Consider the following 57,671-nt stretch of genomic DNA (forward strand, 5'->3'; position numbering starts at 1 on the left):
ACTTTGCCATACTTGGCCAGCTCCTTAAAATTCAAGCGGTCTTTCGAACCAATAACCAGAATCGTCTGCGCCTGATTTTTCACCTTCGCTTCCTGGAATTTCTTCAGGTCGTCGAAGCTCATATTGGCCGTTTTCTCATACACATCGCGGCGCAAATCGTAGTCGAGGCCCAGGCGCTTGGCGCGCTCATAGCTGAACAGGATATCCGACTTGGTAATGCGCTCCGTAGCAATGTTATTGCGAATAGAGTTCTTCGCAATTTGTAGGTTGGCCTCAGCCACAGGCATATCGTTGAGCAAAGTAGCCATACCGGTCATGGCCTCGGGCAGCTTGTCGCTCTGTGTGCCGATGTAGCTCATCACGTAGTTGGAGCGGCCCTGCTTGTCGGCATTGGAGTAACGCGAAGAGGCAGAGTAGGCCAGCGCCTTCGACTCGCGCAGCTCCTGAAACACGATGCTGCCTATGCCGCCGCCGAAGTACTCGTTGTATAAGCTCACCGTGGGCACAATATTCTTGTCGTACACGTCGCCCTTGGTCAGGAACAGGATTTCCGCCTGCACCATGTTGTAGTCCACCCAATACACCTTACGGTCCTTCATGGGCTGCTCCGCAAAATCCTTGTTTGCAGGTACAGGCGTGAGCGTGGGGGGCGTTTTGTGGGCCGTGTTCAAGACTGCTACCAACCCATCGGCTGGCCGGGGGCCATAGTACAGCGCACGGTGCTGATACGAAGTTAGCTTCTTTGTAAGAGCCGTCAGATCCTGGGGCTTCAGGGCTTTCAGCTCCTTCTCGGAGAGTTGCGTAGTGAAGGGATTCTTCGGACCATACTTGGCGTAGTTCACCATTGCCTGACTTAGAATCACCTGCTTATTCAGCTTAGCATCTTTGCGGGCTTTGAGCACACCGGCCACCATGTCGCTCAGGGCCTTGGTATCGGGCTTGGGGTTGGCAAGCAGGCTTTCAAATAGCTGCAATGCTGGCTCAAAATTGCTATCCAGACCTGCCAGACTCACGTACACGCGGTCGGCGCCGCTGCTCACGCTGAATGAGCAGCCCAGCTTATAGAATTCCTGCTGCAACTGCGCCGCCGAGTATTGACCAGTACCGAGGTATTGCAGATAATCGGCCGCCAAACCTAGTTTAGGGTCGTTGTTGGTGCCGAGGTCGAGGATATAGTACAGATTGAATAGCTCGTTCTCAGTGTTTTTGGTGTAAAACACCGGAATGCCCGAGGCCAGCTTTAACTCCTGAATATCCTTCTTGTAATCAACGAATACGGGCTGCAACTCTGGGGTCGGCTTGTCAACTATTTCCTTGTAGAAGGATGAAGCCACCTCCCGATTCACCGGTACCGGCGTAATAGCAGGCTTCACTACTTTGGGCGTGCTAATGTCCTTGCCCGTGCGCTTATAAATAAGGGCGTAGCCAGGACCGTAATACTGGTTGGCCACGCGCATTACATCTTCCTTCGTTACGGCGGCAAACTCATCGTACTGCTTCAGGTAATCCTTCCACGGCATGCGCGCCACAAAAGCCGCCACAAAAGCGCCGGCGCGCGACTCATTGCTTTCGTAGCTCTTGGTGCGCTGGAGCTTTTCGTTGTTGATGATGGCCGGAATCAGCCACTCCGAAAAGTCGCCTTTCTTCACCTTGTCCAGCTGAGCTAGCAGCAAGTCGCGCACCTGATCCAAACTCTGGCCCTGGCGAGGCGTCGCGTAGAGAATATGGGAAGAGTAGTCGTTGTTAATATCCGTGAACGAGGCCGCCTGCAATACCTTCTGCTGCTGGTTCAGGTTCAGGTCAATCAAGCCAGCCTGCCCATTGGTCAGAATTTTATCAATCATACGCAGCACCACCGCGTCCGGTGTAGTCGTGCCGGGAAAGCGGAAGCCCAGCATGACGTTTTCAGCATCGGGACCTACTATCTCCTTCACGATAGGAGCCGTAATAGGGGCTTCCTGTGCAACGGTAAATGTAGGCTCAGCCTTGCGGGGCAGTTTGCCAAAATACTGGTCAATGATACGAATAGTCTGGTCGTAATCCAGATCGCCGCTCAACGCCAACGCTACGTTGTTCGGAATATAGTACTTATCGAAGTAGCTCTTAATCTCCGTGATGGAGGGATTTTGCAGGTGCTCAATCGTGCCAATAGTAGTCTGGGTACCATACTGGTGCTTCTGGTACAAGCTAGCGTTCAGCGCCTGAAACTCCTTGCTGAAGTCATTGTCGAGAGTCCGGTTCTTCTCTTCATAAACAGCCTCCAACTCCGTATGAAACAGGCGCGGTACCATCTCGCCCATGCGCTCAGCCTGAATGGCAGCCCACTTCTCCAGCTGGTTGCTCGGAATATCCTCCTGATAAACCGTCTGCTCCACCGAAGTGTAGGCATTAGAGCCCTTGGAGCCGATGGTGCCCATAATCTTATCGTACTCGTTGGCTACAGCATACTTGGCAGCTACCCCCGATACAGAGTCAATCTGGTGATACAGCTGCTTGCGCAAATTCACGTCGCGGGTGCCGCGGTACTTCTCGTAAAGCGCTTCAATCTTAGCTAGTTCCGTCTTTTCTGCTTCCCAGTTTTGGGTGCCCAGGCGCGAGGTACCTTTGAACACCATGTGCTCCAGGTAATGGGCTAGGCCGGTGGCAGTACTCGGGTCGTTCTTAGACCCTGCCCGCACCGCCAGATAGGTCTGGATGCGTGGCGCATCATCGTAATCCGACAAATACACCGTCAGGCCATTATCTAAGGTATAAATACGCGCTTTGAGGGGGTCGCCTTCTACCGTCTCGTATTTGTACTCTTTGGCGGCTGGGGCACTGGCTTGCGTTGTAGCATCAGTGGTAGCATTGCCAGTAGAGGCCGTTTTCGTTGATTGGCACTCGGTAGTCAGGCCAAGCGCAGCTATGGCCGGAAATAGAAGCAGAAAGGGTTTTTTCACAGAATTTCCGGTGCAGAAAACAGGGCAGAGCAATGAGAAATCAAAGATACTTGGTGGGGGCTGGAATTAAAAACGATACAGCATTTAGGTAAGATTATGCTGCACCTAAGCTGAAGTGCCAGCCACGAATGTCGATGTTTGCAACTGTAGTGGCTTCAGCTTTGCTAAGCGGGGTGCGTAGAGAGCCACCCTCCACTATTCTTCTGAATGTGGCAGCACTTTAGTAGTAAATAAAAAGCCCCCCAGCACTGCGCTGGGGGGCTTTTTCTATCGTTTTTGCTGATACACAGTAAGAATCGGGAGGTCTTCTGCCCGAATGGTATGCACCTCGCGGCCTAGTCCCATGCTATCCGGGTAGGAGTGGGGGTAGTTATGCTGGTGGTAGGTCGTGAGAAAGCACTGGACTTCCGGGCGGTTGGCATTCCAGATGTACTTAAGCCTTTTTTTCTGGTCTTCCGGCAGCAACAATGTACCACAATACAACATCCACGGGTCGCCGCTATAGGCAATTTGGGGGCTAGGATCGTGCGAAAGGACCCACTCTAAACCTTGGCGGTAGGACAGGCCCCAGTAGTCGCGGTCAAAATGCCCGACCACGGTCTGGGCGGGCAAAAAGCTGAAGTACACCTGCTGATGGGGGTGCAGGCGCACCATGCGCACCACCGTGTGGGCCACTTCCAGCCCACCCACCCCTAAGAGCACGTAGGCTAGCCCGCGCCAAGTAGTCGACCGATTGCTCCAATGTACCAAGGTGCGTACGCCCTGCACTGTGAGCAGTAGCAGAGCGGGGTAGACAAAGTAGAGGTGACGCCAGCCGTTGTAGACCACCGAGTGCAAGACTATCACCAGCAGCATCGGCCCCAGCAGCCAGACCAGCACGAGCAGGCCCAGGCGAGACTCGAGCGTGCGAAGGCCGGTCAGGCCGCCGCGTATAAAGCGCTGCAGGTCGGCCCCCATGCCTAGTAGCGCGGCCAGCAGGTAAGGTAGGGGCGTGGTGAGACTGATCCAGACCGGAATGTAGTGCCACGGAATCGCACTGCCCGGCAAATACTGTCCGAAATAGAATACTTTGGAGTGCCAGCCAAAATGGCTCATACTTCGAAAAATTGCCATAAAATTGGTGAGCGGCGCTTCCCAAAGCGCGGGCCAGCCTATAACCATAAACGCCGCTGATGCCAGCAAGTAAAACGCTGTGTTCCTGGCTAACTGTAGCTTGCTGGCCTGTTCAGCTCGAGGCCTAAACAGCAACTCAAGTCCCACCATTCCGAGGGTAAAGGCCACACTCAGAACCCCTAGAATGCGCACATCAATGGCCAGCGCGGTAACCAACGCATGCAACAGGGCGCGTTGGTAGCTGGGGCTACGTAGAAAACAGGCCAGCGAATAAATGCTCAGCGTAAATAGTGCCATGAACACGATATCCTGGGCATTATAAAACGCCTCGGCGAAGAAACGGGGCGAGAGCACCAGAAGCAAAGCTGTTAGCAGACCCCAGCGCCAGCTTTGAAAGCGCAGCGTAGCTAACTTATACAACGCGTACACTCCAGCCACGAAGACGAGAAAAATGCACAAGTGGCGCAGCCAGTAAGCGGCCTGAGTGTTGTTGCGGGTGAAGGCAAAATTTAGCAGGGCCATCGGTACCTCAAAGGCTACGCCATGGTCATTTTCGCTGTAGCCTTTGAGGGCCGGAATCAGCTCAGTGCCAGCTTGCCGGCGCACTAGTTCTGGCGCCAGCATCTCCCCGACGTACTTGATGTTGACCATGCCATTGAGCTTGTGACGTGGCTCATCCACGGATACGCCGTAGTCGCGATGCAGCAGCAGACCCGTGAGTAAGAGCAGCCCGAAGAAGAGCCCAACTACCCTACGGGCAGTTAGCAACGACTTCAAGAACGACCCTAAAAATGGCATAAGGCAAAAAGATAAAGCAGCTTACCAGCGCTTGAATACCGAAAAGATGCGCAAGCCATCGGCCCGGATGGTATATACCTCCCGCCCTAAGCTGTCGGGGTAGGTTTTGGGGCGAGCGCCGTAGTAATGGTAAGCGGTCAGAAAGTAGCGGGCTTCCGTGGGCGTCTCTGCCTGGCTGGGGATGTAGTGCAGACGCGTACGCTGACTGGGGGGCAAAATCAGCATGTTATTGTCTAGGTAGCTCGGGTTGCCGCTGATAGTTATCTGCGGATTTGGATCGTGGGCCAGCACCCATTCCAACCCTTCCCTGTAGGACAGGCCCCAGTAATCCAACTCAAACAGCCGCTCGGCCGTGCTGGGGGGCAAAAAGCTGAAATATACGTACTGATGCGGATGAAGCCGAACCATGCGTACCACAGTGTAAGCGCCTTCCAAGGCAGCAGCGGCGAGTAGCATGGTCGCGGCCCAGGCCCGCAATCGGGAAGCGTGGCGCGAAAGCGTATACAGATGTTGCAGGCCCCAAACGGCCAGAATTAGCAACGCGGGATAGATAAAAAACAGATGCCGCCACGCGTTGTACAGAATGGAATTCAGCCCGATAACCAGCAAAGGCGGTACCAGCAGCCATAGCAGCAGCAACAGGTTTTGGCGGTGCTCCGGCGTCCGCAGAAACGGGCGCCACGGCCGTAACAAAGAACGCAGCGTTAGTAAAAAGCCCCCCACGGCCGCCAAAGAGTACGCTAAAGGCGTCGTGACCAGAATCCACCCTGGAATGTAGTGCCAGGGCATCGGATCGACAGGCAAATGAATGGTGTTGCCCCAATACAGAAGCGTGCCTTTGAAAGGGTATTTACTTAAGCTGTGAAAGGAAGCCAGTAGGTTCGTCAATGGCGCCTCCCAAAGCGCCGGCCAGCCGATGAGAATAGCGACCGGAGTAATGGCCAAATACAGCAATGTACTCTGTACGAGCTGCCGATTAAGAACCCTTTGCTCATTCGACCGGGATAACAACTCCAACCCCACCATGCCCACTGTGAAAGCTACCAGCAGCATACCGAGTATGCGAATATCCACCGTAAGGGCCGTAACCAAGGCGTGCAGTAACGCTCTTGGAAGAGAAGGCTGCCGGATAAAGCAGAGTAAGGAGTAAATGCTGAGCGTGAACAACGCCATGAAGACGATGTCCTTGGCATTGTAAAACGCATCGGCAAAAAGACGAGGCGAAAGCACTAATAAAAGCGTCGTAAGCAGGCCCCAGCGCCAGCTTTTTAGGTATAAACTGCTGAGCCGAAATAATGCGTACACCCCGGCCACAAAGACCAGAAAAATGCACAAGTGCCGCACATAATAGCCGACTTGGGCGTCGCCCCGCGTGAGCACGAAGCTCACCAACGCCATCGGTATCTCAAACGCGACGCCATGGTCGTTTTCTATGTAGTTTTTGAGTGGCGGAATGAGCCGGTAACCAGCTTGATTTTGAACCAGAGTAGGCGCTATTAGCTCCGCGATGTACTTGACATTCACCATCCCGTTCAGCCGATCCACCCGCTCATCGGCCGATACGCCGTAGTCGTGGTGCAGCAACAGGCCCAGCAGAACGAGCAAGCCAAAAAATAAGCTGACAATAAAACGTTGACGACGAGTCGGCAAAATCTTGTTAATCAGGCTGCTAAGGTGAATCAAGCTAAGACGTATGTTTAATTCAAGTAAGACTCAGATGGCGCAGGGTTGATCATTAGCTGCGCTGACCTTCAGTACAATGAGAAGAGCTAGGATACATCCCTCCACCGTTAGGTCATTTCACTTCGCTTCTTAAAAATCTGTGTCGAGCCCCAGCCGCTGCTTCATCTCGCGCAGCGATGGAAACTTCTCAGCCAGATATTCAAACTTATCAGCCGAAGTATACAGCTTACGCGCGGTCTGCACCTGCTCCCCCATAATGGGCTGCACCGTGAGGCGCGGATAGCCCGTACGCCGCCGCAACTCCGTCAGAAACTCAATTCGAAAATCGTTGAACTGATCAATCTGAATAGGATTATCAACCAGTAGCTCAATCACATGCTGCTCATTAGCCGTCACCGCCCGGTTCAGCACCATGTACTCGCTCATGCGGTCCTGGGTCCGTTTTTCCTCTTTCAATTCCTGCCACACACGCTGAAGCAGTTCTTCATCCACGGTGGGTAGGCCCAGAGCAGGACCGCTCGGCTCAGCCACTTCCTGGGGGGCATTTTTGACCACCGCAGCTTGCTGGGCTACCTGTGCTTTCAGGTCTTTCAGACTCGGAATCTTACTGCCACCATTCAGCGGCTTCAAGGAGGCCAATGAGGGAGCGGGGGGCAATTTTGGAGTGGGCGCGGTTTGGCCCGGCTCGTGGCCAGCCACACTGGGCGCGCCGGTATCCACGTGCGGAACCGTATCAAGCACCTGATGCTGCTCCGTTGGCAGGTCAGCCTCTTCATCCTCGATGCTGGGTGTGTCGTGCAATTCCTCGACGCCACTTTCCACCGGAATTATCTCCTCTGGTTCGGCTGGCGCTGAAATGAGTTCTGATTCTACTAAAGCCGTGCTGGGGGGCATTTTGGCCGCTCCATTGCTCGAAGCTGAAGGAATAGCCGCAGGCGTTCCTGACGCGGGCGCTGCTGTCGGCTGCGCTATTGGGGCGCTGGCTTTAGCTATAATAGGCGACTGGGGAGCATTCTGCGGCGCTGAGCTACTTACGCTACTTTTTTTTTTAGCCTCGCCGTTGGAGCCAGCGCCCAGCTCGCGGGCAAACTGCACGGCCCCATTCAGATACGTCAGCTTCATCAGCGTCAGCTCCACGTGCAGACGCTGGTTTTTAGCTTGCTTAAACTCCCGGTCGCACTGGCTCACCAGGTTCAGGGCCGAGAGCAGAAAGGGCAGCGGAGCCGCCTGCGCCTGCCGCACGTAGCGCGCCCGAATGCCTTCGGATACTTCCAGCAGCTGCACCGTCACGGGGTCTTTGCACACCAGCAAGCCCCGCAGGTGCTCGGCTGCCCCCACCACAAAGTTGTGCAGGTCGAAGCCATTCTGCATGATTTCCTCCAGCAAAAGCAACGAGCCAGAGAGGTTTTCACTCACCAAAAAATCAACCAGCCGGAAGTAATACTCATAATCCAGAATGTGCAGGTTCTGCACTACATCCTGATAGCGGAGCGAGTTGCCCGAAAACGTAACCATCTGATCAAAGATGGACAAAGCGTCGCGTAAAGCGCCATCGGCCTTCTGCGCCACCAGGTGCAAAGCGTCGGGCTCAGCCGTAATCTGCTCCTGCTTTGCGATATAACCCAGGTGCCCCACAATGTCATCGACCCGAATCCGGTTGAAGTCGAAGATCTGGCAGCGCGACAAAATCGTGGGGATGATCTTGTGCCGCTCGGTGGTGGCCAGAATGAAAATGGCGTAGGAAGGTGGCTCTTCCAGGGTCTTCAGAAAGGCATTGAAGGCCGCGTTGGAGAGCATGTGCACCTCATCGATAATATAGATCTTGTACTTGCCGGTTTGGGGGGCGTAGCGCACCTGCTCCACCAGCGAGCGAATATCCTCGACAGAGTTATTGGAAGCTGCATCCAGCTCGTGCACATTGAATGACGCGTTCTGGTTGAACGAGCGGCAGGATTCGCACTGGTCGCAGGCTTCGGTTTCGGGCGAGAGATTCTGGCAGTTGATGGTCTTGGCCAGAATGCGGGCACAGGTGGTTTTGCCCACCCCGCGCGGACCGCAAAACAGGAAGGCTTGGGCCAGGTGGTTGCTGACAATGGCGTTTTGCAGCGTGGTAGTCACGTGCTGCTGCCCCACCACGCTCCGAAAAGTGGCAGGACGGTACTTACGGGCCGAAACGACGAAATTTTCCATACTTCTATCTACAAAGATACCCTGAAAGGAAAGGAACCCCAAGTCAGAGCTTGGGATTACATGTGCTGGAACAAAAAAGCCCCCCGACAACGTTTTCTCAGTGATGTGCGTACATTCGCACCCCGCTCTTCGGTGCGGGCATCGTTCTTTCTAATTTGGGGCTGACTGGAATTGACAGCTTGTGCAGGTCGCGAGTAAGCGTGTCAGGAGTTGAATGGATCTCCTGTTAAAAAGTCATTCAAACAGTAAATGGCGAGTATAGCTACGCCATGGCTGCTTAGTCTAGGTACTAAGTAATGCCATCGTTCCGCATCCGTCTTCCTTTTCACGGGTGAGCACGGGACGTCGTAAGTAAAGGGATAGTTTGGGTAGAGGTGTGATGCTCAGGCGAAAACAACTGCATCTAAGGGAAATTCAAAGGCCTGATGTGCGCCCGGATTTCTCCGACAATTCAAGCATAGATACACACGTAGAAAGCTCGTCGGTTTCCTTGTCTGGACCAGGGTTCGAATCCCTGCAGCTCCACTGAATAGGCCTTCCTGGTATCGGGAAGGCCTATTTTTATTTTATACTGACAGTTTTACTGTCAAAATCCTCCATTTTTGCATGACAAGCATAATAAAGCCACTTTAAACAACACATTGCTCAATGTCATTTTAACGGAGAATCTGGTGTGGCTCTTATAGACGGCCATTCCGAAGTAGCAGGATAATTTGAATATTAATGAGCGGTGTATGGCGTTAAGCTGGTCTACACTGGGACTAGACGCAAATCTTAAAGTAGAGTAGCTAGGGTAAACAAAAGCACCAGTTTTGATGACAAAGATCTTTTATTCCACTACCAAGTCGAGTTACTAATCTTTCGCAATTATGGGTGTAAGGTTTGGTACACCCATAATTGCGATGGAGGCTTTTTAAATGCAAACTGTGGTTTTACAAAAGCATTATTTTGTATTTGAAGTCTCTTTCTTCTAAGAGTGGGCCGATAGCCGACATGCGTTTTCTATCTGCTTTAATATCTAGTGGATCTTCGCTGGCTAGCACTTTCTCTACTACATATTCATCACTAGCGCATCCTTCCGAATCATAGCAAAGCAAATACTCACCCGGATCATTGTCTTCGCTCTCAGGATAGCTTAATATAAGACCACGACGTAAGCCGTGCTCTTGAACCGGCAAAAGCGCGTCCTGGATGTGCCTCGTTTTATCTTTTATAGCATTGTAAGTTTCTTTAAGGAGGGTAGCTTGGGCTCGAAGCTTTTGTTCCGCTTTGTTAGCTTCATCAAACTGATCATGTCCTATGATACTGTCTACTCCAAAAACAGCCATTTTGTCTTCAAGGGCTTCATGTTGGATATTTATTGCGGCGATTAAGTCTCTGGCAGAAGCGCGATGCTTGCTGCATTGACGTAGCAATGTAAGAAGGGGGGTAACCATTGAAGACATGAGATAGGGGTTAAGTTGAATAACCCAAATTTACGTTATGTGATACATTAGCTCAGCACAGATTACCTATTAATATGATAGCTGGTTGTGGTACAAATGCTGCCTTATAAATAACTGTAAGCTCAACAAGGCGCGGAGCAATCCTGTATTTTACCCTATGGTCACCGAGAAAAATATAGCATGTGCTCTTCTCACTGGGGTAGTACAAAGCTAACTACGCTGTTCACCGGGCTTTTCACCGGGCTTTCGGCCCAATGGTAGGTAATCCATCCCGGTGAAATGGAACCAGACGGATGCCATATGCTCCTGATATCCCAGATCCCGTGCGCTAATTAATTTTCACCTGCGTTGGGCTAGGGAGCTGTGCGATTACATAGGAGAGATCACGTACTAGCCCAACCAGGCGAATTTATGTCGTATTGATTGCGACGCGGGCAGATTTTAGATCCCCTTAGGTTCGTTAGGTAGGCGAATGGAAAATAGATCCTCCTGGGCTTGAAAGCCTAGGTGCTTAAAGCTCTTAGTACAGATGATATTTTGTGACTGTATAAGTATATCCAATTAATCCATTTATAGGATAGCCGCTAAAGGGTAAAGTTCACATTCACATTTACTTTATGTTGCGCTTGTGACTAAGTAAGGTAAATGAGGAGCGTAATGTTGACAATGATCATGTGCTAATTAGAATTTCGTAGTCTTTATGCGTTTAAGGGGAAGGTTAATATTTTATTAAATGGCTGACAATCAAACAATTGATCTAATAGGCCAATGCTGTATTCTCATTTTCATTATCGTAACTATCATATTTAGAGGTACTTACTGTGTTCTGGCGACGATTTTCGTTGCTTGCATGGGCGAAGCCCCACCACCCGCACAGGGGTTGGGGTGCAATTGCAGAGGAGCGGCCCCGCTATGTGAGGATGGAAATGAGTACCCGTAAGCGTTTAGATAGGAAAGTGGGCGCGCTGCCCCACCAGAGGATCAGGGGTTAAACCGGCCCATCATCGCCTCCTTTTAGCCGTTTTCGGGGATGCAATCGACCGCCTGACCGCGCAGGTAGTCTTTAGCCTTCGCGCTGCGAGGCCTCCGGGCTGCCATCAGACCACCCCATTCGCGACTTTGTTTAATTAACTTCCTGATAGATTGTTAATTAACCCCTTATTTTACGTATTTATATGGTCCCTGTCCTTATGGACAGCACGTCACGCACTACCCGCAGGGTGCAATTGCACCCTGCTTTTCAACGATATATGAGGATGGACTTAATTAGTTGAGGCTGAAAAAGTGCGTAAAGAAGCTTGGACGAAGCAAATAATAGTAACCAGAAAAGCCTTGCTAGGAGATGCAAATACTACAAACGCTCTTTAATGTTAAGACATAGAGCCGGATTTAGGATTCAATAACCTGTGTAGAATACGATTGCGGTACAGGTTTATGCTAGTGCTGCGCACTTCTCATACTTCAATGCGTACTGGAGCAGCACCTAAATCACCATTTCGCCAGCGGACTACTGGGTCTTTAATGGGTGTGTAAGTCGGTTTTGCTGTAAGGGCTGCGTGGATAAACCAAATTTCGTATTGTTCCCCTTTTTGTTTCTGCCAAAGGGTAAATGCTACACGCCATTGCCTTTCACTTACTTCAAAAACCGTTTTTTTTATCTCGGAAGTAGCTTTTACTTCAATGTAACGGATAATCTCATTATTTCTTTTTACAATAAAATCACATCCTTCACTAATGGTTTTTTCAGTGTTACCGTGAATCAATTCATAATGAATTCCTTCGGTGATATTGAAGTACCGCACATAGGTAGAAGTATTTTCTAATCGAGTAAAGGAGGCGTCTACATTATACTCTTTCTGCAATTGTTTCCACACGACTTCCTCGCCTCGTTCACCTATACCTTTTCGCAGGGTGGGACCGGGTTTAGCAGAAAGCGTGCTGCTACTAGATTCGGCAGCGCTGCCATCATGGATACCCTTCTGTCGTTCTCCTATTTCGGCCGGTGTAGTGATTGTCGGTTCAAATGGACGTTCCATAAAGTTATCTACATCGAGAGCCGGAGCCTGTTCCAGTCGTTTCTTCTCTTGTTCTCGCTGCGACTGCTGCTTGGCCCGTTGAGCTTGAATTGCAGCCTCTATATCTATTCCGTCGGCCACAGCTTGTTTATAAGCATCCCAGCGTGCTTTTTCGTCTGGCAGCATTTGTTGTTCCAAATGCGCACGAGCAGTAGTCTTCCAGTTTAAATTTTGCAGTAGATAAAGAGATGCTTCACTCTCTCTAGCATATGTGGCTGGTAAGCTTTCAAAAATAACTTCAGTAACTGGCTGCCATTGTCCCTCTCCATCGGGGCCCACTACATATAGCCAAGGGGTATTTTCTAGTAAACGTCGCAGATGGCTTGGAAAAGAAGTAAGGCGATCGGTACCATAAAACCACGAGTGACGCCCATTTAAGGCATTGAGACTTTTGATTTGGCTAACTGCTTTTAGTAAAATCTCCCATGTCAGAAAAGAAAGTTCTGGAGTAAAAGGACTTACGTTGAGCATCTCATCGAATCCTTCGAGCTTATAATCGAGGGTAGACGTAGAGCGAGTTGAATGAATACCTTGCAGCGATTGCTTATGGGCTTCAGAAAATCTTGGGTCGAATTGCACTACCCATGGATGGTCATATTTAAAGCCGAAGCCCTTCAACAAATTATCCCATTCTTTTACCCCACTGTTCTTGTAAAAGTCAGCATCTACGAGTGAGATGCCTTTGCTGTGTTGAAGGTAACTGTGTAAAGATTCGTCCGGTAAATAGGCTTCTTGAAAAGAGCAAAAAACGACCTTTTTACCCGGCTGCGTCAGTGCCCTCACGAACCGCACGTCGGAGTCTTGCACCATCTCCACTAACTCGCGCCGTTTTTCACTTCCTAGCGCGTATGCAGCTGCTATAAGTCGAAAATGCCGAAGTGCCGATTTCTTGTTTGGTGTAAAACCATCATTGCGGGAGTAGAGCGGCAAAATATTAAGCCGAATCTCATCAAGTAGATCAGGTTTTTTAATGCCTAGTTGAGTTACAAAGTTGCGAGCTGGTTTTGAGTCAATCGTGGCGAAGTCTAAACAGTTAGCCCGTTGTTCCAAGACTCCATCTTCAAACGGCAGGAATACTTGAGCTTTATCATCAGCATCGAAAGGAGCAGAGTACGCGTTGCCACGCAAGCGCATAAAAGGTTGATAGCGTAAGAAGCCAGCAGACCGGGCATTACCGCCGGAAGTGGACTTTTGCCATAACCCAACTTGTCGCGCAGTACCTAAAAAGCCATACAACTTTCGCATCCAGGCTGCTGTTTGAGCGCTCAGGAATGTAGGAGTAAACAGTTGCACCGCAGCTGCGGCAGAAATTTCGGGTATCTGTAGCTCCTGCTTCAAGTAAGTGTACAGAGTTGGGGTTGCGTCGGCTGTGATAATAGGAGGGAGCCAGTGGGAATGGCCTGGCCATAAGAACTCAAGCTGCTTGCGGGCGTCAAGAAGACTTGTCAACTCGCGGCTGCCGGCTAACAATAGCTGTGTAGCTGGCTGATGGTAGCGTTCGTTAACGATAGGCAGAAACGCTTCCTGTGAAGAAAGTGACTCTTTTAAGGCCTGGAATAATTTCGTGTAAATAGGACTTCGGTTGTATTCCTTATCCGGTCTTGCCAGAGGGAGTAAGTTGAGCGTTCCTACTGTTAGCAGATTGTGCTTTTTAAAATATGGCAGCGTTTGCTGAAGAAGTGCCCCCAGTTCATCCATAAGGCTATTATTCACGGCCAAACCTACCTTAAGGTTCTCCCTTGAGGGCGTTGTTACGAAGGGTGCATGAACAAGAAAATGTAGTGAAGTCTTATGCGTAGTCTCAAAAAAAACGAAAGCAAAACTGTTTTCCGCTGGAACAAGCTTAGTAGGGCCCTCTTGTTCTGATAAACGGAAAGCTAGTGCCAGCCGCTGAGGCGCTCTTAATTGCTGAAAGTCAGTATGCTGTACCGGAGCTTGAAAAAACAGGTAGCGTTGCTTAATTATATCATTGTCGTTTACCACTTCTTCCAGCGACTGAATAGACGCAAGAGCGGTATCAAATCCCACGTGCCCACGCTTACTAATAATTCGATGCTCAGCTCCCCAGCTCATCTGAATTTCACCTAGGTTTCGCAGAAACAGCAGATTGAATCCCTCTAGCGTCTGCAATTTGGTTTCAATAGCTTGGTAAGTACTACCTATCGCTTCTTCGCCTCCAGCAAACGGTAACGTAATGATAGTGTGGTCATATTCAGCATTTACTGAGGTAATAATGGGTACAATGTAGTCTTCAATTTCAAAGTCGAAATTCCCAGACTGAATACGGGGGCGACTTGTAATCTTGAAAACTGACTTGAAGCCAATGCCAAAGCGGCCAATCTTATCCTGATTAGCCTTTTTTTCATTATCTGTATTACTGATACCTGTAATTGCATCAATGTCATGGACATCAAATGCCCTTCCATTGTGCTTAATAACGAGTGCCGTCGGCAGCAAGTAAAGTTTTATCCATGTTGCTTCGGCGTCCTCAGCATTCTGCAGCAATTCATAGATAAAGTGCGCTTTTTCAGAATATAGTTCTGATAGAACTGTTGATAAATCAGAGTTCCTTTTGCGCAAAGCATCACGCAGTGCTTTACAGTCGTTTACTAATTGTGTGAGAGGCACCTTATAAGAATTTTAACATTTTGAGATATGACTGGCTGATTGGATGCCAGAACTGGACGACGCACGACCCTTTAGTGACCAAGTATTGTAGAATATTGAAGAAAATAGATGAAAAAATAGGGGTTCAATATCCCCTGTAAAGAAACTCAGCTACTTAGTATAAAACGATAGGAGTTTATAAGTTGTAGCAAGAATAGAGACGGTAAGTTCTTACTCAATAATTCAAAAATATATATTTATATATAATCAACTTTGCTAATGATACGCGCTTAGAACCCTTGAAATAGGATAAAGTCAAGTGCTTTGTAATGTTATTTTATGGATAGATGAGTACTTTCAGCCAGCGTTTGCTATGCCGCAATTCGCTTAATACCCCTTTATGATTGTATATCAGAAAACTAAGCTAGAATTCCTCGACGACGTTCTTTCCAATAATGTTGAAGTTATTATCCAAGGCTTAGTCCTAAATAAATTAGGCCGTAAGACCGCACAGCCAGAAATTAACTCATGGCGAAACTCTATGATGTACATGAATAATGTGCTCATGGATACCAAGATTCCAGATGATAGCGGCGTGAGCATTGAATACCAACTCCCTCACGCAGGAATGCGCATTGATTTTGTTCTCACCGGCCAAGACGAGTATGGTACCGACAAGGCTATTATTATAGAGTTAAAACAGTGGTCAGAAGCCATCGCCACCGACAAGGATGGTGTTGTTTCAACTTATCTAGGCAAGAGTCTCCAAGATGTCAGCCACCCCTCTTACCAAGCTTGGTCTTATGCGGCATACCTGCAAGGCTTTAACGAGACGGTTTATACCGATAATATACATTTGTTGCCCTGTGCGTACCTACATAATCACCCCGACAACGGTGTGCTTACCAGTGCCCATTATGCCGATTATGTAGCCAAGGCTCCATTATTTTTGAAGAGTGATGCGGTGAAGTTGCGCGAGTTCATCCGCCAGCACGTCAAGCATGGCGACAAAACAGGCATTATGTACCGCATTGAAGGCGGACGTATCCGCCCTTCCAAGCAGTTAGCTGATGCGCTAGTTAGCACGATGAAGGGTAAACAAGAGTTCATCATGCTAGATGAGCAGAAGATAGTATATGAAACAGCCCGTAAGCTCGCCGCCAAGTCCAGCGACGAAAAAAAGCATGTGCTTATCATCCATGGCGGCCCTGGGACTGGTAAAACAGTAGTGGCTATAAATCTGTTGGTCAACCTAACTAAACAGGGCCTACTAGCAAAATATGTAAGCAAGAACTCGGCCCCACGTGCTGTGTACAAGCGCTTGCTCACTGGCCACATGAGTAGGTCTCAATTCGATTCCCTATTTGTTGGGTCGGGTATTTTTACTCAAACAAAGGAAAATACCTTCGACGCACTTATTGTAGATGAAGCCCACCGTCTTAATAGGAAATCTGGCCTTTTTAGCAAAGGATTTAATCAGCCCATGGAAATAATTCGCTCTGCTCGATTCAGCGTGTTCTTTCTAGATGAGGATCAACGCATCGCGGTGCAGGATGTGGGCAGCGAACAGGAAATACGTAAGTGGGCCGACCAGCAAGGAGCCGAAGTACACATGTTAAAGCTCGAATCGCAATTCCGCTGCAACGGTTCAGATGCCTACATGGCTTGGCTAGACAATGTACTCGACATCCGCGACACGGCTAACCCTACTTTAGATGGTACAGACTACGACTTCAGGGTGCTAGACACCCCGGATGAGCTACAGCAGCTCATCTTCGAAAAAAACAAAGAGCGCAACCGTGCCCGTATGGTAGCTGGCTATTGCTGGCCATGGGTAAGCAAGTATCCCAACAAAAAAGGTTATAAACCTTTCGATTTTGACTTAACACCTACCTTCAGACACAAATGGAACCTGGCCGACGATGGTGGTCTGTGGATGATCAAATCTGACTCGGTCAGCGAAATCGGCTGCATCCACACTAGCCAAGGACTGGAGCTTGACTATGTGGGCGTCATTATTGGCCCTGATCTGCTGTTGCACAACGAAAGAGTAGTAACCAATGCTCTAGCCCGTGCCCCAGATGATAAGACAGTCCATAAGAAGAAAGAACTGTTAAAAACGGTAGAAGGGCGGGCCCAACTGGACCTTATTATCAAAAACACTTACCGTACCCTCATGACCCGCGCAATGAAGGGCTGCTATGTATACTGCACTGACCCAACCACAGCTGTCTACCTGCGTCACCGCATCAGCAACCCTGTATAACCAGCGGGCTCTTTCATTAGTCAATATTCTTATTACTACACTAAATTCATTCTTGCCCCCGATATCACTTGTTTCCTTGAGCCGCCCTAGCAGCATTACACTTAACCATTACTATCGAGCCGCTTACGGTGTATTTTTTCTATTTACCTGCAAGCACACCTATTACATCTGCAAGGTTCACCCCTTTCTAGTCCTGCCTAACGGACTCAACATCATCTAAAGAGGTCGCGCACAAACTATTTTTTCTTCAGCTGCGCCTTACTCACTTTCTGGTTTTTCATTAACCCTAAAGCTAGTTAGCATACTTCCGAGAATCCGCCAGCGATTACCTTACTCTTTCAATTTCCTTTACACACTTGCTTAATACGTTTTTTCAACAACTCGCTACTTCCCTATCCACTTCCTCCGCAAAAACACTTTTACTCGTGTGGGGACTTTGTGTGGCTAGAATTAACAATAACTACTTTTCGACAGCCAAGCAATGAGACTCGTCGCCATGTATATCGAAGACCATGAATACTTGTTTGATGGACCTCAATCAGTAAATTTTGGTGGGAAATTTTTGTACTCGTTCAGCAAAGGTGAAAGCGCGGATAACATCATAGTGACTAGGGAAGCCAATTCCAGTTTCATTGAGGGCTTTTTTAATCTAACAAGTTCAAAATCATTAACTACTAATCTCAGTGCCATTGTTGGCCAAAATGGCGCAGGCAAATCGTCTTTGCTAGATATTATCCGAAGCACTTTCATTAGAAACCAATATGCTTTGCCCCAATCGCGAAGTTTATTGTTAGTCGAATCAACTATAGAAGATAAGGTTTTTGTGCTGCGAAACGACTTTGACCAAATCTCATTAAGTTATAAGGTGACCGACGAGAAAGGCAAGTCTAAAGACAAGGTTGAGGAGTTGACTTTGACGCCTAACAAGAAGATACAAACACTATATTATTCGCCTCACTTCGATTATAAGTACAATCCTAATTTTGATAATATAGATGAATATGATATTTCATTTGACAGAATTTTAGAGGAAGATTTGGAAGAATTGAGCGAGAAGGATACAAACGATGGCGGTAATTCTTATTCGATTAGCCAAGAGCTAGTATTTAAAAACTCTCTCCGGCAAATTGAGTTCTTGAGTTCCGACCTGGTAACTAAACACAATATCTTCAGAGACATTTATCCTTTAAAGGAACATGGTAACCCCATTCTTGAAATTCGGGGTTACAAGAAAGCGGAACGAGACTGGAACACTCCCAATGGATTCCGGCAAATACTCGAATTAATTAACAATAAAAACGAGCAAGAGCTTGGAGATTGGGCGAAAGTTAGAGACGATGGAAATTTAGATCAGAGTGAAGTACATAAGTATATTTTCAAGAGAGAAGTTATAACAGCAATTCTTTCTATCATTCATCAGCAAATGGAGAAGGAAAATCATTATCTCTCAGAAGGAAGATTCCCCTTTGCAGATTTAAAGGATAATTTAGATAAATTGAGTTCCTATGAACTACTTAATTTGTTTATTGAAAATGCTGAGATAGGCAAGGGAAAAAATTCGAGTAGAATATTGGCAGAGTCAGGGTTGCGCGAGCTCATTGACAAGATATTCTCAGCTGTAGATGATATTCATACCGAGCCTTTAGTAAACAATCGCGCGTTCAGAACTTCCAAAGAGAATGCAATAGAAATTCTGTCACTGCAGAGAAAATTTGTCAATACGTTCAATCGATACTACCACCTATTCGTTAAAGCGGATAAAGACTATACGCTTTCAGACAATTACAAAATCGAAGGCTTTGTCAACTACATGCCATTCGATCAAAGGCTCAGTTCTGGCGAGCATGCGTTACTCAATCTATTTTCAAGAATCTATCATTTTTTGGCAGTCAATCTTAGAGATAATCAATTCCGCAAGTTACATGATCATTATATCGTTTTGCTGGACGAAGCAGACCTTTCTTTTCATCCCACTTGGAAAAGACGCTACGTGAAAGCGCTTTTACAAACACTGCCTTTCTTCTTTGAACAGCTCGATAAGCATCCTTCTATCCAAATAATTTTCACTACCCATGACCCCCTAACCCTTTCCGACTTGCCCAACCAAAATGTGGTATACCTCAAACGTTCAAGCTATGAAGAGGTAACCAATGTGGTCGACTATAATGACGAAGATCGACCTTCTAGCACATTCGGTGCAAATATTTCTGAGCTACTTGCTGGTTCATTCTTTATGGACGGGGCCCTAGTTGGAGACTTTGCTCAGGATGTTATTCACGATACTATTAAGTGGCTTAAATCAACGAATAAAGAGAATTTTGATCGGTATAGCAAGATTATTAAAATGATAGATGAGCCAATTGTGCAAACAAAATTGGCCGAAATGTATGATGAGAAAATGACTGATAATTTACAGGTGTCAGTTATAGATGACCAGATACGCAAGCTTCAAGAACTGAGAAATAAATTAGATAAATAATGTTGCATATTCCACCGCATAGCCTTGTGGTTTTAAAAGCAAGGAGGGCTTTTTATAAGGCTATGATAGATTTCGTGTTCGAACGAATAGATAATATACCTAAGTTGAAAAACATAAATACCAGAATAGCTGTGTCTATGTTTGATTCATTTATTAATGATAATATAGATGGTATACTTATTGGTGACCCTAAAGAATTAATTGTTTATAATTCAAATATTGATCCTTTAATTAAATCTGTGCCGGATTTTAGTGTTGCAGTTGAATACGTATTTAACTATGAAGTTTTTCGAGAAAAGAAGAAGATAAAATACTGCGCGTATAATTTGGCTTCCGATTTGGGAATAGATACGTGTGTGTACTGTAATAGGAATTACACTAGCACTGTAGTGTCTAAAAATGGCAGGAAAATAACAAGGCCACAGTTTGATCATTTTTTTGATAAAGCTGATAACCCCTTGTTGGCTCTTTCCTTTTATAATCTTATACCTAGTTGCTATGTATGTAATTCTAACATTAAAGGAACTAATAAAATGAATTTGAGTAAACATTTGCACCCATACATCGATGACGGATTATCCGATATCGCATTTTCTTACGACTATTCACGCTCAACCCCATCAGGCCTCGAAATAAAGATTATAACGCCAAAATTATCTAAAGCCAGTAATACTATTAGTATTTTTGCGGTAGAAGAAATATACAACGCGCACACCAGCGAATTAAGAGATCTTATTCGATTAAGAACTTTCTTCTCAGAACGTTACTTTGATGTCCTTAGTGCAGGCCTCCTAAAAGGAGTAATTGTATCAAAGCCAGATTTATATCGGGTCGTATTCGGTACTGAGTATACTACCTCAAACTTTGTAAAGAGACCTTTTAGCAAATTTAAGAGTGATATTTTAAAGGAACTAGGTGTTATCTAGCTCAAGTGCTAATGTGTCCCTAAAACTAGATTATTCTAAGCTGTTTATTGCTTCGGCTCGGTTATATAGACGTCATCGTCTGACCATAGGCAGACTTATTGACAAATTACATGCTACCGTGTTGGCATCTCGAGTTGAGGACATAGTAAATAGAAGCACAGGAGGCAATGCTGTCCCAGATGAGGAAACCGCATCTTCAGAGTGGAAGGTAATTCTTACCACCTTAAGATTTTTTTAGACATATGCACCTTATCTTATAGTATAGTATGGTTAGCAATTTTTGTCACTTAATTACTTGGCTTTACTAGGGATCTTAGGCCTGTCGACCCTAGCAAAAGCATGGGAGTACTGAACTAGAAGTACTTGATAACCGATTTGTCACTTGCTCGGGAAAATTACTGGGGCTATAATATCTATGCCTTAATAATACCACTGAAAACTCAGCAGAAATGACTTCCTACTTAGCCAGAATGAATGCCTAAGCTTATGTATGAAGCATGCTGGCTAGAGTAGCTACCTTTGTTATCTTCAGTTTTAGGTAGTGCTCTTGACTGCAACCAGTCTTCTATGACCATCCATCACCCCCTCAACGAATTTCTCTACAGCCTCTTCCCCAAAGCACAGGCATTTGGCCAAAATCCTGAGCAGCTCATTGACCACCTAACCGACTTCTACACCTTCGGCCCCTACCGGCCCACGGTTACTATCCAGGGCGACCGAATAGAGGTCAGGATCGATACTCAGACGATCCATTCGCAGCAGGCAGAGTATCAAAAGATCTTGCGGCTATGTGAGGCGGGCCAGTTTCGCCAGGCCCTGCCGCGACTCCGCAAACTCATCGAGCTAAATCCCACCATATCCGAATACCAACGCGTATTGGGGCAGGTGCTGTCTGAGTTGGGTCAACCCGACGCCGCATTGGATGCACTTATCGACGCCCTGCGCTGGGATCCGCGCAACGGCTATGCCCTGATAATGGCCGGTAACATTTATGCCCGCCAAAAGCAAGATCTGAAAGCAGCGAAGACTTTCTACGATCAGGCCCTCGCCCTAAATCCGCGTGACTTTATTGCCATAAATAACATGGGCAGCAACCTGCTACAGTCAGGCCGTCCTGCGGAGGCTGAGCGCTACTTTGAAATAGCTCACGAGATCGAGCCCACCTATCCTAACACGCTCTACGCCCTGGCCATGGTGCGCCAGCAGCGCCACGACTACGCAGCGGCCTTTGAACTGGCTACCCGCGCCCTGCGCTACGCCCGCCCCAGCGACCCCATCCTGCGTGCTAGCCTAGCCCTAGCGACGGAGACGGCCACGAAGTATCTCCAGAATATCCTTACCTATTCCATTGTCACTGAGTATCAGGAGCGGGTAGAGAACCTAGCGGGAAAAGAAATTCGAGTCGAAGGAGATCCACTCATCCCTATGGCGGCTAAATTGGAAATAGCTGAAATCTATGGCTGCCCCTACCACCAAATCAAGTTTAAGTCCAACTACCCGGCGGTGGAGCACCTGATTATGCACGAGCTGGTTCACCTGGACTTCGTGCTCCAGGCCCGTGCGGCCCGCATTAATCAGCTGTTTACGACCACAAGCGAGAGTAAGGAGAAATTCCTGCGGGCTGCTGAGCCTCAACTAAAAAAATTGAGGAAGGCTGGCTATCAGGAGCAGAACGTAGCGAATTTCGTTGATTCCATCTTCGAAGGCATGATGCGGCAGGTTTACAACGCGCCCATCGACCTATTCATTGAGGACTTTCTCTATAAGGAATTTCCTAAAATGCGTCCCCTACAGTTCCTGTCGTTGTATAAGCTGCTGCAGGAGTACATCGAGGCGGCCCGCAGCAAGCAGGTAGCCGAATTTTCTCCGCCCCCCGTGCACAAGGCCAACACGGTGCTCAACCTGGTCATGGCCCTGCAGTTCTGCGACCTGTTCGGCTACAATGCTGTGCCAGACTTCGATGCTCCGGCCACTCAGGTGAAAGAGGCCGAGCGGTTGTGGAACGAGTACTTAGAGTACCGGGCCGATCGGCAGGCCGGCGAAGAGTACGAATTGGTGCAGCACTGGGGCGAGGATCTAGATATAGCTGCTTATTTCAAACTCCAGGACGAGCAAGCCGTGCACGCTGAGCTGCAAGGAACAGATATTGGCCCCATGATACCCTCCCACGTTTCGCTAGCCTTAACCAACGAACCTACTAAGGAAGAGTCACCAGTAGAAGAGGTACTCCGTCGCATTGAGCAGGACCCGTTGGGCTTGGAGGAAGCTGAGCCAGCTGACGCCCATCTGAGCCCCCTATCTTTGTCGAACAGCCCAGCGGGCGGTATGGCTGTCATGTTTTACTGCCTAGACTGGCTTAAGCACTTTGACGGCAAAAGCCGGGAGCAAGTGCAAGCGATCACCTATGAAATCGCACTGCTCGGTCGTTCCGGCCTGGACCCGAAGGACTCCTCCCAGAGATACAGCCTGGCTTCGGTACCTGGCAAGCGGTACTCGGCCCTACACCTGCTCACGGGCATGTACACGGGCTTTCAACAGCTAGACCCAAGCCTGAATACTGGCCTCGATTTTAGCCAGGAGCTGGCTATGGCCCGGAATATACACGAAGGAACAGATGAGTAGCCCCATCGACGAACTCTTAGCGCAACTGCGACAGTTTCGCGACGAGCGGGACTGGGCCCAGTTTCATAATGCCAAGGACCTAGCTCTCGCTTTAAGCATCGAGGCCGCCGAACTCAACGAGCAGTTTCTGTGGAAGTCCGCCGAGCAAGCGGATACTATCCGAGTACGAGAGGAACTTGCAGACGTGCTGCTTTATGCCTTTCAGTTGGCTGATAAGTACGGGTGGGACATTCAGCAACTTATGCAAGAAAAAATGACTCATAATGCTGAGAAGTATCCTATAGGTAAGTCTAAAGGCAATGCAAATAAATACGACAAGCAGGACTAAGAACTTTTTATAATTAGAAGCCTAATTGCGGGGGATAACCCAGTAGTAACTTAGAGCGGGCTAATTCAATTCCCTAGCAATTATTCTACTATGAAAGCAACAATTGTGCGCGATGAGGATGGCCTGGGGGAAACCCTAGTTATAAGGGGTGATGTAGAGCGTGAGAACCCAATCCGACATTTATTTAGTCTGCATGTGAACAGATACATCATTCTTGGAATGATGCACCTTAAAGCAAAAGGCCTAATTAACAATAATAATGAGGAGGAAGATGCTAGATATATACTTGGAAAACAGGCGGTTCAAAATTGGCCTGCAACCCTGACTGAAAACTTAGCTGAACCCGCACCTCAGTACTTAATTGACTTACTGAGCGCTGAGGACAAAAACACACAGATCCGCTTACTCAGAGGAGCTACAATCACACCTGCACAACTAATATCGTTTGTATGCAAAGCATGGGAGAAAGGATTTACATACAGTAAATACTCAGCTCACCATTCGCCCAACGGTATAGATCAACTCGAACTACCACATTTATTTAAAAAAGAGGACGATGGAACTGTGAAAAAGGTAGGGGGTACATCTATGAGTGATGGGCAATTGAAACAAGTCTTAGAGCATAGGAAGGTAATTGTTGCTACGATACTAGATAAAAGAGCTGATTGGCACTGCTTTTTCGCTACATATAGAGGATTAGCAGGAAAAGAAAATTATAAAGGAGGTCAACCTCATATGCATTATATTTCTAGTAAATGGGGTATAGTTACAAGGCAACAAGTATTAGATGGGATCTCTGCAGGCACATATATATCTAATAATGCACCTCATATCGACTTGTTAGATCTTGAAAATACTTCACTGAACAATAGCTAAAAAGCTTCTTCATGTCTTCTGATGAATTAGGATTAGCTATTTCATAATCAATGTTTTTTCTCTAAATGATCCGCAATAACTATCACCCTTCACATGAAGGAACTCAGCCTGTAAGGGTACTACAACACAGCATTATTGCAGCCCTAGAGAAGACAAACCAGGAGTTCTTAGATCGATCCCATCAGTTAATCAAGCTAGGTCAGCTACACCCCGGTATCACCTATCATATCAATAGGGAGCCTATAAAGGCGATGGATTCCAATAGATCCCCCAAACAAATGCCTTATTTGCTAGGTGGAAAGGTGATTAATATCCACGAGACCTTTTTGTCTTATTTGTGGTGTATGAGTTATGTTCTAATCACTCTATATGAAGAGCAAGTAGCAAAGCCAGATCAGAATCGACAGGCTGGCAATGTAGTATATCAGATCAATAAACACCGTGTTGATAATGCTTATGCATTATTCGAATATGCTCGTTCAATTGTCATATTTTTTGATGATTGGGACCTTAGCCTGCCCAATCCAGAAATATATAACGAAACCGAAGCACAATGGATAGAGACTATTAATGGAGTGTATTCTTATGCTATTACATTTATTTTACAACACGAATTCAGCCATTCCTTCCTTGGACATCGTGCGAAAAAAGATGAACTCAAATCGAGTGGAGCTACTCAGAGTGAACAAGATGCACTGAGCAGAAAGCATGAATGGGAAGCAGATAATATGGCTATTGATGCATTGCGCCGAGGTTACCGGTTGGAGGATGCTAATGGACGTGTTATAAGTACAGAGTTAACTTCTCAAGTTGGCAATTTAGTAGGCTTGTGCTCCTTAATTTTCTTGAGTGTATCAATATCGAGCAGCACATCCCATCCGAGCCTTGCTGATAGAATAGACTCTTTAATTCAAACTTTGCAGTTAACTCCAGAAAGTCAATTGTGGGGAGTGGCCTGTGTAGCCTTCCAATTGTGGTCTCGACAGTTTGGCTACACATTAGCACTTCCTACAGCATTAGATGAGTATCAAGGGTTATATAAGATAATGCTAGCTGAAGCACGTAAAATTAAATAGCACCTTTTCCATTTATGTGAAACAACAATGGCCACCTATTTACGTGGCCATTGTTGTTTCACATTTACTACTACGATAAATCGGATTTTTCCTCCCTTAGGCACACTCAAAAATTGCGTACCGTTCTCTACATACCCAGGGGTACCGAAACCCCATGCCAACCCTGTCGAGCATACGGTATTATAAGAGTAATTTAATGAGGGAACAGTGTTGTATATTAATAGCTGCTAAAATGTATGCTTAACTTGTCTTTACAAACAGCGGATCAATGGAAAATCCCTTTGAAGCTCTTGATAGCCGGTTGCGTAACCTTGAAACATTAATCACAGAAGTACTCGAGCATCTACGAAGCAACGCCGTAGTTAATAAGTCTGAAATAGGAGGTATCGCATTGGCGCAGGAAATGACGTTTTTAAGTAAGGCTCGCCTTTATGCTTTAGTTTCCGCTCGAAAAATTCCTCATTCGAAACGTGGAAATAGACTTTACTTTAATCGCACAGAGTTGCAAGCGTGGGTTACGGCTAGTAGTCGCAACAGAATGAACAGATGAAATGTAAGCAAAAGGATAATAGCTAAGTAAGTGATGCGAAAAGCATCTTCCTTTTTTCCTTAATATTATCTCATTCTTATTGAGCGTTAGCTTTGATAGGGTATGATAGAGTATGTTTATTAATAATGCATCAAGCTATAGCACAACGCGGTTGGTGATAGCGTTTGATAGCTTTAATCGAATAAATGATAGTTAGGAGTGTAAATCTAAAAAATGTGTCATCAGATAGCTGCGGAGAATTAATTTAGATACTTATAGTATCTATAAGAGGTGAACATTTTAATTAATCAGGCCTATAAAACTATTTTAGGAAGTGGCTTTAAATACGTAAGGGTAGGAGAAACCTAAATTCTTTGCGATTTGAATGTGAGGTAGTACTTGTTTGCCGAGTACTTCATGAAACACCTGAATTGATAGCTTGCGGACATCCAATAGATGTTGCGCAAAGAGAAGGTGATAATCCTCCAGAAGTGTTGTGTGCCCTTTGTCACTATGATACTGGAAAGCCTCATACTGCAACTGGGCGTAGGCCTCAAAATACAGATCAAGTGACGGAAGCCAATTGCTTTTTGCCGAGTTAACTTCTATAGAAGTGGGAACTAGGTTCCATAGCTGATCATGGGCAACAAACGACCAAGGCAAAAAATGATCTAAGCTGAAATTAGCTTTTGTAAGCTGTTGGCCTGAATAAATACAGGTTAAGCTGCCTACGTCCGTTAAATAGGTCTTCCAAAATTTATTGGCAACAGTGAAATTCCGAGCACTTGGCTTTTCTAACTTCTCAGACAGCCCAACAACATTAGGATTATTTTTCTGCAAAAACTTGAGTAAGTGCCAATAAGTAAACCCACGTAGGATGGCATGATGCTCTTTTAGGTAGCTAAACCATGCTTCATTTAGGTAGATGGAATCATCGTCAAACCTATATAATGCTACAGAGGATTCATTCGCTAAAGCTTTAATCAGGGCATTAACTTTCTGATCTGGCAAGCCTCGTGTCTGCTCAGCAAAGAAAGGGCGAATGAAGCGGTAAGGCACCCAGTTTAACAGCACTTGGAGTTTGCTCTGCAGCACTGCTAGGTCCGCTGCTCCCTGCCGGATGGCAAGTTGCGCGAATAGGCTCGGCGCTTTGGGGCTATTGTCTACCGTAATGAAAGTTGAGATAAATCGAGCGATTGGCTGAAAACCATCCTGCTTACCAAAAGAAAGCTTAAAATAGTCTAAGGGGTACCAGGCACTAGCCAGCATCCTCAGTGATAATTCAGTCTTGGTTAAGCGCGGTTGTTCCCGCTCACGCAGACAGTCTAGAATGGCTAATAGCCAATAAAACTTATAAGAATTAGTAGTATCGCTGAAGACAGCCGCTAATTTCGAGACGTCAACCCGCCCACTTTCTGGTAATGTCATTTTTTAGGCTTGGGGTGCTATAATTTATCAAGCCAATTACTTGACGGAAGTGACTCAGTTCTAAACATGGAGTTAGTCAAGCAGTAGAGCTAATTTAGTACAGGCTGTCACGATTTGGTGGGCGGCATGCTCCACTTCATCAGCGGTGGTAAAGCGACCTAACCCAAATCGAAGCGTGCAAAAGGCATCGCTGCTTGACAAGCCGATATTTATTAATACTCGAGAGGGATCTAGGCTCCCTGCTTCGCAGGCTGAACCGGTGCTAATAGCTAAGTTTGGCAAGTTAGCGAGTAAGGCGTCTGCTTCGATGCCACTGAAAGTTAGGCTGCTGTTGTTTGGCAGGCGATTCTGCTCGCAGCCGTTGCGCCTTACAAAAGGGAGCGCGTGCAGGATACGTCCTTCCAAATCATCACGCAATTGAATTATCCGATCCCTATCTTCGCTTAGCTCAGCTTCGGCGAGGTGGCAAGCCATTCCTAATCCTATTAACAAGGGTACAGGCGTTGTACCTGGTCGTAATGCGTACTCTTGAGTACCACCACGCATCAGGGGCACCAAAGGCAACTGTTTAGCTCCACCTCGCAGAAACAAAGCGCCTACCCCCTTGGGTCCATATAACTTGTGACCGCTCAGGGAGAGTAGGTCTACCTCCCAATCAGTAACTGACACCGAGATCTTGCCTATTGCCTGCGCGGCATCACAGTGCAGTAGTGCTCCCCGCTCGTGAGCTATTGCTGCCAGACGTTGTACTGCCTGGATGGTTCCAATTTCCGAATTGGCAGCTTGGATCGAAACCAATAGAGTATCATCCGTGATGAGCTTGGTAGCTTCTTGCTCATCTACTATCCCCTTTTGGTTGACCGGCACGTAGATTATGTCCCAACCTAACTCAGCCAAATATTGGCAAGGTTCGGTTACCGATTTATGCTCTATGGCAGTGGTAACAATCCTTCGTCGCCGTCCTCCCAGTCGCTGATGTTTCTGGGCAATGCCTAGGATGGCTAAGTTATTCGCTTCCGTTGCCCCAGAGGTGAAAATAATTTCCTCGGCTTGGGCGCCTAGCAAAGAAGCAACTTCCTCCCGCGCCTGGGCCACGGCAGCAGCTGCCTGAAAGCCAAAACCATGTGGGCTCGCGGCATTGCCATAATGCGCAGTAAAGAATGGAAGCATGGCTTGTACTACGCGCGGATCACAGGCGGTGGTGGCGTGATTGTCGAGGTAAATCATCTGGAACATTCTGTAAAGCTGCAAAACTCGTGTTTGATTCGCTTACTTTTGAAGATGGAGTTGCCCAAGCTTGTTGTGCTAACCCTATGCTTTATCGTTTGGGCAACACTGCCATCATTGCTATAGAATTCCTGTTTTAGTTGACTATGCATTTTCGCTTTTCTGGACACGAGAGTTTTCCGTGTCGCTATACATGGCTACCCAAAGCCTACAGCAAACTGTGCCAAAATCCTTATTTATTCAGTGATGAGGACGAAGCCATGGTGCAGTTGGGTGTAGGCAAGAACATGGTTCGGGCCATTCGTTTCTGGGTGCAATTGGCTGGCATAGCCCAGCCCCTACCGGATCGCAAAGGCTACTCTGTTACTCCGTTTGGGCACGCCATCTTTCATCCAACGGGGTTCGATCCTTACTTAGAAGACGTACGTACGCTATGGCTTATTCACTGGAAGTTTGCCTCTCCCGTGGAGGAACCACTATTTGCTTGGTATTTCTTGCTCAACCAGTGGGCCGAACCGGAGCTTTCGCGAAGCGAAGTGCTGCGCGCGTTTAAAGCCGAAGCCGCTCGGCAGGGCCGCGACTTGTCGGAGGTTACGTTAGGGCAGCACTTTGATATTTTTTTGCACACGTATCTCCCTGCTCGAGGTCGTAAGGGTGAAGTAGTAGAAGACAACCTAGACTGCCCCCTAACAATGCTCCGGTTGTTAATCCCCGCCGGGGAGCGCTTGATCGAGGCCTCCGACGTGCGGCGTCGGGAGCCTGTTTACGCCTTCCGTCGAGACCACAAGCCCGAAATATCGGGGGCCTTGCTGGCGTATTGCCTGCACGACTTTTGGCGCATGACGCGCTCTAAAGAGGCTACCCTTTCTTTTCGGGAGGTAGCAGTAGTTCCTGGGAGCATAGGACAAATTTTCAAGCTTTCGGAGCAGGACTTGCGCGACCGGCTGGAGACGTTACGCGAGGACTCGCAGGGCATGCTGGACTACCAATCGTCCGCGGCCCTACCACGCGTGGTAAAAAATTACCAATGGAGCACCACGGTGGACTTAAGTGAAGCGGCCTTACTAGCTAATGTGTACGGCCGTAGCTGGGAAGATTATTTCGCCACCCAACCGGTGGCAATAGAAGAAAATCATGCTTGATATTACCATTCCTCAGTTATTTAAAGTGCAAGGGCGGTTTCTGCGCTCTACCCATCTGGAGCGGGATTGGAACGATCCTGCGGCCTTACAGGATTATGTGCTGACCACGCACGCGAAACAGAATTTAACGCGGCTTGCCGCGGGCTTGGCTCCCCAGTCAGGCCTACGGGCTTGGCGCATCACGGGAGACTATGGCTCTGGCAAGTCATCTTTTGCGCTTCTGCTGGCCAATGTGCTTTCTTCTCGCCGCTTGGAGCTTCCCATGGCCTTGCAGAATGGCTTGGACAGTGCAGAGTTCTCAGCCACCAATGCTAAGACGCTGCTACCAGTGCTCATTACCGGCAACCGGGAATCCTTGGGCTTAGCTATTGTTCGGGGTCTTCGGCAAACGTTACTGCAATTTAAGGAGCAGGAAGCGTCAGTGAGCCTACTAGGTAAGTTGCACATAGCCCTAAAAAGTGGAACTGTTAGTGACGCTCGAGTTATCAAGTTGGTGCAAGCCGCCCATGAATATGTCGTCCAAAATGAAGCAGCACAGGGCATTCTCCTCGTGCTAGATGAAGCCGGCAAGTTTTTGGAGTATGCCGCTATGTACCCTGACCGGCAGGACGTTTACTTGTTGCAAGGGTTAGCCGAATTGGCCGCTCGTAGTGGTGCTTCGCCGCTATTGGTCGTTTTGCTGTTGCATCAAGGTATAAGCGGGTATGCGGAAAGCCTATCTCAAACCCAGCAGCGGGAATGGGAAAAAATTGCCGGCCGCTACGAAGAGCTTACCTGGCATCAACCCGTAGAGCAGGTGGCGGAACTCATCGCAAGCGCGTTGAATACTCAGCTTTCGGTAGCGCCTTTGTCGGCTTTAAGCCGAGCTAAGCAGGACATGCAGGAAGCTTTGCGGGTGCGTTGGTATGGTAATGTTACACACCATAAGCTGCTAATCAACATTGCTGCGCGCCTCTACCCACTGCACCCAACGGTGCTGCCACCACTCGTGCGATTGTTTTCCACGTTTGGCCAAAATGAGCGCTCTCTGTTTTCGTTCCTTTTAGGCAGTGAGCCGTTCGGGATGCAAGACTTCGTCGAACGCACCGAAGGCAAGCAATTCTTCCGCCTTCACGACTTGTTCGATTATGCACGCAGTGCCTTTGGACAGAAGCTGCACCTACAGAGCTATCGTAACCACTGGAAGGCCATTGAAGGTGTCGTTACCACGTATCGGGGGGACAACCAGTTAGAACTTGCCGTACTCAAGACCATTGGGCTACTGAACGTGCTTAATGTGGAGGACCTGTTGGCTACGGGCGAAACTTTAGAGCTAGCGTTACCAGACCGGGACGAGGTCAAGGCTACGATTCAGCAGTTAAAAAGCCACCACCTGCTTTATTTCCGCGGGGCTGCCGGGGGATATAGCCTCTGGCCGCATACCAGCGTAAATCTAGAAAACGCGAAGGTTGAGGCGGGGCGGGCCCTTGGGCCCATTGCGAAGGTCACAGGTTTTGTGCGTGATAGGCTAGATGTGCGACCTTTGGTGGCGCGGCGGCACTACATTGAAACGGGTACCCTACGCTACTATGAGCTGGTCTATGCTGATGTTGCTTCGCTGCCCAGCCAATTGACACTTTCCGCGGCTTCGGACGGGCGCATTCTGGTGCCCTTGTGCGAAACACCGGAGGAAGAACAACGAGCTCTGGCCTTTGCTCAGGCGGAGCCTGTAGCGCAGCGACCCAATATTTTGGTTGCAGTCCCCAAGCCTCTACAAGGATTGGCCCCAATACTAGATGAAGTGCGGCGGTGGGAGTGGATTGAGCGTAACGTACCCGAGTTGCAACACGATAATTACGCGCGGGAAGAAGTAGCCCGGCAGTTGGCTGCCGCCCAACAGCTGCTCAGCGAGCATCTACAGCTGGCCGTAGGTATGATGAACTCCACGGGGGAACACGGCCTGCGTTGGTTTCGTAAGGGAAATCTAATTCACCAGGTACAGAATGGTCGCGACGTGATGCTGCTGCTCTCCACCGTGTTTGATGAAGTATACCACGCGGCGCCCCGCATTCAAAATGAGTTAATCAACCGCCGGTCCATTTCTTCGGCCGCAGTTTCTGCGCGTGGTCGCTTGTGTGAGCAATTATTCGAATCGCCCACCAAACCTCTTCTGGGTATGGAGGCAGGTAAGACGCCCCCAGAGATGTCGATGTACCTGTCGGTACTGCGGAGTGCAGGCCTGCACCGTGAGACGGAGGTGGCTGGTGTGTGGGAAGTTGCCTTGCCCCCTTCCGACCAAGATGAGCATCAGGGTCGGGTAGTGCCCACTTTCGAACGGATTCGGCAGGTGCTGCAGCAGACAACAGATGCGCGTGTACCTGCTATGGCCATTTACGACGCATTGCGGGAAGAGCCCTTCGGAATTAAGGAAGGTCTAATTCCTTTACTGTTAGCGGTTTTTGCAACCATGAACGAGCAAGAGCTTGCTTTCTACGAAGACGGCTCTTTCATTCCTCGTATTACAGGCTCCAACTTCCTGCGCTTGACAAAGGCACCGGAAACCTTCGAGATCCAGTTCTACCCCATTAACGGTATCCGCACGGAGCTCTTTCACACCTTGACCCATGCGCTTCAATTAAACCCGAAGAACGCGACTCAGGTGGACCTATTGGACGTAGTTAAGCCGCTGTTAACGTTCATGGCTAATTTGCCGGTTTACACCCTGAAGACTTCTCGTCTGACGCCTATCACGAAGAGTGTACGCACCGCCTTGCAGGCAGCGCGGGATCCCGTTAGGCTATTGTTTCACGACCTACCCCAAGCCTGCGGCTTGGAACCGGTCGTGCAAGAGGAGGAAAACCAAGCTCAGCACGTGGAGGCCTTCGCACAAGCGCTCAAGATTGCAGTGGACGAGCTGCGGGGAGCCCATCCCGGCCTGTTACATTACATAAAGGATAAACTGCACAAGGAATTTCTGCAGTCGGGTTCCTTCGAGACGGTTCGCCATGTGCTGGCCCCCCGTGCTACCTCTGTTGCAGGATTTGTCACAGAAGCGCGGCTAAAGAGCTTTTGCTTAAGGTTAGCCGATACCAAATTAACCGAAATCCAGTGGCTAGAATCCTTGGGCAACTTGGTATGTGCAATGCCCCCAGCTAAGTGGAAGGATGCTGACGTGTACAAGTACGAGCAGGAGATTCATAACCTAGCCGCGCAGTTCAAGCGGGTTGAAGCCATTGTCTTTCATCGTCGCAAGCACCACGATATTGCCGAAGGCGAGTCAGTGCGTATTGCTTTGACCCAGCCTAACGGGCAGGAGCGAGGCCAAGTCATTCACCTTTCACCGGGCGAAGTTGCACAAGCTCAGGATTTGGAAGGAACCATTGCTACGTTATTGCGCAATACGGGTCGGGTTGGCATGGCGGCAGCATCTCGTGCATTATGGCAGTTATTAGAAGTAAACGAAACTCAGGAAGAAAGCTAGGATGCGAACGATCAGACTCGCGCATAATCTTTCTAAATTTATATTATCTTGGCCACCGTGGAAAACAACCAATCTTTAAAACCGCATTTCCGACATATCCTTAGCTTATCGGGAGGGAAAGACAGTGCCGCATTAGCTATTTACATGCGCGACCGGATCCCAGAGATGGAATATGTATTTCACGATACGGGCAAGGAGCTACCCGAAACCTACGATTATTTAGGACGCTTAGAAGCCCTGTTGGGTAAGCCCATTCACAAGAGTACCGAAGAGAACGGGGACTTTATTGGCTTTGATCAGCTGCTTAAAATTTATGGGGGCATGCTGCCTTCCAATCACCGACGTTGGTGCACGCGCATGATGAAACTCAAGCCCTTCGAACGGTTCATCGGTGAGGACTTCTGCTACAATTACGTGGGCTTGCGGGCCGACGAAAACCGCGACGGCTATATTAGCCACAAGCCCAACATCAAGCCCATATATCCTTTTCGGGAAGATGGACTAGTCAAGGTGGACATCGAGCGAATCTTAGAAGAATCCGGTTTGGGTATGCCTCCTTACACACAATGGGGGAGAACGCGCTCCGGGTGCTTCTTTTGCTTTTACCAGCAAAAGATTGAATGGGTGCGCTTGAAAGAAGCACACCCTGATTTGTTCGAAGAAGCTAAAGATTACGAAAAGCCAGGTAAGACGGCTACCACTGTCTTCTACTGGTGCGGGGATGAGCCGCTAGCTGAACTTGAAAAGCCCGAGCGGATGGCCCAAATTATTCGGGAGCATGCGGCAGCGCAGGAAAGAAAGCGACTGAAAGCGCCTAACAAAAGCTTGTTACATATCTTGGGGGGAGTAGACGATTACGAAGAGCGCAATGGATGTTTAATCTGCCAACTATAGCAACACTACTAACTCTTATCTAATTTATTCGTGTCCCATTCCGATATCCAGCTTCAAGCGGCTGGCAAGGCCCCTCGTGCCTATGAATTAGCTCAAAAATGGATTCGCTTCGTCCGAAAATACGGGCCCATCCCCGCCAACGACTCCGCTTTCGAAGAACATACTGGCCGCGCGGCGCAGTACGCTGGCGTGAAGCCCATCAGTTTCACGCATCCCCGTTTTGCGGAGGTACTGGCCTGCTTTACAGAAGGCACTATGCTGTCGGTAATCCTCACAGGAACAGCCGGGGATGGCAAAACCCATTTGTGCAGCAAAGTTTGGGAGGCCATGCAGGGAGATCCTGCTACTTGGCAATCTAATGAGGCATACATTAGCCTAACCTTGCCAACCGGCGCTCGGCTGCACGTAATTCGCGATTTAAGCGCCTGGGTTCCCCAACAGGGGGAAGGCTGGGAACCATCCCAACAAACCCTGTTGGAAACCTTCTCCCGCGGCTTGTTCACGCCCAACGATGAGGATTACTTCTTAATTGCAGCCAACGACGGGCAGTTAATCGAAACGTGGCGGCGGCTACCTATTTCCCCGGAAGTTGAGCAAGCCCGGACCTTATTTGAGCAATTGCTAGTAGAAGATCAAGATGCTCACCCAGGTGTGCAGCTACGCTTTTTCAATCTCTCTCGTGGCTCTTCTGCCGAATTGTTTGACCATGCTGTTGTAGCCTTCTTGGAACACCCTGGCTGGCGCCTGTGCTTCGAAGGTGAAAATACTGAGCTGCCTGCATTTGGGGACCAGTCGCCAATCCGTCGCAATTACGAACTCTTACAGACGCCCTTGCTTCGGCAACGCTTGCGGGATTTGCTGGAGCTCTGCGACTACAACGACTTACACATTCCCATTCGAGAGATCCTAGCACTGCTCGTGAATGCTGTGCTGGGCCACCCCAAGTGCAAAGACCGCCTGATGGTCGCCACCGATGTAGCCACCATCATCAAAGAGGGAACTGTTTCCCAAGCCAGCATCTATAATAATTTGATCGGCGGCAACTTACGGGAAAACCGCCGGGAAAGCATTGGAGTATTCAATTATTTGGATCGGTTCCGCTTAGGGCACGAAACGACAAACCGCATTGACTCCTTGTTGATATTCGGCCAGGCGGATAATTTGCTACGTCCTTACTATGACCGGTTTCTCGGTAACGATACCTTCTATGGGGCGGATAAAGCCTACCAAGTAGCGCAGAGTAATTATGTAGAGTCAGCCGATGAAGACCTGAGCAACAATCGGTTTCTTGAGATGTTGGTGGTTCAGCGGCGCGCCATATTTTTCAAGATTCCCACCGAGGAGGCGCAGGACTTACACTTGTGGGATTTAACTGTTTTTCGCTTCGCGGGGGAGTACCTAGAGAAGGTTGTGCGCATGTTGAAGCCCCCAGGGAGGGGACGCGTAGATCGCCACATTCTTAACCGGTTAGTGCGGGGGCTCAACCGCATCATCATTGGCATGCTTGTCACCAACGACCGTAATCTTTGCTTGGGGACTAGCCTGCAATCTACTGGTGCCAAAGTGTCGCGCATCTACGAGGACTCCATTTCCGTGGTTCCCAGCAAAGGGGAACGGGTAGAGATCATATGGCAGGGTACCAAACCAGCCTTGCAAGTGACACTTGCCAATAATATCAGTGAAGCCTTTCCGCTGAATTTGGTGCGCTACGAGTTTTTATCCCGGGTAGCGGAAGGAGCACTACCAAGCAGCTTCTCTAAGGAGTGTTATGAGGATGTGCTCTCGTTTAAAAGTCGTCTGCTGACAGCCTTGAAAAAGCGCCGCAAAGAAGACAATGCGGAAGGTGAAATCATGCTCAGCTTTCAGCGCTTGCGCTTGGATGAGAACGGTAACCCCGAGCACCGGGTGATCCAAATTGCGATGCCAAACCAATCAATTTGAAGTCCATAATGAGCCGCAAGTTAAGAGGCTGCTCTCTAAAGCGCTTTAGCAAATTATCAATTATATATCTTTAAAATGCTCGAACCTCTACCTAGTGAAATAACTGTTGATCGTCCCCCCCAAGGGCATTACTCTACCATTTCCCTGTGGTTGGACGAACAGATTTGGGGGCACCGTATCTATCCTCAAGCTCCGTGGTTGCTGTTTTTGGAATGCTTAACGGTAGCTGAGTACTTCCACAGAAGGAATTCCTTATTAAACGAACAAGGAAGATTCTATCCCTTAGTATTTCGTCCGTTCCGCCGCATGTACTTGCGCAACATTCTGTGGAACAACGACATCATTAAGAGCATGGAGGATGAAAGGTTAGACTCTAACTCCAGCTGGGTAAAGTGGCTCGATTGGATGCAGGAGCACGCCCAAAACCTCACGGAGAACAACTTTTCCTATTTAAAAAGCCGGTTTGAGCGTTTTAGCGACTTTGCTTTTCTTGTCGGTATGTTGCGAGATGCGTCCGTAGAAGGCGAAAGCAACAAACGCTGGACGTCGCGTTTCCTGTTCCCTTTCGGTGCAAACGCCATCTACGAAGACCAAACATTGGATGGCAAGCGCGACTATATCAACTTCTCTCGGACTGGGGAGTTGATGTACTTGATGCTGTGCCGTAGTTCGGCTGCAGATGCCCTACGGCCGCATTTGACGCAGTTTCTTCAAGGCGACAACGAGTGGAACGCTTTGCTGCAAGTTCTGGAGCCAGAGCCTGAAGAAACGGGCATGGAACGCAAAAATAGTTACTTGCCCTACAAGCAACATCCGTGCTTTGATGCTTTGGGCAAGGATTGGCTGCACCTGTTCGAATTGGGCTTACCCAATTTCGATGCTCTTAACCATCTGGTGACCCTAGGTGCTTTTCATGTGCTGCTTTACCAATTGCACGTATCTGCTTACTGGACTGGGCGACAGAAACCCTTGGTGTTCTTATGCGAGGTGGTCGCCCCTAAGAAGACGTTGGTGCGCGAAGCTTCCATTATCAACTTTCAAGAAAACAACAGTCTTTCTGGGGAGGCCATCCAAGCTTACTTAAGCCAGATGCAGGCTTCTATAGAGTGGCAAGAAGCACTGGGCTTGCCCACCCCCGTTGATGCATTTACCAAGTGTTTGGACATAGTTAAACGGGAGATCTGGTGGGAAGACTTAAACGAATATAACGAAAGTCATGACCCCGAGGCATTGCTAAATTTCCTGCGGGACCTCGCTCAGCAGCGCCACCAACAGCACGCTGGGGAAGTACACCGCGCCTATGGTCGAGCCCTTGGACTGGTCTCCCGGCGCGGCACGAACAAGTACCGGTATGCCCCCACGGATGGTTTTCTAAAGACGCTGATCTTTGCCAACGTAGCCCACCGCATGGAGCTTAAGGAATTCTTCCGCCTTTTGTTCGAGCGCTACGGCTTGGTGTTTAGTGAGCGCGAAGCCATGCAAGTCATACCTGAGGATGAATTTGATCCTAAGCCCTTTGCGGCCAATGCTGCCAGGCTCGAATCACGCTTAAGTAGCTTGGGATTATTGCGCAGATTATCTGATGGTTGTGCCTATATTATTAATCCGCACGGACGGGCTTAACATTTTTTAACATGGAAACTACCCTTGTTAGCGAGCCTATAACGTTAAGTCTTACGTTAACTCCTGCTACTCTCATTGGGCACGTCGCAGCCTTGTATTTGGCCAAGCGCCTACGCGGCAACGAGGGAGAAACAGGCACCGCGCGCTTTATCCTTGACCAACTGAAGGGAGAGCAAATGGCAGCTATAGCCCGGGCCGTGCTGGACGACGAGTACCTGGCCCCGCGCGTAAAAATTCAGCTCCCCCAGGGCAAAGTAGCACCTTATGCGCGTGAGTACAATTTACCGGATGACACTCTAACCACGCTGCGTGCTACATTCTTGCGCAATGCGCAATGCGAGCTGCCGGCTTTGCTGTTAGCCAATACCGGAGATGACGAAGCACAATCTCTGCAGCTCATTGAACCTATTGGCTCGACCGCTTTACTCGCCCAAGCACCCTTATGGGTAGAAGTGGCCGCCCAGGAGTTAGGCCTATCCAATGAGCAACTGGAAGTATGGGCGCGAATCCTGCGGGCGTTGATGGAACTCAACATTCGCTCTTTACCCCACATTGCCGAGTACGTACTGCGCACGCGGCAGGAAATTGCGCTAGAAGGTCACCCGCTTTTGCAGGCTCTTGGAGCAGCCCTGCCCGCCTTAGCCATTCCCCGTGATACTCAGTTGTTCGTCGGCCTGCCTGAGAAGTTTCATACGCAAGCATCACGCTGGAAGGCGCTGTTTGCGGAAGTACAGAAAAAACGGGCTTCTTACCTGCGCAAGATAACGCCGACACAAGCGCTGCTTACTGCTGCGAACCTGCGCAACTCCTTCAAAAACGTGCGCGATGCCATTCCTGAGTCCCACTACGATACTATAGAGGCCTTTATTACCTCTGATGGGCAGTGGAATGAAGCAGCAAAAGAGTTGGCAGAATTTGAATGGGAAGTCATCAAGCCTTTGTTCGACGGGTTACGCCGCGAAAAACTTAACTTAGGGCAGCTGACCACCAACTTTTTTGATGAGCGTGATCCGGACTTACTTTCTAAAGATGAGCGCGCCTACCTGGAGGGTTTAACCAAGCGCAACCCCTCTACGGCTACTGACGAAGACCGCCAATTCTATGAGTTGCACCGGCACCAGATCAGCGACAGCCGGCTATTGAAAGCTGCTTGGGATAAGTTCGCTTTTGGCCGTCCACAAGAAAACGAAGATTTTCTTGCAGGACTGGCTTTGTGCTTGGAGCGACTAACGGTGGAAGACAACAGCACAAACCGTATCTTGAAAGTCCGCTTGGATGCCAAAACCAAAGGGGACTTTCGTAAACTCAATGTGGAAGCTGGCGTTTATTTCGCTACCCGATACAAGGGGTTGCCGGCGCTGTTAGGAAGTAATGTAGTGTGGGAAGTAGGAGAGTTGTGGAATTTCCCGTCCCTGGTTGAAGACTGGAAAAAGCAATCGAAATACTCACGTAACCGCTCGGAAGCTAAGGCCGCCTTGCAGCTTAAGTTTACACTGGAGCTGCAGATGGACTCTGTTACCCAAACAGGACAAGCCAGTGGGCACACGACTTCGCCAACTCAACTTATTTGGACCTTCAGCCCTAACAAAGTCACCCGCGAATTTGCCGGAGATTGGGAGCGCCTGACCTCTCATCCCCTCGTACAGTGCCGCGTTGGCCGGGAGACAGTCAGCGCCAAGGGACGCTTTCAATCGGTTAATATCAACGATGTTCGCACCTTGACGCCAGCTTTCGGGCAGAATCGCGGCTCTTTCGTGAGCACGTATAAGGGCGCCGAAAACCTGGCTACGAAATGGGAAACAAACCTGAAAGAGGCACGGCGGGAAGAGCTGATCAGCCAAGTCGTGGAGCAGGAGCTTAAAGGTTTGTGGTCTGTATTTAAATCAGAGTATTCCCAAGCTATTGTTGAATTCTCGACATTGGGTCTAGCCAGTCCGAAGCTGCTGACTCAAGTGCAAGCCTATGCTGCGCTGCTGACCTCCTTGTGCCAGAAAGCACTGGGCGACAAGAACCGCACGTTGCTATTGCAGCCCTTGCTTCGCATTGGCTCAGTAACGGTGCAGGGTGACACTTCCTCGGAGATAATTGCCCCCTGGCACCCACTACGGATGGCGGCCATGGCGATTAAAGCCCAACGCGTTGGCACCCTGATCAAAGACTATTTAACTAAAAAGGAAGTCCGCTTTGGGGATGCAGGCCGGTTATACTTCAAAGACTTACGAGACGAACTTGCGCATGCGTTTTATCCGGAAGTGGTGCTGGGACGTTACGAAAGTCGCCCTGAGCTGCTGGCCTTAGTCGATACCTGCGGTGACTATACGTTGCACGAATCGCCCGTGGCCGGACTCACGGAAACCAGTGACAACCCCGCCGAGGCTTCGAAGCGGGTGGCCGAATTGGTGGACCGATACCTTACCCTGCAGCCTCACGAAAGCGCTAATCTATCGGTGGTCCTCTATAACTGCGACTCGGCGCGCTTGCCTCAGGCCGTGGTAGATCGCATTGGCGCAATGCATGAGGAAGACGAAGATGTACGGTGCCAAATTGTGCTGCGGCACAATGACCCAAGCAAGCTGCACCCTTTGTATGAACGCATCGTAGAGGCCTCCGACACCGACCCAGACGCTTATAGTACTAGCGAAGCTACCCGCGATTTTATGGCCCGGCTGCGCATTGGTATTTCCGCGGATCAGGCACCAGCACCCAACGAACAGGAAGGGAGACCCAACGACATTGTGTTCCTACAGGACGTTATTGCGCGTCACGCTACGGTAGAGTGGCACAAAGAAAATGCCCAAATAATACCGCTACAAACCTTAGTCCCCGCGCAGTGGTCACGGCGACGCCCTGCGCCTTCCGGGGACATGAAGTCTGTAGTATACCTGTGCTGCCCAGCTCAAAGTGCAGAAGGCTGGGCGTATCTAACGGCGATCACTTCTTTTTTGCGCGGTAACTGGGATGGGGACACAACACAGCGCTTGCTGCCGGCTCGGCAGCTTGACTTCCAAGACCCGGAAATGAGCCACATTTTCAACGAAACCCACAATTTGGGTAATTGGGTTGTCAATTACGATGAACTGCTGGACCGTCGCCAGCTCATAGACCGCAAGATTAGCGTGATTCGCTATAAGCAATCTACCACGCAAGGGCGCAGCTTGATTGTTTCATCCACGGCTTCCCTGGGTTTGTTGCGGTCTATGGTACAAAGGCGTATTAGTAGTCTTCATCTTGAGATGCCTAAGGAGGCGCAGCTCGAATTAACGGAGCAGTTCATTCAGGACGCCAATAAAATTTCTGGGGACATTGTGTTGCGCGCGGCGCGGCGTGGCAGAAGTGCCAGTGAGTTAATGGGTGTAGTGTTGAGTAGCTACTTGATACGCCATGAAATGCAGGAATATGGAGGCAGCACCGGGGGCTACTTCGGGTGGTATTTCCTGGATGACTATGCCGAGTGGCTAGGCCAACGGGAGGAACAGCTAGCTGATATTCTTATGCTTAGCCCCAGTAGAGGAGAAAGCGGAGAGCTACGGTTAACTATCATCGTCAGTGAGGCGAAATTCATTGACCGAGGAGGCCTGATTGCCGGTTCCAGAAATTCCCGCAACCAGCTGCGCGACACGCTCAAGCGCATGCACGAGGCCCTGTTTGAAACGCCTGCACGCTTAGATCGCACATTATGGTTGGCTCGACTTTCAGATTTAATTCTTGATGGAGTGCAGTTCCCAGCTGGAGCTAATATTAACTTGGCTGACTGGCGTATGGCCATTCGTCGAGGTGAATGTCAAATCAGTCTGCGGGGTTACTCCCACGTGTTCGTTTCCGGCCCGGATGAGGATTCCCTTGACGTGGATTTTAGCACGATCACGGAGGTGGAAAACGCCTATCAGGAGGTATTTAGCTGGGACCAAGTACGTGATTTGGTTACTTTATACTCAAAGAATGGTAATCCCATGCCTTTGCGGCGCCTCAATCGGGATACTGCAATTTGGGAGGTACCAACATTTGTTAAGCCTCCTAGCGACCTCGAGACTACACCAACCATAACGATAGCCACTGTAGGTTCGGCATCCTTACCAACTAACGAAACCCAAACAGGCGTGCAGCAAGCGGGAGAAACGAGCTCGGTAGGGGAAACTTTAACGTCAATTGGTAGCTCTACTGAGGAGGCGCCCCTTGTGAGTAGTGGGGCCACGTGGGCTTACCCGGCTATCCAGGGGATATTGCCAGCTAGCAACGCAATAAAGCCGGAAGACGCAGATGACCTAGCCTGGCTTACTTCCGTTGGTCAGCGTACAAAGGCCGCGCTGCAAGGGTTTAATCTGCAAGCCAAGCTGTTAAAAAGTAAGCTTACGCCCAATGCAGCTTTGCTGACTTTTCAAGGCAGCGCCAACCTGACCGTAGATCAAGTGCTAAAAAAGCAAGTGGAGTTTAAAACCACTTATGGATTAAGCCTTGTTTCCGTGCGGCCCGAAGCCGGCGCTATTTCTCTAGCCATTGAGCGGCCACAACGGCAGCTCGTGCGGTTGGAAGACATCTGGAGTCGTTGGCAGCCTTCTTCTGATAATGGCAATCAGGACCTTGCTATTGCCATTCGCGAGGATAATGGCGAAATTCTCATGCTTTCCCCTCAGAAAAATGCGCCACACTCCTTGATTGCAGGCTCAACAGGCAGTGGTAAGTCGGTATTAGTACAGAACATCATTTTATGCATCGCGGCGACTAACACGCCGGCTCAGGCGCAAATCGTGCTCATTGATCCTAAGCAAGGCGTAGACTACTTTGCATTGGAGCCTTTACCTCACATCAAAGGGGGGCGCATCATTGACGAGCGAGAGACAGCTTTAGAGGAATTGAATGCACTGGTGGACGAAATGGAGGCCCGCTACAAACGATTCAAGGCTGCGCGCGCGGCTAACATTACAGCTTACAATAAAAATGTAGGGGCAGATGATCGATTACCGGTTATTTGGTTGATCCACGACGAATTTGCGGATTGGATGCAGGTAGAAGATTATAAGCAACAGGTCACTGCCATAGTTGCTCGCCTAGGTGTCAAAGCCCGGGCAGCGGGTATATATCTAGTATTTGCAGCCCAACGTCCAGAAGCCAACGTCATGCCGATGCAGCTTCGCGCCAACTTGGGAAACCGGTTGATTTTACGCGTCGATTCTGAAGGCACTTCAGAGATCGCCTTGAGTGCCAAAGGTGCTGAACGTCTCTTAGGTAAAGGCCATATGCTTGCTCGATTAGAAGGGCACAATGATCTGGTTTACGGGCAAGTACCATACCTGCAGGAGGAAGTTATTGAAGCGCTGGTGCGAATTATTTCGTCCTAAGAACCTGCCGATAAACCTGTCGTCCCGGCTAGGTGATAAAATATGTCACCAATTAACTGGGGTGATAGGTTTATCTGCATCTGTCATAAAGAGTGTCCTCAAGAGCCAGTAGCTCAAGAAGAGTAGGATTAATTACAGTAGCTATAGAATCGTAAGTAAAAGCAAGCGTTTTACTTGCTTCTGCACATATTGTGTTAGGGGCAGTACCCGCAATCCTTTTAGCTGCCGCTGCAAGTCCACGGCTCGAAGAATAATTTTGCCTTGTATAGTCTGGTTATATAAGTACTATCCGTATGGATTATACAGCCTTATACTTTGTTTTGCCCTTCCAATCCTTGCGTTCCTGGCGGGTGGCCATTTGTCGGTGCTCGGCCTGAGTATGCTGATGCTGGGCCTCGCTGATTAGACCACGCTCTTTACGAGCCTTGCTAATACTCAGGCGTCGGCGCAGGGATTCGCGGTTGGGATGATCCAGCGGAATGCGGGCAGCGATATTGTCTAGCACCTGCGGAGTCTCTACCCCCAGGCATGCTACCATGACCACATCACGTGAGTAACCCTGTATCCTCTGATCCAAGTGCTGATTTTCCAAAGTGGCTACTTTAAGATAAAAGTAGCTTGTGATGGCCCTATAAATCGCGCTGCTATCTAGAGCTTGGTAAAACTTCGTGCCTTGAGTACGCATGTATTTCAAGGCTAGAATAATATCCTTGAGACTATCATGTGTGTAGGTTTGTGCCAGCGTGTCAGCCATTTCGATGATGTCGGCTGCGTCTGGCTTCGAGGGTACTTTTACTGAATCTACGAAGGCGCGTAGGATCACCACGAGTAGCTTAGTGACGGTCGCTTGGCCTAGGTGGCGGTTGAGCTGGAATAGCTTAGGCGCTTGGGCTGCCACGAGTGGCGTGAGGCCAATGGAAAGTTCGGCCACGAGTGTGCGAGCCTCCTCGTTAGGAGTGCGGGCTAGCTCACTGACGGTCGTACTTGGAAACATAGCCAGTTGCAGTAGGGCGTGCTCTGGGGTGGCCGGGGCTTTGGTAAGCGCCGCCGTAGGGTTGTGTGTTGGGGTCAAGGACGAGGCAGTTAGCAGAGATGTCATAAAGGAAGAATTGTTTAGCGGTAGCCAGCCAGTCACGGCGCCGAGGTATATCCCCTTTTTGCCGCCAGGCTAGAATCTTTTCGTGGTAATAGCGCAGGTTGGCCAGGGCGTAGTCAGTGCCAGCAAAGGCGGCAGCGAAGTGCTCGAAGACTGCGTACTCTGACTCAGCAAACAGAACTTCCCGTCGTCGGCTGTTAGACGAGGGCTTCGCTAGCGTTTTCGCGGCCCGCCCCCTGGTGTGCGAAGCCGAAGCGTCGGGACTCTGAGCGTGGTAACTTCCTACTGCCTTTTCACTCCTCGTGGACGAAGAGTAATCAACTTCCCGTTTTTCAGCCGCAGCCTGGTGCGTGGCACTGGAAGATTTATTGGAAGATTCTATTGAAAGATTACTAGTGATAGTATTAGTGCCGCATTTTGCGGGTAGGGGGTCCGGCAAAATGCGGGTAGGGGGCACCGCATTTTGCGGGTAGTCTAGGGGCAAAATGCGGGTAGTGGGGCTACCCGCATTTTGCGGGTAGGGGTTAGTCGCAGCCTTCAATTCAATGAGGGCAATAACAGGCTTTAAGGTGCGATAAAAGCCAGCCTCCTTTACCACCTTTTTAATCACCAAGCCATCCGCCTCTAATTGTTTCACCGCCCGGTTAACGGTATCAGTGGAGATGGTAAGCCGTGCAGCCAAATGCGCATCGGAGCAGTCACAACAGCCCCGGGTAGCTGCGTGCAAAGAGATTATTTCTGCTAGTACCAAACGTACAGCAGGCTGATAAGGCAGACGCAATACGTCGGCACTTAGCGTTAGCGGTAACTCCGCTGGTGTTAGCTTCATAAGGCGGGGCTAAAGAGCAGTTGATCGCCACCAGCAGCGTCAGTACGCATGAAGCGTTGGGCAGTAGCGTTCATGATGGAGCCGGGTGCTAGCAGGACTTAGTCACCCCAGTGGAGATGCGCCTGGGCGATGGCTTTTTTGTCAAGTGGGTGATAAGCCCTTGAGTGCTTATCATAAAGCACAGTATTGAGACAGCTGTAGTGCCCTTCCTTACCAAAGAGCTAATAGAGAGAATAACTAGACAAATTGAGAGCCCCTGGATGCTAATTCTTCGCTTGGCTGCTCTCTTGACTTAGGCTTCCGGGCGGGGCTTGCCGGGGTTTGTTCACTTGACATCACGCGCCCTGATGGACTGGTGTGTGAATGCCATCAGCTGCGTAGCCAACTCTGTTTCAAGAGGTTAATGTTTATCAATACTTTTGTTTGATTGTGGCGCAGAGTTAAAGAGTTATTCAGCAACAGGATGAGCACTTCTAGCTGTGCAGTGAAGGCATTAGCTAGGTAAGATTGGAAATAGTGGTAAAATTAAAGTTGCGCATTAGGGGCGGTATGGCAGAATCGATCAAGCGGAGATTGCTGCACAGCCTGCCAGGCCTGCTTTATTTTCAGATCAGCCAGCGGTTGCACCACTGATAAGGGAATGTTCAGCACTAAGCAGGCGCGCTGTAAGGCCACTTCTGCGGCGCGGGTTTCATTGTAAGCGGTGATGGCAGACTGTTGGGCTTGCATAGCAGATGGAATTGAAAGTGGGATGAAAAGAATTAGTCAGCGTCAGCGATGTCGCCAAACCAGTCCCTAATTGCTTGCTCGCTGACTAGGTACTTAGCACCAGCCTTGCGATGACGGATACCACCGCTGCCTTCGGGCGTATTGAGGTACTTAAGCAGGGAGGTGCGGCCCATCTTCATGCGGTCTTGCAATTCCTCTAGAGTGTAAACCTTACTCTTGGCAGCTTGCTCCGCTTCTTCCTTGGCTCGTAGCGCCGCCACCTCCGCGATAACGCGTGCTTCTTGGGGCGCGGAAAGCTGAATGGTGAAGGTGCCGCCGGGCAGAACAGTGAGTTGCATGGAAAGCATTAAGCTAAAATGTTTACTGATATGTTGGGCCTAGAATGGGAGACTTTTGGCGCGAGTAGCTCACCACTTGATAGTATGAGCGACTTGCTTTTTTATGAAGGCATTGAGATAAACCCTTTTCAGGTATCACTGAAAAATGCTACAATGCAAGTCTCTAGATTTTTCTCTAAGCACTCAAAATCTTTTGCAGCAGGCTGAGCTGGATTCTTTTTGATTAAAAAAGACCTGATTGAAGTTTTCTAATTAAGGTACTACTAGCAGAATACTGCATCAGCGATGGGCGCTCAACAGAACTGATTGGGGTGGCGGGCTAGAGAAGTAGTTAAAGCATTTAACTAAGCTGATGCAAACCTGGACTTTTCGTTGCTACTATCGGAGAACTCTCTGGATCCAAGAAGCGTAGCACCGCCGTTTCGGAAATGATGTGTTTACCTCCCATATACCGAGTCGTAAGCATACCCTGAGCGATAAGCTGGTATGCTTTAGTGCGACCAATACCCAGGCGTACCTGTAAACGGTCATCATAGCCTAGTCCCGGAGTCTGCTTAGTGGTGAGAATGTAGCGTCTGCTTAAGATCTGAGCTTGAGCTAAAGCACAGACTTGGCGGTCAACAAGAACCCCTGCGAACGTTGAATTCGATATTTGGACATAGCGTTTGGAGCAGCAGCATATAGTTTCCATGTTCATTATTAAAGATTAAAAACTATTGAAAAGTGTTGTTATCTGTTCATTCCTGTACACGGTCGGCAAAAAAAAGGAGCAATGTTCAACCAATTTTTAAAAGAGCAGCAGCGGTTTTCTTGCGCATATTTGGTAAGCCTATTAAGTCTAATTGGTTGTAAACGCTGTAGTGATCGTTCAACCCATCTATGTAGAGATGGCTCTGGACTGTATGTCGAATAATCGTTTTTTCCTTATAACGGTCTATTCCGAACTAGCTAGACAAACTTACTGAACATTTATGTTCATTTCTAATCGTTAGTAGAAATATTTTTCAGCATTGAATAAAATTGCCTTGTTTTGTTCAGCTAACCACAACTGAGAATGCCATGCCACCCCAATCTTTGTCCAAGCTCACACGAGCTGGACGCTTAATTGATTTGCGTCTAAATACGGGTATGTCCCAAAGGGCTGTAGCTGAAAAATTAAATAAACTAGGTTTTAAAATCAGCGCTGCAAGTATTTCAAGTTATGAAGCAGATGATTCTATTAAGATTAAACGGCCTTTATTACAGAAGTTGGCAGAACTGTACAAGAGCAATACAACATACATTGAAACTGGCACTCAACCTCAACCCAATGTAGCATTCGCCACTGGTAATAAACCATATATAGGTGAGCCGAAGGATGTTCGCTTTCGTCATCCCTCAACTCTCGAAGAGTTTTTGAACTTGCCCGCAGTACCAGTTCGTGCGCGGACTTTATTCATGGAAATGGCCGGCAGCGGCTCTGACTATAGTGACTTGGAAATTATGCGGGCCTATAACCCCAGCTCAGAATTACATAAGGTTGGTAGCATTGCCATTGAAGTAGATGGTGATTCAATGGAGCCCCAGTTGCGTAGCGGCATGTGGGTGGCGGCTTATCCCATTGATCCTAGTGACTTCAAGTATGTAAGCTCCGGTGTGTACGTCGTGGACTTCGGCAGTTCTTTAGTCATTAAGCGCATTAAGGATAATGACCTGCTCACAGATGGAACTTTGACCTTGCACTCTGATAATGAACGAGCCGGTAAGGTCACCATCAAGAGCAATGATCTGCGCCGGCTATGGCGGGTAGTGGATGTGATCAGAGCCCGAGTTATCTGATATCTGCTAAGAATTATGCGCTATGATGACACCAGATCAGGAGATAGGCTATATCCACTCTATTCTCGATTACTTGAATAAACTGGATGACCGTTTCGTGTTCGATTACTTGCAGGGTATAGAACTCTTTCATTATTCAGAGTTGGATGCTCATCTTCTGCAAGAGCGCATGGAAGAGGAGAAATTAGTAAAAATCACCAACCAGCGCGGTCAACCTGATACGGCCGAACTAACGAATAAAGGAAAAAGAATAGCAAATGAATCGGGCGGTTACAAAGAGCGGCAAGCAGCGTTACAACGCGAGAAGGACAGGCAGCAAGGACAAATAGACGAGCAGTTAAGACTGAATCGTATTAGTGCGAACGCGGCCGTCCGGAGCGCCAGATGGGCACTGTTTGGCCTTTTCATAGCAATAGCTAGCGTCTTAGCATCGCTTTACATTGCTTGGCAGGCGGAAGAGGCACAGGATGCTACGAATTTACGCGTCACTCAATTAGAGCAACAGCTAACGAGGCTAGAAGCAGAGCCAACTTCCGTACGGACCGCTCTTACACAACCGGATTCAGCTCGATTGTCAGCACCATCAGTGAAGGGCAACCCATGAACTTGACCTTCCGCCAGCACACCGACCGTCTTGATTGCATGTGGAAGGTGGGGGAATCCACATTTATGCCTGCTGAAGACTAATACAATACCACTATACCTACTTCTATTATGCTCCAATCTCCTCTTCTGTTTCTCGGTGACATAGGCGGCACCGAAGTCATGCTGATTAGCATGCTGTCAGTGCTGCTCTTCATCCTTGTGCTATGGCGCATCTTCCGTCCATCCAAGCCAGTCGTGGTTCAGCACCAGTCTACTAGCTCCGTTGCTGATGAGTTGCTCAAGTTACAGGCGTTACGCAAAGAAGGAGCCCTAACTGAGCAGGAGTTCGAGGCGCAGAAGCAAAGGCTGATGCGGGGTTAGGGGAAAGGAAGAAATCCACCTGTATGCACGCCGAGGATTAATACCTTGAACCCATATCTCTACGCTATGTATTCGTCTTTGCTCCTATTTCTAGGTGATATAGGAGACACTGAAGTCCTCGTAATTGCATTCGGTTTTGTGAGCCTGGTGTTAATAGTCGTCTTGCTCTGGCCAGATAAGCCAGCTGTGCGCCAGCAGCTTTCCAAAAGCTACGTCGATGAGGAATTGCGGGTCCTGCAGAAGCTACGTAGCGAGGGGAGAATGAACGAGGAGCAGTTTGAGGCAGAAAAGAAAAGGCTGTTACAGGAGTAGGGGAAAGTGGGGAATTCACCTATATGCCCGCTGAGGATTAATATTATGACACCAGAGCAGGAGATTAATTATCTACACGCCTTGATCGCGTACATGCTGCAAGAGGAGTCTACTGGCAATGGATTGGTCTTCATATTTGACGAAATAGAAGAGTTTCCCTTTAAGGGCCACGAAGCCGAAATACTACTTCAGCGCCTGAGGCACGAAGGACTAGTCAATAGCCTAAAAACCCACGGCTTGATAACCCTTTCCCCCAAGGGCCGGAAAATTGCCTATGGCGCCGGCGGCTACAAAGGCTTTTTAGAGCAGATGCAGGCAGAGCAACAAGCCCAACAAGAGCGAGCCGTACGCCAGGAAATCTCGACAACGCGTGTGGGCTGGATAAATATTGGTTTGACGGCAGGCAGTTTCATTGCTACGGCTATTGCCACCTGCGTCGCTTGGCAGGCTAATGCCAACAACACTGTATCAGATCACCGGCTGAAAGTCTTGGAAAGCCAAGTGCAAAAGCTACGGCAACATCAAGCCCTACCTAGAAAGGATTCGGCTACCACCATCCTAGTTGATAGCCGAAATAAGCCAGCAATATCAGCCACTGAGCAACCACAAAGCCGGTAGCAATACCTTGCTGATACTCGTTGCGTCGTTTAATTTTTTCCATGCTGCTAATGTATGAACACCAACTCTCGATAGCGATACCAAATAAGCAATAATAGCCTTCGCCTTTACCTGCACAACAAAGTAGCAGTTTGTAATCACTCGATTTACAATTAAAAATATGTCTAAGAAAAACGCAGCGCCAGACGAACAAGAACTTGCAAATAATACTAAAGATATACTAGGGCATTGTGGCGTTATTATTCCAATAAGTGATACATCTGGTTACATATCAGGTCATTGGCAACAAGTTCTAAATATTGTAAAAAAGGCTGCATCGAAAGCGCAGTTTACTTGCGAAATTGTAAGTGACAATTCGTTTAGCAATGTTATGCATGCAAATATTATTGCCAATATTTTCAATAATGACATTGTTATATGTGACGTTAGTAGCTTTAATTCTAATGTAATGTTAGAACTGGGCCTGCGTATAGCCTCGAAGAAACCTATTATAATAATATATGATGAGGACGGCAAATATCCGTTTGATATGAATCAATTATTTTATGAAAGATATGATAAAGGGCTTCGATACTATGATACAGAAGATTTTATTGAAAGATTAAGTAAAAGAATTACTAATACTTATCATAGCACTAAGCCTGATAGCCCCATTCCATACAAACCCTACCTCGACTATTTTTCAGATATACGAATAGAGGCATCAGATATTACAAGAGAAACTGTTGGCTTAAAGGAGGCTGTAGAATTATTAACCAAAGAGGTAGCTAGTATAAGAGTATCTCAAGATCAAAATTCACGTGATCAAAATACAAGGTCATATATTGAACAAGATGTTAAACAAAAGATACTAACAAGCGAAATTTTAAAGAATAAAGTCGAATATGCGTTAACCGCTTTAAGAATTAAATCAGTTGACGAGTTTAAAGCTCATAATGCTACCGTAATAAGTATTGTCAAGGAAAATTTAAAAATAGAAAAATATAATTTCATAACTGACAGACTGGATGCTTATATCAGACATGCTGCTTATGAAATTCTAGAACAGTAAAAGTGATAGTGAGTTGATATTTAAATAATTATTAAATATCAAAACTACACTAAAGCATAAGAGATTTTGGTTAAAATTTGACTTTTCTATATGAAAGAGCCGCTTGTTTACTACTCTACAAATACACATCTATCACATTTTATAAGCGAGAGGTATTACGGAGGTATACACTTTGCATGGTGTTCTCCTGTTTTTGATCCTTCAATCTTAGGGCCCTATGATATATACAAAAGAATTCCAGTTAGCTCATCACCTAAATATATATATTATTTATTTATAGAGGATTTGAAATCACAGGATTTTCATAGTGCAAGTATAGAGCGAAACAAAAATGGTTTGAAAAACGGTGCACTGCAGAAATTAAAAGAAAAGGTCATAAATATTGATGATTTTAATGTGATAAATGAAATAATAAATTTATCAACAATTCAAGATTACAAGCCATTAGTTTACATAATACCAGCTACTTTGATTAAAGATAAGTTAGTTAAGGTGTCTGTTGATAAGCAAGCTAATCCTTTGAGTACTGAGTACGTTGTAAGTAATTTAGAGTCTAACGATTTTGAAATTATTGAAATATCAAAATCATGAATGATAAATTAAATTTTTTGTATGCTGTTGCCGAAATTTCTAATTATATAGAAATGAAGCTTCGCGGAGTTATAGCTGATTTTGATGGGTATGTAAGTAAAGATTCTCTCAATAAATTAAAAAATTGGCAGGGATGGCCTGCAAATGTAGATTATAATGATTTAGTTCAATTAACCCAATTAAGACAAAGACTTCAGAATTACACTCAAAGCTATGCGTTCATGGACGTGGATTTAGCTTTTTCGAGAGATGAGGCCATTATTTCAAAAAAATCCCATCGTGTTGAGACGGAATTTTTGAAAGGTCGTGAGATAATTGTTGGGCAAGAGATGAAGCCAATATTAAAAGGGTTATCATTGAGTATTCCATTGATACTACAGCTTATAAGATCATCTAATGATGTATTTTATTGTCATGATGAAAATTCTAAAAATATATTTTGTTCGAATAAATTTGAAATAAGGTCCAGAAAAGTTACGGTTGTATTTCATCTTCAGCCTGGTAAAGAGAATGAACGAAGTATATTTCGTGGTGTTGAAATGCATGATATAAATAATAAATTTTCATTATCATCACTGTCTTTTTTCAGTGAATATAGCGAAAGTTCAAATCCGATAAGATTATTTTTAAAATCAATTCAAAAATATGGAAACGAATTTGCTATAAATGATAAAGAAAAAAAATTATTTATTGAAGAAACGTTTTCTGAATTAGATATTAATAACATTATAGCATTGAAATTGAATGATTCTATTAATAATCCGCTTCAATTTGTTAGGTTTGCTCTTAGAAAAAAAGGCACGAAAACAGTGATTTCCTTTGCTTATCTTCTTGATTACAGTAAAATAATTGGTTCTCTGAAGCGGTTTGAATTTTGATTACAATAAGCAGTTTTCGGTCACAACTCTTTAACATGCCTGCCACCTTCAGAATAACGCACGCCCACAAGCTAAGTGCTCGATGAACCTGACCTTCCGCCAGCGCACCGACCGCCTCGATAAGGTGGGGTGGGGCGTCATCTTTCTCAATGTGACTTGGGATGGGCAGCGCCTGAAGCTGCTCACCGGCGTCAAGTGCAAGCCGGCTAATTTTCAGGAAGACAAGCTATGAAGCTGACGTATCGCCAGTGGGTAAACACGCCCGATAAAATGGGGCGCTGCCTGATCTTCTTAGATATCGCCTGGCAAGGCCAGCGCGCGCGCCTCTCCACCGGGGTCAAGTGCCAGCCCGAAAATTTCACCCCGGCAAAAGCTCTAAAGGTGCAGCGCGAGCTGAATAAGACGCAGCTCAACACCCGCCTGGCCGACATCGAGAAGACCGTGCTCCAGGTCTTCAACCAAGCCGAGGCGCTAAACCAGCCCGTGGTGCCCGCCCAGTTGGAGGCGGCCGTGAAAGCCATCCTGCCCCGCAAAAAGAAACTGGCTGCCCCTGAGCAGGAGGTCGCCCCGGAAAAGAGCTTCGCCCAGCTCTACGCCCTCTGGCAAAAGGAACACCCCGGCCAGGGTACGGACGCGGCCCGCCGCTACCAGCAGGTGCTCGGGCGGCTGGAGGACTTTCATCCGGGCTTCACCCTCGCCCAGTTGTCCAAGGTCACCTTCTACGACTACCTAGGCTACCTGCAACAGGCTGGCCTGAGCGATAGCACCATCGCTGGCCATGTCAAGTTTCTGCGCGTGTGCTTTCTGCTCAGCGAGCAACTCGTGCCCAGCTGGCTCAAGTTCACCGCCAAGTACGGCCGGGCCGCCTCGCTGCGGCGTGATGAGTTCACCCTTTTGCTGCAGCTCACCGACCTGCCCCCGTACTTGCAGCGGGAAAAGGAACGCACCATATTCCAGACTCAGCTGCTGCTGCGCGATTCGGACCTGCGCAAGCTCAAAGCCCATAACGTGGCCGTGGAAGACGTGGCTGGGGTGGGGCCTATTCCCGTGCTGCGCCTCTACCAGACCAAAACCAATGAGTACCTGACCTTGCCCCTGCCCCCAGCGGCGGCACAGATCTGGGAAGCCTGGCAGGGCAAGGTGCCCGTGGTGGTTCAGCAAAAGCGCAACCTCTTCATTAAAGAGCTCGCCCAGCGCGCGGGCCTGGAGCGGGGCCACGTGCGGGTGCGCTTTAAGATGGGTAAGCCCGAGGAGGAAGTGTTGCCCATGTGGCAGGCCATCACCACCCACACGCCCCGCCACACCGGCGCCGATCTAGTGCTCTGGGGCAGCGACGGGGATCAGAACTTAAAGGAGCTGGCCCTGGGCCATACGATGGGGCTGAGCGCCTACGGCTACGATTCGCTCGAGCGCTACGCGCCCCTGCTGCTCAGGGCCTGGCAGAAGGTGGCAGTAGCTTCCGTTTTTACTGCCAGTTCTACTGACAGTGCGCGGCTGAGCATGGACGTGTGCGCGGTGCCGGCAGCGGGCGTAGGGCTGTTTCCCGTCCGTTTCCGTTCGTAATCATCCAATAGGGCGAAACCCTGCAGCTCCACATCACTTGAAAAAGCCCCCCGGTTTCGGGGGGCTTTTTTTGTTTCTGCTTGGCGGTTTCTACCAACTGTCCTAATTGGGTCGGGCTTGGGAATGTGATGACAGCGAAGTTGTTGGTATAGTTTAAAAATTACGACTGTCACATTCTGACGTGCTTCGTTTCTCAGAAGCACTTAAACATATAGGACGACAAGATTAAGCGCTTCAAGTGGGGATAAGTCACATATTTCAAATCGATGATGACGACCGAATCAGCTAGTACTAAGTCGGGACTCTTTATTTCAATAGCATATTGAAATAATTTTAATATCGTGTATTTTAGTATCATCGCTGGTGTACTATTCACGAAGTAGTCTTCCAAACAAACGGTTTGGGTCCCTTGCTTGCAGTGTACCCAGATCAGGCTTGCACAATGTGAAAATAAGCCCCCCAGCCCTCGACTTATTACCTGGTTATTGCTCGGTGCTTCTTGGCTACTAAGTATCTGGTAGCGCTTAGCTTTCAAGTAGATGCATTATATATGGGCCACAACTACTTTTTTGTTTCTTCTACAAAGACATTTACTGCAATAGCCTTAGTAGTCGCCGTGAGCTGTAGCGGGTGCTGGCGGCGCGGCACGTCGGCAGAAAAAGCAGACGACACATCTCAGCGGGCAGCGAAACAAATTACGACTGTGAGCAAAGATGCTCTCACGGATGCGCCGCTGCCCGTATTGGAGGAGTTGCCGGGCATCGTGACAACCAGTCGGCATTATCCACTGCTTGCTCACACCAAGGGCCGGATCAAGCGTATATTCTTTGTGCCAGGCCAATATGTACATAAAGGCGATATTCTGGTGAAGGGCTACGACCACAACTTTATAACCGCACCAACCAACGCCTTGGTTGCTGAGCGCCTCATTGATGGTAGTTCTTACCTGTTGCCAAACACCGTGGTGGCTTCGCTACTGGAGCTAGAGCCTTTCCAGATTAAAATAATGCCTCCCAGTGCTTATGTTCAGCCTATTGCGCCGGGCTGGGGGGCAAATATCAGCCGCTCAGACGATAAGACCTTCGCTGCGAGCGGTGTAGTATTGGGCAGCCACATCACAGCCGAGGGCTCTCTGTTTGTGGACCTGCGGCTGCACCGCCTGACTGGTGGCTCCCTACTAGCCGGTACCAAAATAAGAGCCGTGCTTGCACCACCATCCCTGTAAGCGATTGGTGGCGGCGAAAACCTAGCCTGCCGAAAATGATGCTACGATATCACCTCATACGTCATTACGGGTAGGGCTTTATTCTTTAATGTGAATTCCTGCACGGGCTGACATTGGAACGACTCTTTTACCTGCTCATAAGTGGCCGCAGTAATAAGAATCTGCCCTGGCTGGGCTACCGACTGCAAGCGCTGCCCCAGATTCACGGTGTCCCCGATGATGGTATAATCCAGTCGCTTCAGGGAGGCCGACCCGATATTGCCCGACACTACTTCCCCCGTACTGATGCCAATGGCTACATCAGGCCGGTACGTAATGCCATCGGGGAGGGGCTCCGAGTTGGTTTGGAGTAATGTCCGTACTGATAGAGCCGCATCGATGGCACGGTCGAGATGAAAGGTGCCCCGGAAAACAGCCATGACCGCATCGCCCATAAACTTGTCGATGTAGCCGCCCTGCGCAATGATTTCCTTCACCATCTGGTCAAAGTACAGGTTCAACAAGCGCACCAACGCGTCGGCCTGTAGCTTCTCCGCCAGCGCAGTAAAGCCGCAGATATCAATAAAGACCACCGTAGCCTCAATGCTTTCACTGGCCATCAGGCGGTTTTCCAGACCTGGGCGGGCCATAAAGTTGATGACTGTTTCGTCCACGTACATCTTCAGGATGTTGTTCTCCTGAATAGCCCGAATCGTTTCGCGTAGCTGCTTTACCTGTGCAATCGTCTTCTCCAGCGTCACTTCCAGGTCAGCAAAATCCACCGGCTTGCACACGAAGTCGAAGGCGCCCCGGTTCATCGCCGTGCGGATGTTCTGCATATCGCTGTAGGCCGAAACCATCACGGTTTTCAGGGTGGGGTTCACCTCGGGCAGCTTGGTCAGCAGCGTCAGCCCATCCATCACGGGCATGTTGATATCAGACAGAACGATATCGATATCAGGCTGCTCCTTAAGTTTATCTAGCGCCTGCTGCCCATCGTGGGCAAACCGAAACTCGTAGGTGCCTTCCCGAATTTTGCGTCGAAACTTCTGCTTGATCAGCAACTCCAGGTCAGCCTCATCATCTACCACCAGTATTTTGGTTTTCATAGCGCGGCTTTCAGATAGTGTTCAGGAGAAGAAGCTTTTGCTTTAACGTAGCAAAATCAATCGGCTTTGATAAAAAATCATTGGCTCCCAGCTCCATGGCTTTGTTGTAACTCTCGGCATCGGCATAGGCTGTAATCATCATCACCAGTGGGGGCGGAATCGGATGATCTTTTTTAATCAGGCGCAACAGTTCCAGGCCACTCATGCCCGGCATGTTAATGTCGGACAGAATCAGCACTACTTCCGAATAGTGTGGCTCTTGCTCTAGATATGATAAAGCCTCTTCGCCAGAAAAAGCGAAAGAAAACGAGAATATTCCCTCACGGATTTCCCGCCGGAAGCGCTGCTCAAACAGGAGCCGTACGTCAGCCTCATCATCGACAACCAAGATCTTTCTCATATGGAATAACTTAGTGTTTGTGTCTGTACGTGTTCCTGACTTATTGGTAGAGATACCGCAAACTCCGTGTATTCGCCGGGCTTAGTATTGACGGTAAGGGTGCCGCCGTGGCCTTTGGTGACAATATCATAACTAAGGGAGAGGCCCAGGCCGGTGCCTTCGCCCGGCGGCTTGGTGGTGAAAAACGGGTGGAATATTTTCTGCCGGATGACTTCCGGAATGCCCATGCCATTATCCTTCACCCCGATAACTACCTGCTCATTTTTCAGGCGCTTGGTGGCAACGCACACTTCGGGCCGGTAACCTGCCTGCCCTAGCCGCTGCCGCTGCTGTACGGCATAGAAAGCGTTGTTAATTAGATTCAGTAGCACACGCCCTATTTCCTGCGGTACAAGCTCCACGAGGCCCAGATTCTTGTCGAAATCAGTGGAGAGGGTAGCGTTGAAGTCTTTGTGCTTGGCGCGCAGGCCGTGGTAGGCCAGGCGCAGGTACTCGTCGGCCAGCGCGTTCAGGTCCGTGGGCTGTCGCTCCCCCCGACTGGCGCGCGAATGCTCCAGCATGCCTTTCACGATGCTATCGGCCCGCTTGCCGTGGTAGGTTATCTTCTCAAGGTTTTGCGACAGGTCATCAACCAACTCCTCGGCCGATTTTCGTTCTTTGTCAGGCAAGCTTATTAGCGGGCCGGCTTTCAGTTCTGCCAACAGATCCACTCCTACCTCGGCGAAATTATTGACGAAGTTCAAGGGGTTCTGAATCTCGTGGGCGATGCCGGCCGTCAGTTCGCCCAAGCTGGCCATTTTCTCGCTTTGAATCAGCTGCTGCTGCATGGCTTGCAGGTTGCTCAGGGTTTGCTGCAAAGCCGCAGTACGCTGCTGCACCTGCTGTTCTAGCAACTCATTCTGCTGCGCCAGCAATTGCTGCTTTTCCTCCTGCTGGGCCGTAGTCTGGGCCGAAAGTCGGCGTACTTGGGCCAGCTTTATCATAAGCAGGCGGCTATCCAGGGCAAAGCGGCAGGCCAGAAACAGCGAGATAGCCAGTACGGGACACAGAAAAGCGGAGAACGTGAGCATCGTATGCAGCGGAATTCCCAGTACTTCCTGCCGAAGAATTTCTGACTGTACTATAGACAGCAAAGCGAATGTCAGAAGCAGTACGAAGGCGATGCC

Annotated in this window: 40 protein-coding genes and 1 other RNA gene (2 of these 41 only partly in view); 26 read left to right on the forward strand and 15 right to left on the reverse strand. The window is 48.5% G+C overall.

Going from position 1 to position 57,671, the window contains the following annotated elements:
- The 4 genes from H8B13_RS08910 to H8B13_RS08925 form a co-directional block, all read right to left on the reverse strand.
- Nucleotides 1-2,939: the 5' portion of a M16 family metallopeptidase gene (locus H8B13_RS08910; RefSeq protein ID WP_315985118.1), read on the reverse strand. Its footprint begins 37 nt before the window's first position; 2,939 of the gene's 2,976 nt are visible here — the first part of the coding sequence; it begins with the start codon at nucleotides 2,937-2,939; the stop codon falls past the left edge of the window.
- Between the two features lie 267 nt (nucleotides 2,940-3,206).
- The gene (locus H8B13_RS08915; RefSeq protein ID WP_187310461.1) at nucleotides 3,207-4,850 is read right to left on the reverse strand and encodes a hypothetical protein; all 1,644 of its coding nucleotides are present in this window, start codon (nucleotides 4,848-4,850) and stop codon (nucleotides 3,207-3,209) included.
- 21 nt (nucleotides 4,851-4,871) lie between these two features.
- A complete protein-coding gene (locus H8B13_RS08920; RefSeq protein WP_187310462.1) occupies nucleotides 4,872-6,533 on the reverse strand; it encodes a hypothetical protein in 1,662 nt (553 codons plus the stop codon).
- Nucleotides 6,534-6,662: 129 nt separating this feature from the next.
- Complete coding sequence (locus tag H8B13_RS08925) at nucleotides 6,663-8,723, reverse strand: DNA polymerase III subunit gamma/tau (RefSeq protein ID WP_187310463.1); 2,061 nt, start codon at nucleotides 8,721-8,723, stop codon at nucleotides 6,663-6,665.
- A gap of 157 nt (nucleotides 8,724-8,880) precedes the next feature.
- Here H8B13_RS08925 and ssrA point away from each other — a divergent pair.
- Nucleotides 8,881-9,251: a transfer-messenger RNA gene (gene ssrA, locus H8B13_RS08930) on the forward strand.
- A 404-nt stretch (nucleotides 9,252-9,655) separates the two neighbouring features.
- On the opposite strand, the gene H8B13_RS08935 is transcribed toward ssrA, so the two are convergent.
- Together H8B13_RS08935 and H8B13_RS08940 are read right to left on the reverse strand one after the other, a co-directional pair.
- On the reverse strand, nucleotides 9,656-10,168 hold the full coding sequence (locus H8B13_RS08935; protein ID WP_187310464.1) for a hypothetical protein: 513 nt from the start codon (nucleotides 10,166-10,168) through the stop codon (nucleotides 9,656-9,658).
- Nucleotides 10,169-11,622: 1,454 nt separating this feature from the next.
- A complete protein-coding gene (locus tag H8B13_RS08940; RefSeq protein ID WP_187310465.1) occupies nucleotides 11,623-14,871 on the reverse strand; it encodes a sacsin N-terminal ATP-binding-like domain-containing protein in 3,249 nt (1,082 codons plus the stop codon).
- A 520-nt stretch (nucleotides 14,872-15,391) separates the two neighbouring features.
- Between H8B13_RS08940 and H8B13_RS08945 the strand changes: the two genes are divergently transcribed.
- The 8 genes from H8B13_RS08945 (at nucleotide 15,392) to H8B13_RS21675 (ending at nucleotide 25,973) form a co-directional block, all read left to right on the forward strand.
- Complete coding sequence (locus H8B13_RS08945; RefSeq protein WP_222841387.1) at nucleotides 15,392-17,116, forward strand: DUF2075 domain-containing protein; 1,725 nt, start codon at nucleotides 15,392-15,394, stop codon at nucleotides 17,114-17,116.
- A gap of 481 nt (nucleotides 17,117-17,597) precedes the next feature.
- Nucleotides 17,598-19,595 carry an AAA family ATPase gene (locus H8B13_RS08950; RefSeq protein WP_187310467.1) on the forward strand — a complete coding sequence of 666 codons (1,998 nt, stop codon included), beginning with the start codon at nucleotides 17,598-17,600 and terminating at the stop codon, nucleotides 19,593-19,595.
- On the forward strand, nucleotides 19,595-20,521 hold the full coding sequence (locus H8B13_RS08955; RefSeq protein WP_187310468.1) for a hypothetical protein: 927 nt from the start codon (nucleotides 19,595-19,597) through the stop codon (nucleotides 20,519-20,521). The genes H8B13_RS08950 and H8B13_RS08955 overlap by 1 nt, the downstream gene beginning before the upstream one ends.
- Before the next feature lie 567 nt (nucleotides 20,522-21,088).
- Complete coding sequence (locus H8B13_RS08960) at nucleotides 21,089-23,143, forward strand: tetratricopeptide repeat protein (RefSeq protein ID WP_187310469.1); 2,055 nt, start codon at nucleotides 21,089-21,091, stop codon at nucleotides 23,141-23,143.
- Nucleotides 23,136-23,471, forward strand: a complete 336-nt coding sequence (locus H8B13_RS08965; protein WP_187310470.1) for a nucleotide pyrophosphohydrolase — start codon at nucleotides 23,136-23,138, stop codon at nucleotides 23,469-23,471. Before H8B13_RS08960 ends, H8B13_RS08965 begins: the two co-directional genes overlap by 8 nt.
- Before the next feature lie 90 nt (nucleotides 23,472-23,561).
- Nucleotides 23,562-24,347 carry a hypothetical protein gene (locus H8B13_RS08970; protein WP_187310471.1) on the forward strand — a complete coding sequence of 262 codons (786 nt, stop codon included), beginning with the start codon at nucleotides 23,562-23,564 and terminating at the stop codon, nucleotides 24,345-24,347.
- 65 nt (nucleotides 24,348-24,412) lie between these two features.
- Complete coding sequence (locus tag H8B13_RS08975) at nucleotides 24,413-25,423, forward strand: hypothetical protein (protein ID WP_187310472.1); 1,011 nt, start codon at nucleotides 24,413-24,415, stop codon at nucleotides 25,421-25,423.
- Between the two features lie 403 nt (nucleotides 25,424-25,826).
- Nucleotides 25,827-25,973, forward strand: coding sequence for a helix-turn-helix domain-containing protein (locus tag H8B13_RS21675; RefSeq protein WP_410054434.1), 147 nt, complete (start codon nucleotides 25,827-25,829; stop codon nucleotides 25,971-25,973).
- A 306-nt stretch (nucleotides 25,974-26,279) separates the two neighbouring features.
- Here the strand turns inward: H8B13_RS21675 and H8B13_RS08985 are convergent, their stop codons facing one another.
- Together H8B13_RS08985 and H8B13_RS08990 are read right to left on the reverse strand one after the other, a co-directional pair.
- Nucleotides 26,280-27,380, reverse strand: a complete 1,101-nt coding sequence (locus tag H8B13_RS08985) for an HNH endonuclease domain-containing protein (protein WP_187310474.1) — start codon at nucleotides 27,378-27,380, stop codon at nucleotides 26,280-26,282.
- A gap of 72 nt (nucleotides 27,381-27,452) precedes the next feature.
- Nucleotides 27,453-28,607 carry a cysteine desulfurase family protein gene (locus tag H8B13_RS08990; RefSeq protein ID WP_222841388.1) on the reverse strand — a complete coding sequence of 385 codons (1,155 nt, stop codon included), beginning with the start codon at nucleotides 28,605-28,607 and terminating at the stop codon, nucleotides 27,453-27,455.
- 146 nt (nucleotides 28,608-28,753) lie between these two features.
- Between H8B13_RS08990 and H8B13_RS08995 the strand changes: the two genes are divergently transcribed.
- The 6 genes from H8B13_RS08995 to H8B13_RS09020 all read left to right on the forward strand — a co-directional run bounded on the left by H8B13_RS08995 (nucleotide 28,754) and on the right by H8B13_RS09020 (nucleotide 43,003).
- Nucleotides 28,754-29,749: a DUF4007 family protein gene (locus tag H8B13_RS08995; protein ID WP_187310476.1), complete on the forward strand. Its 996-nt coding sequence runs from the start codon at nucleotides 28,754-28,756 to the stop codon at nucleotides 29,747-29,749.
- Nucleotides 29,742-33,209 carry a hypothetical protein gene (locus tag H8B13_RS09000; protein WP_187310477.1) on the forward strand — a complete coding sequence of 1,156 codons (3,468 nt, stop codon included), beginning with the start codon at nucleotides 29,742-29,744 and terminating at the stop codon, nucleotides 33,207-33,209. The genes H8B13_RS08995 and H8B13_RS09000 overlap by 8 nt, the downstream gene beginning before the upstream one ends.
- 57 nt (nucleotides 33,210-33,266) lie before the next feature.
- Nucleotides 33,267-34,103: a phosphoadenosine phosphosulfate reductase family protein gene (locus tag H8B13_RS09005; protein WP_187310478.1), complete on the forward strand. Its 837-nt coding sequence runs from the start codon at nucleotides 33,267-33,269 to the stop codon at nucleotides 34,101-34,103.
- A 30-nt stretch (nucleotides 34,104-34,133) separates the two neighbouring features.
- Nucleotides 34,134-36,044, forward strand: a complete 1,911-nt coding sequence (locus H8B13_RS09010; RefSeq protein ID WP_187310479.1) for a hypothetical protein — start codon at nucleotides 34,134-34,136, stop codon at nucleotides 36,042-36,044.
- A 75-nt stretch (nucleotides 36,045-36,119) separates the two neighbouring features.
- Nucleotides 36,120-37,667, forward strand: a complete 1,548-nt coding sequence (locus tag H8B13_RS09015; RefSeq protein ID WP_222841389.1) for a hypothetical protein — start codon at nucleotides 36,120-36,122, stop codon at nucleotides 37,665-37,667.
- A gap of 11 nt (nucleotides 37,668-37,678) precedes the next feature.
- Nucleotides 37,679-43,003 carry an FtsK/SpoIIIE domain-containing protein gene (locus H8B13_RS09020; protein WP_187310480.1) on the forward strand — a complete coding sequence of 1,775 codons (5,325 nt, stop codon included), beginning with the start codon at nucleotides 37,679-37,681 and terminating at the stop codon, nucleotides 43,001-43,003.
- Nucleotides 43,004-43,301: 298 nt separating this feature from the next.
- Here H8B13_RS09020 and H8B13_RS09025 read toward each other — a convergent pair whose 3' ends face one another.
- From H8B13_RS09025 to H8B13_RS09040, 4 genes are all read right to left on the reverse strand, one after another.
- Complete coding sequence (locus tag H8B13_RS09025) at nucleotides 43,302-43,997, reverse strand: hypothetical protein (protein ID WP_187310481.1); 696 nt, start codon at nucleotides 43,995-43,997, stop codon at nucleotides 43,302-43,304.
- A complete protein-coding gene (locus tag H8B13_RS09030; RefSeq protein ID WP_187310482.1) occupies nucleotides 43,972-44,928 on the reverse strand; it encodes a hypothetical protein in 957 nt (318 codons plus the stop codon). Before H8B13_RS09030 ends, H8B13_RS09025 begins: the two co-directional genes overlap by 26 nt.
- A 525-nt stretch (nucleotides 44,929-45,453) precedes the next feature.
- Nucleotides 45,454-45,657, reverse strand: coding sequence for a hypothetical protein (locus H8B13_RS09035; RefSeq protein ID WP_187310483.1), 204 nt, complete (start codon nucleotides 45,655-45,657; stop codon nucleotides 45,454-45,456).
- Between the two features lie 32 nt (nucleotides 45,658-45,689).
- Nucleotides 45,690-45,995, reverse strand: coding sequence for a hypothetical protein (locus tag H8B13_RS09040; protein ID WP_187310484.1), 306 nt, complete (start codon nucleotides 45,993-45,995; stop codon nucleotides 45,690-45,692).
- A gap of 1,059 nt (nucleotides 45,996-47,054) precedes the next feature.
- On the opposite strand from H8B13_RS09040, the gene H8B13_RS09045 reads away from it, so the two are divergent.
- From H8B13_RS09045 to H8B13_RS09095, 11 genes are all read left to right on the forward strand, one after another.
- Entirely contained in the window at nucleotides 47,055-47,813 is a 759-nt protein-coding gene (locus H8B13_RS09045) for a helix-turn-helix transcriptional regulator (protein WP_187310485.1), read from the forward strand.
- Nucleotides 47,814-47,835: 22 nt separating this feature from the next.
- Entirely contained in the window at nucleotides 47,836-48,417 is a 582-nt protein-coding gene (locus H8B13_RS09050) for a hypothetical protein (protein WP_187310486.1), read from the forward strand.
- Nucleotides 48,418-48,527: 110 nt separating this feature from the next.
- Nucleotides 48,528-48,779 (forward strand): SHOCT domain-containing protein, encoded by a 252-nt coding sequence (locus tag H8B13_RS09055; RefSeq protein ID WP_187310487.1) that lies wholly within the window; start codon nucleotides 48,528-48,530, stop codon nucleotides 48,777-48,779.
- A 66-nt stretch (nucleotides 48,780-48,845) separates the two neighbouring features.
- The gene (locus H8B13_RS09060; protein WP_187310488.1) at nucleotides 48,846-49,091 is read left to right on the forward strand and encodes a hypothetical protein; all 246 of its coding nucleotides are present in this window, start codon (nucleotides 48,846-48,848) and stop codon (nucleotides 49,089-49,091) included.
- A gap of 81 nt (nucleotides 49,092-49,172) precedes the next feature.
- Nucleotides 49,173-49,709 (forward strand): hypothetical protein, encoded by a 537-nt coding sequence (locus tag H8B13_RS09065; RefSeq protein ID WP_187310489.1) that lies wholly within the window; start codon nucleotides 49,173-49,175, stop codon nucleotides 49,707-49,709.
- Nucleotides 49,710-49,869: 160 nt separating this feature from the next.
- Nucleotides 49,870-50,760, forward strand: coding sequence for a hypothetical protein (locus tag H8B13_RS09070; protein ID WP_187310490.1), 891 nt, complete (start codon nucleotides 49,870-49,872; stop codon nucleotides 50,758-50,760).
- Nucleotides 50,761-50,850: 90 nt separating this feature from the next.
- A complete protein-coding gene (locus H8B13_RS09075) occupies nucleotides 50,851-51,351 on the forward strand; it encodes a hypothetical protein (RefSeq protein ID WP_187310491.1) in 501 nt (166 codons plus the stop codon).
- Nucleotides 51,348-52,229 (forward strand): hypothetical protein, encoded by an 882-nt coding sequence (locus H8B13_RS09080; protein WP_187310492.1) that lies wholly within the window; start codon nucleotides 51,348-51,350, stop codon nucleotides 52,227-52,229. Before H8B13_RS09075 ends, H8B13_RS09080 begins: the two co-directional genes overlap by 4 nt.
- An 82-nt stretch (nucleotides 52,230-52,311) precedes the next feature.
- Nucleotides 52,312-52,461, forward strand: coding sequence for a hypothetical protein (locus tag H8B13_RS09085; protein ID WP_187310493.1), 150 nt, complete (start codon nucleotides 52,312-52,314; stop codon nucleotides 52,459-52,461).
- Nucleotides 52,458-53,792 carry a phage integrase SAM-like domain-containing protein gene (locus tag H8B13_RS09090; RefSeq protein ID WP_187310494.1) on the forward strand — a complete coding sequence of 445 codons (1,335 nt, stop codon included), beginning with the start codon at nucleotides 52,458-52,460 and terminating at the stop codon, nucleotides 53,790-53,792. The genes H8B13_RS09085 and H8B13_RS09090 overlap by 4 nt, the downstream gene beginning before the upstream one ends.
- 703 nt (nucleotides 53,793-54,495) lie before the next feature.
- Nucleotides 54,496-55,017: a hypothetical protein gene (locus tag H8B13_RS09095; RefSeq protein ID WP_187310495.1), complete on the forward strand. Its 522-nt coding sequence runs from the start codon at nucleotides 54,496-54,498 to the stop codon at nucleotides 55,015-55,017.
- A gap of 41 nt (nucleotides 55,018-55,058) precedes the next feature.
- Here the strand turns inward: H8B13_RS09095 and H8B13_RS09100 are convergent, their stop codons facing one another.
- The 3 genes in view from H8B13_RS09100 to H8B13_RS21195 are tightly spaced (at most 10 nt apart) and all read right to left on the reverse strand, a layout consistent with a single transcriptional unit that may run on beyond the window.
- Nucleotides 55,059-56,105: an adenylate/guanylate cyclase domain-containing protein gene (locus H8B13_RS09100; RefSeq protein WP_187310496.1), complete on the reverse strand. Its 1,047-nt coding sequence runs from the start codon at nucleotides 56,103-56,105 to the stop codon at nucleotides 55,059-55,061.
- Between the two features lie 10 nt (nucleotides 56,106-56,115).
- Complete coding sequence (locus H8B13_RS09105; protein ID WP_187310497.1) at nucleotides 56,116-56,505, reverse strand: response regulator; 390 nt, start codon at nucleotides 56,503-56,505, stop codon at nucleotides 56,116-56,118.
- On the reverse strand, nucleotides 56,502-57,671 hold the 3' portion of the coding sequence (locus H8B13_RS21195; RefSeq protein ID WP_261990296.1) for a sensor histidine kinase. 996 nt of this gene lie beyond the right edge of the window; only the last 1,170 of its 2,166 coding nucleotides appear in the window; the start codon falls outside the window, past its right edge; it ends in the stop codon at nucleotides 56,502-56,504. The genes H8B13_RS09105 and H8B13_RS21195 overlap by 4 nt, the downstream gene beginning before the upstream one ends.

This window comes from Hymenobacter sp. BT188, assembly GCF_014333585.1.
GTDB lineage: Bacteria > Bacteroidota > Bacteroidia > Cytophagales > Hymenobacteraceae > Hymenobacter.

Coding starts and splice junctions, on each gene's coding strand:
- H8B13_RS09045 (WP_187310485.1), top strand. CDS start 47,055: ATGCCACCCCAATCTTTGTCCAAGCTCACACGAGCTGGACGCTTAATT.
- H8B13_RS09015 (WP_222841389.1), top strand. CDS start 36,120: ATGCTCGAACCTCTACCTAGTGAAATAACTGTTGATCGTCCCCCCCAA.
- H8B13_RS08935 (WP_187310464.1), bottom strand. CDS start 10,168: ATGTCTTCAATGGTTACCCCCCTTCTTACATTGCTACGTCAATGCAGC.
- H8B13_RS08915 (WP_187310461.1), bottom strand. CDS start 4,850: ATGCCATTTTTAGGGTCGTTCTTGAAGTCGTTGCTAACTGCCCGTAGG.
- H8B13_RS08960 (WP_187310469.1), top strand. CDS start 21,089: ATGACCATCCATCACCCCCTCAACGAATTTCTCTACAGCCTCTTCCCC.
- H8B13_RS09100 (WP_187310496.1), bottom strand. CDS start 56,105: ATGAAAACCAAAATACTGGTGGTAGATGATGAGGCTGACCTGGAGTTG.
- H8B13_RS08945 (WP_222841387.1), top strand. CDS start 15,392: ATGATGTACATGAATAATGTGCTCATGGATACCAAGATTCCAGATGAT.
- H8B13_RS08985 (WP_187310474.1), bottom strand. CDS start 27,380: ATGACATTACCAGAAAGTGGGCGGGTTGACGTCTCGAAATTAGCGGCT.
- H8B13_RS08950 (WP_187310467.1), top strand. CDS start 17,598: ATGAGACTCGTCGCCATGTATATCGAAGACCATGAATACTTGTTTGAT.
- H8B13_RS09000 (WP_187310477.1), top strand. CDS start 29,742: ATGCTTGATATTACCATTCCTCAGTTATTTAAAGTGCAAGGGCGGTTT.
- H8B13_RS09075 (WP_187310491.1), top strand. CDS start 50,851: ATGAAAGAGCCGCTTGTTTACTACTCTACAAATACACATCTATCACAT.
- H8B13_RS09050 (WP_187310486.1), top strand. CDS start 47,836: ATGATGACACCAGATCAGGAGATAGGCTATATCCACTCTATTCTCGAT.
- H8B13_RS09105 (WP_187310497.1), bottom strand. CDS start 56,505: ATGAGAAAGATCTTGGTTGTCGATGATGAGGCTGACGTACGGCTCCTG.
- H8B13_RS09070 (WP_187310490.1), top strand. CDS start 49,870: ATGTCTAAGAAAAACGCAGCGCCAGACGAACAAGAACTTGCAAATAAT.
- H8B13_RS08995 (WP_187310476.1), top strand. CDS start 28,754: ATGCATTTTCGCTTTTCTGGACACGAGAGTTTTCCGTGTCGCTATACA.
- H8B13_RS21675 (WP_410054434.1), top strand. CDS start 25,827: ATGACGTTTTTAAGTAAGGCTCGCCTTTATGCTTTAGTTTCCGCTCGA.
- H8B13_RS09080 (WP_187310492.1), top strand. CDS start 51,348: ATGAATGATAAATTAAATTTTTTGTATGCTGTTGCCGAAATTTCTAAT.
- H8B13_RS08925 (WP_187310463.1), bottom strand. CDS start 8,723: ATGGAAAATTTCGTCGTTTCGGCCCGTAAGTACCGTCCTGCCACTTTT.
- H8B13_RS09055 (WP_187310487.1), top strand. CDS start 48,528: ATGCTCCAATCTCCTCTTCTGTTTCTCGGTGACATAGGCGGCACCGAA.
- H8B13_RS08975 (WP_187310472.1), top strand. CDS start 24,413: ATGATCCGCAATAACTATCACCCTTCACATGAAGGAACTCAGCCTGTA.
- H8B13_RS08990 (WP_222841388.1), bottom strand. CDS start 28,607: ATGATTTACCTCGACAATCACGCCACCACCGCCTGTGATCCGCGCGTA.
- H8B13_RS08955 (WP_187310468.1), top strand. CDS start 19,595: ATGTTGCATATTCCACCGCATAGCCTTGTGGTTTTAAAAGCAAGGAGG.
- H8B13_RS09035 (WP_187310483.1), bottom strand. CDS start 45,657: ATGCAAGCCCAACAGTCTGCCATCACCGCTTACAATGAAACCCGCGCC.
- H8B13_RS09085 (WP_187310493.1), top strand. CDS start 52,312: ATGAACCTGACCTTCCGCCAGCGCACCGACCGCCTCGATAAGGTGGGG.
- H8B13_RS09090 (WP_187310494.1), top strand. CDS start 52,458: ATGAAGCTGACGTATCGCCAGTGGGTAAACACGCCCGATAAAATGGGG.
- H8B13_RS09030 (WP_187310482.1), bottom strand. CDS start 44,928: ATGAAGCTAACACCAGCGGAGTTACCGCTAACGCTAAGTGCCGACGTA.
- H8B13_RS08965 (WP_187310470.1), top strand. CDS start 23,136: ATGAGTAGCCCCATCGACGAACTCTTAGCGCAACTGCGACAGTTTCGC.
- H8B13_RS09040 (WP_187310484.1), bottom strand. CDS start 45,995: ATGCAACTCACTGTTCTGCCCGGCGGCACCTTCACCATTCAGCTTTCC.
- H8B13_RS09025 (WP_187310481.1), bottom strand. CDS start 43,997: ATGTTTCCAAGTACGACCGTCAGTGAGCTAGCCCGCACTCCTAACGAG.
- H8B13_RS09020 (WP_187310480.1), top strand. CDS start 37,679: ATGGAAACTACCCTTGTTAGCGAGCCTATAACGTTAAGTCTTACGTTA.
- H8B13_RS08970 (WP_187310471.1), top strand. CDS start 23,562: ATGAAAGCAACAATTGTGCGCGATGAGGATGGCCTGGGGGAAACCCTA.
- H8B13_RS09060 (WP_187310488.1), top strand. CDS start 48,846: ATGTATTCGTCTTTGCTCCTATTTCTAGGTGATATAGGAGACACTGAA.